The sequence below is a fragment of the Roseicyclus marinus genome, from assembly GCF_036322625.1.
In the GTDB taxonomy this organism is placed as follows: domain Bacteria; phylum Pseudomonadota; class Alphaproteobacteria; order Rhodobacterales; family Rhodobacteraceae; genus Roseicyclus; species Roseicyclus marinus_A.
In genome coordinates this window covers 855,074-912,744 of the sequence record NZ_AP027266.1, presented here as the reverse complement: position 1 = coordinate 912,744, position 57,671 = coordinate 855,074, and the positions used below count along the sequence as shown (strand labels likewise).

The 57,671-nt window shown below is 66.0% G+C and carries 43 protein-coding genes and 1 riboswitch (2 of these 44 running past the window's edge); of the genes, 13 read left to right on the top strand and 30 right to left on the bottom strand.

The genetic code is table 11. The features are described 5' to 3' along the window. Positions 1-733, top strand: the 3' portion of a protein-coding gene (gene cobF, locus AABA51_RS04385; protein ID WP_338274770.1) for a precorrin-6A synthase (deacetylating). It extends 5 nt beyond the left edge of the window; the window shows 733 of its 738 coding nt (coding positions 6-738); its start codon lies off the left edge, out of view; the stop codon is at positions 731-733. A gap of 12 nt (positions 734-745) precedes the next feature. On the opposite strand, the gene AABA51_RS04380 is transcribed toward cobF, so the two are convergent. Genes AABA51_RS04380 through AABA51_RS04360 form a run of 5 tightly spaced genes read right to left on the bottom strand, consistent with a single transcriptional unit; the run spans position 746 to position 4,158 of the window. Then, the gene (locus AABA51_RS04380) at positions 746-1,396 is read right to left on the bottom strand and encodes an energy-coupling factor ABC transporter ATP-binding protein (RefSeq protein WP_338274768.1); all 651 of its coding nucleotides are present in this window, start codon (positions 1,394-1,396) and stop codon (positions 746-748) included. After that, positions 1,393-2,172 carry a cobalt ECF transporter T component CbiQ gene (gene cbiQ / locus AABA51_RS04375; RefSeq protein ID WP_338274766.1) on the bottom strand — a complete coding sequence of 260 codons (780 nt, stop codon included), beginning with the start codon at positions 2,170-2,172 and terminating at the stop codon, positions 1,393-1,395. The genes AABA51_RS04380 and cbiQ overlap by 4 nt, the downstream gene beginning before the upstream one ends. Before the next feature lie 3 nt (positions 2,173-2,175). Continuing rightward, positions 2,176-2,739, bottom strand: coding sequence for a cobalt ABC transporter permease (locus AABA51_RS04370; protein ID WP_338274764.1), 564 nt, complete (start codon positions 2,737-2,739; stop codon positions 2,176-2,178). A gap of 5 nt (positions 2,740-2,744) precedes the next feature. Continuing rightward, complete coding sequence (gene cbiM / locus AABA51_RS04365; RefSeq protein ID WP_338274762.1) at positions 2,745-3,362, bottom strand: cobalt transporter CbiM; 618 nt, start codon at positions 3,360-3,362, stop codon at positions 2,745-2,747. A gap of 4 nt (positions 3,363-3,366) precedes the next feature. Continuing rightward, a complete protein-coding gene (locus tag AABA51_RS04360; protein ID WP_338274760.1) occupies positions 3,367-4,158 on the bottom strand; it encodes a DUF4198 domain-containing protein in 792 nt (263 codons plus the stop codon). Between the two features lie 139 nt (positions 4,159-4,297). Beyond that, a riboswitch (cobalamin riboswitch) is annotated at positions 4,298-4,502 on the bottom strand. 281 nt (positions 4,503-4,783) lie between these two features. On the opposite strand from AABA51_RS04360, the gene hemA reads away from it, so the two are divergent. The 9 genes from hemA (at position 4,784) to AABA51_RS04315 (ending at position 19,592) form a co-directional block, all read left to right on the top strand. Then, positions 4,784-6,040: a 5-aminolevulinate synthase gene (hemA, locus tag AABA51_RS04355; protein ID WP_338274758.1), complete on the top strand. Its 1,257-nt coding sequence runs from the start codon at positions 4,784-4,786 to the stop codon at positions 6,038-6,040. Positions 6,041-6,066: 26 nt separating this feature from the next. Further along, the gene (locus AABA51_RS04350) at positions 6,067-7,332 is read left to right on the top strand and encodes an efflux RND transporter periplasmic adaptor subunit (protein WP_338274756.1); all 1,266 of its coding nucleotides are present in this window, start codon (positions 6,067-6,069) and stop codon (positions 7,330-7,332) included. Beyond that, positions 7,329-10,454, top strand: coding sequence for an efflux RND transporter permease subunit (locus AABA51_RS04345; RefSeq protein ID WP_338274754.1), 3,126 nt, complete (start codon positions 7,329-7,331; stop codon positions 10,452-10,454). The genes AABA51_RS04350 and AABA51_RS04345 overlap by 4 nt, the downstream gene beginning before the upstream one ends. A gap of 247 nt (positions 10,455-10,701) precedes the next feature. Then, the gene (locus AABA51_RS04340) at positions 10,702-12,459 is read left to right on the top strand and encodes a type I secretion system permease/ATPase (RefSeq protein ID WP_338274752.1); all 1,758 of its coding nucleotides are present in this window, start codon (positions 10,702-10,704) and stop codon (positions 12,457-12,459) included. Next, on the top strand, positions 12,456-14,369 hold the full coding sequence (locus AABA51_RS04335) for a calcium-binding protein (RefSeq protein ID WP_338274750.1): 1,914 nt from the start codon (positions 12,456-12,458) through the stop codon (positions 14,367-14,369). Before AABA51_RS04340 ends, AABA51_RS04335 begins: the two co-directional genes overlap by 4 nt. A gap of 15 nt (positions 14,370-14,384) precedes the next feature. Next, positions 14,385-15,710, top strand: coding sequence for an HlyD family type I secretion periplasmic adaptor subunit (locus AABA51_RS04330; RefSeq protein ID WP_338274748.1), 1,326 nt, complete (start codon positions 14,385-14,387; stop codon positions 15,708-15,710). 603 nt (positions 15,711-16,313) lie between these two features. Continuing rightward, a complete protein-coding gene (locus AABA51_RS04325) occupies positions 16,314-16,946 on the top strand; it encodes a LuxR C-terminal-related transcriptional regulator (protein ID WP_338274746.1) in 633 nt (210 codons plus the stop codon). Between the two features lie 248 nt (positions 16,947-17,194). Next, positions 17,195-19,033 carry a sensor histidine kinase gene (locus AABA51_RS04320; RefSeq protein WP_338274745.1) on the top strand — a complete coding sequence of 613 codons (1,839 nt, stop codon included), beginning with the start codon at positions 17,195-17,197 and terminating at the stop codon, positions 19,031-19,033. A gap of 157 nt (positions 19,034-19,190) precedes the next feature. Continuing rightward, entirely contained in the window at positions 19,191-19,592 is a 402-nt protein-coding gene (locus AABA51_RS04315) for a response regulator (protein ID WP_338274743.1), read from the top strand. 51 nt (positions 19,593-19,643) lie between these two features. On the opposite strand, the gene AABA51_RS04310 is transcribed toward AABA51_RS04315, so the two are convergent. The 3 genes from AABA51_RS04310 to AABA51_RS04300 all read right to left on the bottom strand — a co-directional run bounded on the left by AABA51_RS04310 (position 19,644) and on the right by AABA51_RS04300 (position 33,020). Next, positions 19,644-21,764 carry a vanadium-dependent haloperoxidase gene (locus AABA51_RS04310; protein WP_338274741.1) on the bottom strand — a complete coding sequence of 707 codons (2,121 nt, stop codon included), beginning with the start codon at positions 21,762-21,764 and terminating at the stop codon, positions 19,644-19,646. A 183-nt stretch (positions 21,765-21,947) separates the two neighbouring features. Continuing rightward, positions 21,948-32,174 carry a peroxidase family protein gene (locus AABA51_RS04305; RefSeq protein WP_338274739.1) on the bottom strand — a complete coding sequence of 3,409 codons (10,227 nt, stop codon included), beginning with the start codon at positions 32,172-32,174 and terminating at the stop codon, positions 21,948-21,950. A 531-nt stretch (positions 32,175-32,705) separates the two neighbouring features. After that, on the bottom strand, positions 32,706-33,020 hold the full coding sequence (locus tag AABA51_RS04300) for a hypothetical protein (protein ID WP_338274737.1): 315 nt from the start codon (positions 33,018-33,020) through the stop codon (positions 32,706-32,708). Positions 33,021-33,329: 309 nt separating this feature from the next. Here AABA51_RS04300 and AABA51_RS04295 point away from each other — a divergent pair, with 309 nt between their 5' ends. Beyond that, positions 33,330-35,144, top strand: coding sequence for a PAS domain-containing sensor histidine kinase (locus AABA51_RS04295; RefSeq protein ID WP_338274734.1), 1,815 nt, complete (start codon positions 33,330-33,332; stop codon positions 35,142-35,144). 264 nt (positions 35,145-35,408) lie between these two features. Continuing rightward, positions 35,409-35,639, top strand: a complete 231-nt coding sequence (locus AABA51_RS04290) for a sulfurtransferase TusA family protein (RefSeq protein WP_338274732.1) — start codon at positions 35,409-35,411, stop codon at positions 35,637-35,639. On the opposite strand, the gene glp is transcribed toward AABA51_RS04290, so the two are convergent. From glp to AABA51_RS04205, 17 genes are all read right to left on the bottom strand, one after another. Continuing rightward, entirely contained in the window at positions 35,623-36,858 is a 1,236-nt protein-coding gene (glp, locus tag AABA51_RS04285; RefSeq protein ID WP_338276434.1) for a gephyrin-like molybdotransferase Glp, read from the bottom strand. The genes AABA51_RS04290 and glp overlap by 17 nt on opposite strands. 44 nt (positions 36,859-36,902) lie before the next feature. Beyond that, positions 36,903-37,394, bottom strand: coding sequence for a molybdopterin-guanine dinucleotide biosynthesis protein B (gene mobB, locus AABA51_RS04280; RefSeq protein WP_338274728.1), 492 nt, complete (start codon positions 37,392-37,394; stop codon positions 36,903-36,905). Beyond that, complete coding sequence (mobA, locus tag AABA51_RS04275; protein ID WP_338274726.1) at positions 37,391-38,002, bottom strand: molybdenum cofactor guanylyltransferase MobA; 612 nt, start codon at positions 38,000-38,002, stop codon at positions 37,391-37,393. The genes mobB and mobA overlap by 4 nt, the downstream gene beginning before the upstream one ends. Next, entirely contained in the window at positions 37,999-38,874 is an 876-nt protein-coding gene (locus tag AABA51_RS04270; protein ID WP_338274724.1) for a formate dehydrogenase accessory sulfurtransferase FdhD, read from the bottom strand. The genes mobA and AABA51_RS04270 overlap by 4 nt, the downstream gene beginning before the upstream one ends. A gap of 61 nt (positions 38,875-38,935) precedes the next feature. Further along, positions 38,936-40,141 carry a hypothetical protein gene (locus AABA51_RS04265; RefSeq protein WP_338274722.1) on the bottom strand — a complete coding sequence of 402 codons (1,206 nt, stop codon included), beginning with the start codon at positions 40,139-40,141 and terminating at the stop codon, positions 38,936-38,938. A 69-nt stretch (positions 40,142-40,210) separates the two neighbouring features. Beyond that, on the bottom strand, positions 40,211-40,366 hold the full coding sequence (locus AABA51_RS04260; RefSeq protein WP_338274720.1) for a hypothetical protein: 156 nt from the start codon (positions 40,364-40,366) through the stop codon (positions 40,211-40,213). A gap of 13 nt (positions 40,367-40,379) precedes the next feature. Beyond that, positions 40,380-41,471 carry an Mrp/NBP35 family ATP-binding protein gene (locus AABA51_RS04255; protein WP_338274718.1) on the bottom strand — a complete coding sequence of 364 codons (1,092 nt, stop codon included), beginning with the start codon at positions 41,469-41,471 and terminating at the stop codon, positions 40,380-40,382. 83 nt (positions 41,472-41,554) lie between these two features. Beyond that, positions 41,555-42,547, bottom strand: coding sequence for a formate dehydrogenase subunit gamma (locus AABA51_RS04250; protein WP_338274716.1), 993 nt, complete (start codon positions 42,545-42,547; stop codon positions 41,555-41,557). Between the two features lie 11 nt (positions 42,548-42,558). Continuing rightward, positions 42,559-43,155, bottom strand: coding sequence for a formate dehydrogenase FDH3 subunit beta (fdh3B, locus tag AABA51_RS04245; protein WP_168622861.1), 597 nt, complete (start codon positions 43,153-43,155; stop codon positions 42,559-42,561). 15 nt (positions 43,156-43,170) lie between these two features. After that, positions 43,171-46,143, bottom strand: a complete 2,973-nt coding sequence (locus AABA51_RS04240) for a formate dehydrogenase subunit alpha (RefSeq protein WP_338274712.1) — start codon at positions 46,141-46,143, stop codon at positions 43,171-43,173. Beyond that, on the bottom strand, positions 46,143-46,358 hold the full coding sequence (locus AABA51_RS04235) for a hypothetical protein (RefSeq protein ID WP_338274710.1): 216 nt from the start codon (positions 46,356-46,358) through the stop codon (positions 46,143-46,145). Before AABA51_RS04235 ends, AABA51_RS04240 begins: the two co-directional genes overlap by 1 nt. A gap of 88 nt (positions 46,359-46,446) precedes the next feature. Then, positions 46,447-47,052: a TorD/DmsD family molecular chaperone gene (locus AABA51_RS04230; protein WP_338274708.1), complete on the bottom strand. Its 606-nt coding sequence runs from the start codon at positions 47,050-47,052 to the stop codon at positions 46,447-46,449. Positions 47,053-47,241: 189 nt separating this feature from the next. Further along, positions 47,242-47,913: a DUF3306 domain-containing protein gene (locus tag AABA51_RS04225; protein WP_338274706.1), complete on the bottom strand. Its 672-nt coding sequence runs from the start codon at positions 47,911-47,913 to the stop codon at positions 47,242-47,244. Continuing rightward, on the bottom strand, positions 47,910-48,449 hold the full coding sequence (locus AABA51_RS04220) for a DUF3305 domain-containing protein (RefSeq protein WP_338274704.1): 540 nt from the start codon (positions 48,447-48,449) through the stop codon (positions 47,910-47,912). Before AABA51_RS04220 ends, AABA51_RS04225 begins: the two co-directional genes overlap by 4 nt. 15 nt (positions 48,450-48,464) lie before the next feature. Further along, positions 48,465-49,454: a DUF6352 family protein gene (locus AABA51_RS04215; protein ID WP_338274702.1), complete on the bottom strand. Its 990-nt coding sequence runs from the start codon at positions 49,452-49,454 to the stop codon at positions 48,465-48,467. Continuing rightward, on the bottom strand, positions 49,454-50,005 hold the full coding sequence (locus AABA51_RS04210) for a DUF6505 family protein (protein ID WP_338274701.1): 552 nt from the start codon (positions 50,003-50,005) through the stop codon (positions 49,454-49,456). The genes AABA51_RS04215 and AABA51_RS04210 overlap by 1 nt, the downstream gene beginning before the upstream one ends. Next, complete coding sequence (locus tag AABA51_RS04205) at positions 50,002-50,739, bottom strand: biotin/lipoate--protein ligase family protein (protein WP_338274698.1); 738 nt, start codon at positions 50,737-50,739, stop codon at positions 50,002-50,004. Before AABA51_RS04205 ends, AABA51_RS04210 begins: the two co-directional genes overlap by 4 nt. Before the next feature lie 92 nt (positions 50,740-50,831). Between AABA51_RS04205 and AABA51_RS04200 the strand changes: the two genes are divergently transcribed. After that, a complete protein-coding gene (locus tag AABA51_RS04200) occupies positions 50,832-52,784 on the top strand; it encodes a 4Fe-4S binding protein (RefSeq protein WP_338274697.1) in 1,953 nt (650 codons plus the stop codon). A gap of 16 nt (positions 52,785-52,800) precedes the next feature. Here the strand turns inward: AABA51_RS04200 and AABA51_RS04195 are convergent, their stop codons facing one another. From AABA51_RS04195 to AABA51_RS04175, 5 genes are all read right to left on the bottom strand, one after another. Further along, a complete protein-coding gene (locus tag AABA51_RS04195) occupies positions 52,801-53,328 on the bottom strand; it encodes a DUF2478 domain-containing protein (RefSeq protein ID WP_338274695.1) in 528 nt (175 codons plus the stop codon). 94 nt (positions 53,329-53,422) lie between these two features. Further along, on the bottom strand, positions 53,423-55,360 hold the full coding sequence (locus AABA51_RS04190) for a molybdopterin biosynthesis protein (protein ID WP_338274692.1): 1,938 nt from the start codon (positions 55,358-55,360) through the stop codon (positions 53,423-53,425). 5 nt (positions 55,361-55,365) lie between these two features. After that, a complete protein-coding gene (locus AABA51_RS04185) occupies positions 55,366-56,352 on the bottom strand; it encodes a hypothetical protein (protein WP_338274691.1) in 987 nt (328 codons plus the stop codon). 51 nt (positions 56,353-56,403) lie between these two features. Further along, positions 56,404-57,219, bottom strand: a complete 816-nt coding sequence (locus tag AABA51_RS04180) for a substrate-binding domain-containing protein (RefSeq protein WP_338274689.1) — start codon at positions 57,217-57,219, stop codon at positions 56,404-56,406. Positions 57,220-57,238: 19 nt separating this feature from the next. Beyond that, positions 57,239-57,671, bottom strand: partial view of an ATP-binding cassette domain-containing protein gene (locus AABA51_RS04175; RefSeq protein ID WP_338274687.1) — the 3' portion only. Its footprint extends 299 nt past the window's final position; the window shows 433 of its 732 coding nt (coding positions 300-732); its start codon lies beyond the right edge, outside the window; the stop codon is at positions 57,239-57,241.

Below are 57,671 nucleotides of genomic sequence, written 5' to 3'. Positions count from 1 at the left end.
CGAGCTTTGGTTGATCGGCATCGGCACGGGCAATCCCGAACATGTCACCCTGGAGGCCCGCCGCGCGCTGCGGGACGCGGCCCTTGTCATGGTCCCGCGCAAGGGCCCCGACAAATCCGACCTTGCCGATCTGCGCCACCTGATCCTTGCCGCCTGCGACAGCCCCGCGCCGGTCGTCGAATTCGACATGCCCGTCCGCGACGACAGCCTGCCCTATGCGACGCGGGTCGCGCGCTGGCATGACGAGATCGCGCAGATCTGGGCCGCAGCGCTCGAAAAGGCGCAGCCCCAAGGCCCTGTGGCGCTTCTGGTCTGGGGCGATCCGGGTCTTTACGATTCCACCCTGCGCATCGCCGCGCGGCTCTCGCCAAAACCTGGCCTGCGCGTTATCCCCGGCATCACCGCGCTGCAGGCGCTCACCTCGGCCCATGCCATCCCGTTCAACACCGTGAACGGCGCGGTCACAATCACCACCGGCCGCCGCCTGCGCGACCACGGGCTTCCGCCGGGGGCCGATACGGTCGTGGTCATGCTCGACGGTGAATGCAGCTTTCGCCACCTCGACGCCCCGGACCTGCGGATCTGGTGGGGGGCCTATCTGGGGATGAAGAACCAGATCCTCGCCTCGGGCCCCCTGTCCGAAGCCACCCCCCGCATCCTCGAGATGCGGGCCCGGGCGCGCGCCGAACACGGCTGGATCATGGACACCTATCTCTTGCGGCGCGGCGACTGACCGGGACAGGCGCTACACGGCCTCCAGATGCCCCTTGGTCAGGTTGAAGGCACAGGGCGCGATCCGCTCGCGGAAGGCCGGATCATGCGACACGAGCAAGATGGCCTGCGGCAACCCGCTCAGGATCTCCACCAGCCGCGCCCAGTTCTCCGCATCCAGCGCATTGGTCGGCTCGTCGAGCAGCAGGACCTCCGGCTCCATCGCCAACACGGTCGCCAGCGTCACCAGCCGCTTCTCGCCCCCCGACAGGTGATGCGTGATCCGGTCGCGCAGATGCATCAGCCCCAGCCGCCCCAGCACGTCATCGACGATGCCCATCGCCTCCTCACGGCTCCGGCCAAGGTTCAACGGGCCAAAGGCAATGTCCTCGGCCACGGTCGGGCAGAACAGCTGATCATCGGCATCCTGGAACACCAATCCGACCCGGCGGCGCACCTCGATGAAATCGGCCTCCGCCTGCCTTGGCGCATCCAGCACCCGGACCTCGCCCGCCTGCGGCCTGAGCAGCCCCACGATGATCTTGAGCAGCGTCGATTTCCCCACGCCGTTCGGCCCGACCAGCGACAGCCGTTCCCCCGCCCCCAGCCGCAGCGACACGTCGCGCAGGATCGGCTCGGCGCGGGGATAGGCGAAATGGATGCCCCTCAGCTCGATCAGGCTCACAGGACCAGCTCCATCCCGACAAGCAGGCTCATCGCCAAAACGCTCCCCCCCGCGAAAACCGCATCAAGCCCCCGCAGCCTGTAATCGCGGTGCAGGTGTATCTGCCCCGTGAAGCCCCGGCATTTCATCGCGTCCATGATCCGTTCCGACCGTTCCACGGCGCGCACCAGCATCATGCCCACCAGGTATCCCATGCTGCGATAGGTATGCCGGTTCGTGCCGGGGCGAAAGCCGCGCACCTTCATCGCGACCCGCAGCCGCAGGTATTCCGCGCGCAGCACATCGATGTAGCGGATCGAGAACATCATCAGCTGCACCAGCCCCGCAGGCATCCGCAACGCGTAAAGCGCATGGCCCAGCACCACGGGCTCCATCGTGCCCACCAGCACCAGAAGCGCCAGCACGACGGCATTGGCCGTCAGCGCGATCTCGACGGCCAGCGCCACGCCCTGCCATGTCGCGTCAAAGCCCCAGAGCGTGAAAATCGCATCCCCCGGCACCGAAAAGGGCAAGATCGCAAGCGTGAACAGGATGAACCCGTCCATCGCCGCCATCCGCTTCAGCATCCGCCCCAGCGGCAGGCGCGATCCCAGCAACAGGGCCAACGACAGGCCGAAGGCCAGCGCCAGCACCGGCAGCGACGCGCAGGCCACCACGACCAGCGCGAACAGGCTCGCGGCCAGGATGCGCAACCGCGGATCGACATCACCCAGCCAGCCCGACAGCCTGCCCTCGGGGTCGAGCGCCACCTGTTGCGGGGACAGGACCTGCGCCATCGCTCAGCCCTTCAACTTGCGACGGGCGGCCAGGTAGAACCCCAGCCCGAACAGGCCCAGGATATAGCCGATCCCGCCCAGGATCGTCTGCAGGTCATTCTGGGTCCTGTAGGCCGTAAGCTCTTGGCGCAGCGGGCGGATTTCCTGCCGGATCATCGCGGCAAGCGCCGCGCGCTCCGCCTCGCCCAACACGGCACTCCCCTGTGCCTCCACAGCCCCGCCCGCCTCGGCCGTCACCGGATCGGGCGCGGCAAGCCCCATGATCGTGGCGACCTCATGGGCAGGCATCGACATCAGCGCCAGATGCCCCGCCCCAAGGTCCGAGCGAAAGACATGGATGACGGGCGCCGTCGGCGTATAAAGGAAAAACCCCTCCTCGTCGGTCGTCACTTCCGCCAGCCGGTTGCCATCGGCGTCGAACACCTCGACCAGCGCACCGGCAGCCATCTGGCCATCGGAAAACCCGATCTCCCCCTCGATCTGGCGCCCCGCCGCAAAGACCGAGGCGATGACATTATGCGCCTCTGCCGCCATCGGCAGGACACTCAGCGCCAGGCCCAGGAACATCCCCCTCACGTGCGCGCCCCCCGGATCGTCCGGAACAGGTCGGGCTTGACCTGGCAGGCCAGGTAGACCGCCGCCGCCGACAACAGCGCCTCGACCGCGACGATGGGCAGATGGGCAAAAAGCACGAAATGCGCCGCCGCCAGGAACGCATCGCCCGAAAACATCAGCGCCAGCGCCACCATCAGCGTCGTCCCCGCGATGGCCAGCGCCCCCCCGATCCCGGCCCAGATCGCCGCCATCACCGGCGAGCCGCGCGCGATCAAGGGCCCGAACACGATGCCCACCAGCACGGCGGGCAGGGCGATGTTCACCGTATTGACCCCCAGAACCGTGAACCCGCCATAACCAAAGAACACCGCCTGCAACAAAAGCCCCACAAAGAGCGCGGGAAAGGCGGCCCAGCCCAGCACAAGCCCCGCCAGACCGTTCAGGATCAGATGCACCGAGGACGGGCCGACCGGAACATGGATGAGCGAGGCCACGAAAAACGTCGCGGCCAGAACGCCCGCCGCCGGGATCTTTTCCAGCGGCAGCGCCTTCAGACCCAGCGCGACACCGCCCACGGCCAACGCCGCCCCCCCGATCACCACCTCGTTCGCAAGCGCCCCGTCGACGATATGCATCGCGTCACTCCAGCTCGCTCGCGTGGACCCAGATCACCGCGTCTTGCGACAATTCCTTGCCCTGGAACTCGGTCTCGACCCCCACGCCCAGCGCGGCAAACCCCCACCATCCCGCGCGCGGAATGCCAAAGGTGAAATAGCCGTTCACATCACTGATCGCGACCAGCGTGCCGCCTGCGGGCGGCGTGATCGTGGGCGGGGTCGTGGCGCTGCCCGCGATATCGGGGGCAGAGGCGATGTATTCGATCTCGATCTCGGCCCCGGCCACCGGCTCGCCCGCCGCCAGCACACGGCCCGTAAAGGTCGATCCGACCAGCACGTTGTAGGGCCGGTTCAAGGGCTGGATCTCGGCCGGCAGGCCCATGATGCTGTCCCAATCGCTGGGCAGGCCGTTGCGGCTCAGAAAAGACCGCGTGATCTGCTGTATATAGATATCCTCGCTTTCCTCGTAATAGGGCTCGGGCACCGTCACCAGAACATAATCGCCAGACCGCCGGATCGGCACGCTGCCCAGGAACGCCGCGCCGCTGTTCTCGGCCCCTTGGAAAACAACGGGTTGCAGAGTGTCCGACAGGTCCGTCCGCTCGCCGCGATGGATCATGTAGAATTCGCGCGGCAGGGCCAGATCCATGACCGGCCCGTTGTCGATCGGATGCCAGAAGATCAGCTTGACCGGGATTTCCCCGGTGCCCTGGAAAACGGCCTCTTCGGTATAGGTCAAAAGAAAATGCGCCGAAGCTGTCATCGGCAGGCTGGCGGCGGCGAACGCGGCCAGCAGGGTCTTTCCAAGATTCATCAACGTCCTCTTTCTCACGTGCGGCGGTCATGCCGCGCCTGGAAAGGACGGACGGGGAGATATGGCGGGAGCACGGCCCAAGACACGGACGCGCCCAAGCCAGACGCGTTTCCCCGGCGTCCAGATGGCCGCGCCCCGGCTGGGGCACGCATGACCGGCAGGTCTCCTGGCTCGCGGTTCTTCATTCTGGCTGGCCTTCCCGGATCGCTCCAGTGGCATCATCAGCCGAACTCGCCGCTCACAGTTGCGGGGACAGCCACGGATTCGGCATGCACGCATGCCCCACCGCGTTCCCTCTTGCCTCCAGCCCGGGAAGGGATGGAACCGATCACGCCACCGTCATGACGCATGGACGGGCCCGCCGTCAATACGCGCCATGGGTGTGCCGCGCGCGCCAACTCGCCTCATCCCACCCCATGACCTCAGACCAAGGTCCGAACACGGGTGATACCTTGCGCGGTGCAGCGCGCCTCTCATCGCGCCTAGCTTGGCCTCCAAAGGTCATCGGCCCCATCGGGCCGCGAACCGGGGACAGGACATGACAGATCATTTTCACGCGGCAAAACCGTCTTGCACGACGTGCCGGCACTGCACGCGCACCACGGGCGACAGGGCCTGCGCCGGGATGGCGCGCGTGGGTGCCGCGCCCTCCCGCCCCGAAAAACACGCCGCAGCCCTCGATGCCGCCCTGGGCCAGCTCCATGCCGAAGGCCGCTACCGCACCTTCATCGACATCGAACGCGACCGGGGGCATTTCCCCCATGCGACCTGGCGCAAGCAAAACGGCGACAGCGCCCCGATCACGGTCTGGTGCGGCAATGATTACCTCGGCATGGGCCAGCATCCCGCCGTTCTGGCCGCGATGCATGCAGCACTTGACGCGACCGGTGCGGGCTCGGGCGGCACGCGCAACATCTCGGGCACCACGGTGCACCACAAGGCGCTCGAGGCCGAACTGGCCGATCTGCATGGCAAGGAGGCGGCGCTTGTCTTCACCTCCGCCTATGTCGCCAATGACGCGACGCTCTCGACCCTGCCCAAGCTCCTGCCGGGGTTGATCATCTATTCGGACGAACTCAACCACGCCTCGATGATCGAGGGCATCCGCCGCAACGGCGGGGCCAAGCGCATCTTCCGCCACAACGACATGGACCACCTGCGCGCGCTCATCGCCGCCGACGATCCCGCCGCCCCCAAGCTCATCGCCTTCGAAAGCATCTATTCCATGGATGGCGATTTCGGACCCATCGCCGCGATCTGCGACATCGCCGATGAATTCGGCGCCCTGACCTATATCGACGAGGTCCATGCCGTCGGCATGTATGGCCCGCGTGGTGCCGGGGTCGCGGAACGCGACGGGCTGATGGACCGGATCGACATCATCAACGGCACGCTGGCCAAGGCCTATGGCGTGATGGGCGGCTATATCGCGGCCAGCGCGCGGATGTGCGACGCGATCCGCAGCTATGCCCCCGGCTTCATCTTCACGACCTCCCTTCCGCCCGCGATCGCGGCGGGGGCGGCGGCCTCGGTGGCGCATCTCAAGCGCGACCCCGAACTGCGCACGATGCACCAGGCCGCCGCCCGAATTCTCAAGACCCGGCTCAAGGGTCTGGGCCTGCCGATCCTCGACCACGGATCGCATATCGTACCGGTCATCGTGGGCGACCCGGTCCATACCAAGACCCTGTCCGACATGCTGCTGGACCGGCACGGGATCTACGTGCAGCCGATCAACTTCCCCACCGTGCCGCGCGGCACCGAACGGCTGCGCTTCACCCCCTCGCCGCTGCATGGGCGCGCCGAGATGGACAAGCTCGTGCGCGCGCTCGACGGCCTGTGGTCGCAATGCGCGCTCAACCGCACCGCGCTCTGCGCCTGACCCTCCCCCAGCCCGGAGACACGGCCATGGCATGGATGAAATACCTCGCACTTCCGGCGCTGGCGCTTCTTGCGGCCCCTGTCGCGCTCGGGCCCCTGACCGCGACCGAACTGGGCGGCGGCCGCCACGCGATCGGCCCCGTTCCCGTCACCGTGGATCACGCCGCCACCGATGCGCTCAGCGATCTCTTGCCGGCTTTCGGCCGCATCGCCCCCGCTGACATCCTGCATGTGCCCATGCCCCCCGCGCAGGCACCCGTCCGCTGGATGGACCTGCGCCCCGGCGATCTCGTGCAGGCCGGACAGGTCCTCGCCCGCCTCGACACCGAAGATGCCGCCCGCCAGCTCGCCCTCGCCCACGAGGACCTGCGCGCGGCCCTTGCCGATGTGCGCGTCGCCCGGTCGCAACTGACCCAGGCCGAAACTGATCTCGAGCAGCGCCTCGCGGCCTTCGACATGCTCGTCCAGCTGGCCCAGACCGGGGCCTCCTCGGCGGGACAGCGCCATGATGCCGAACGCGCCCGCGACCGGGCATCGCTCGACGTGGAAGCGGCCCATGCGCGCCTCGACATGGCCATGGCCCAGGCCGAGCGCATGCGCGTGCGCCTTGCCGCCGCCGAACGGCACCTGGCCGGGATGGTCATCACCGCGCCCGCCGATGGCCGCGTCCTGCAGGTCGCGATGGAACCGGGCGCGACCCCGCCCGCGGGCACCCCCCTTCTGAGCATCGCCGTCGCGGACCGGATGCAGGCGGTGCTGCAGGTCACGCCCGATGCCCTGTCGCGCATCGCTCCCGGTGACGCGGCCCGGATCTGGCTGCCCGGCAACCGGCTGCTCGAGGGCCGCGTCAGCGGCACCCGACCGGGCGATGCCGCCACGGGCGGCCTTGCCGAGGTGCGGGTCGACCTCCCCCCGGACATCGACGGCGCGCTCATCCAGCCCGGCACCGGCATCCGGGCCGAGATCACCACCGATACCCGCCTCGCCCTGACGGTGCCCCTCTCGGCGCTGGTGGCCCTGCCCGGCGGCCCGGGCGTCTTGCGCGTGATCGATGGCCGCGCCGTCGCAACGCCCGTCACGCTGGCCGCGCGCCCCGGCGAGGCGCGGGCCGAAATCCTCGGCGGCCTGCCCGAAGGCGCGCCCTATGTGGCGCGCGCCGGCGCGATCGTGCGGGACGGCGATGCCGTGCGGCCCCTGTCGGCCGACAGCCCGACACCCGAAACGGCCCCCGCGCCCGCGACCCCCTGGCAAGAGGCCGCAATCGCGTCGCGGCCCGGACGGGACCTGCCATGACCCTGTCCGACTGGGCCCTGCGCCGCCCCATCCTGCCGCTGGTCGCCATCGCGCTCCTGACGATCCTGGGGCTGCGCGCGGCAGGCCAGATGCCCCTGACCCACCTGCCCGACCTCGGCCAGAACCGCATCGTGCTCCGCCTCGTGGCCGAGGATGCGACGCTTGCCGCCATGGACCGCGACCTTGCCCAGCCGCTCGAACGCGCCCTTGCCGCCCTGCCGCAGGTGGGGGCCATCTCCAGCGAGATCACGGCCACCGATCTGCGCGTGACCCTGAACCTGCGCGATGCCGGACTGGCGCAAGACACGCTCGCCGCCGTCTCCGACCGGATCAACGCCCTGGCCCCGACCTCGGCCATCGCCTTTCGCATCGCCGATATCCGCGCCCGCGCCTCGCGCGAACTGGCCCTGCTGGACCTCGCGGTCATTCCGGGCGACGGCGATCTTGTCCGGGCCAGCCGGACGGTCGAAACGACCATCCTCCCCGCGCTGCGCGAGATCGAGGGGCTGACCGACATCACCCTGCGCGGGCTGCGCCGCGACCGCCTGACGATCCGACCCGATGCCGCCGCGCTCGCCGCCGCCGATCTGACGCTGGCCGACCTGTCGCGGCAGATCACGGACCGCCTCGGGCGCATCGCCCCCGCCGATCTGCCCTCGGGCGCAGAACCCGGCCCGGCCCTGCTCGGGCTGTCGCCCCTGGCCGATGACGGCGATCCGGTCACGGCCCTTGGCCGTCTGCCGCAGGTCACCGGGGCGGGCCATGTCCTGCCGCTTGCCACATTGGCGCGCATCGAAACCGGCCCCGCCAGCACCGGTACGGGCACCGGCATGGATGCCGAACAGGACTGGATCGTCCGCCATGACGGGGCATCCGCCATCTTCCTGCGCATCGATGTCGACCAATCCGCCGACCTTGCAGGGGTGCTGGAGGCGCTCGACACAAGGATCGCGCGCCTTGATGCACGCCTGGCCGCCGAAGGAAACGGGCTGCAGCTCGCCCTCGTGAACCGCCCGGCGGATCGCGCCGTCGCAGCCCTCGGTTCGACCCGGCGCGCCCTGCTCGAAGGCGCGCTTCTCGTGATCGCCGTCATCGCGCTGGCGCTCCGGGCGCGGCGCGCGATCCTGCTTGCGGCCCTGGCCCTGCCGCTGTCGGTCCTGCCGACGCTCTTCGTGATGCAGGCGCTGGGGATCAGCCTCAACATCGTCAGCCTTCTGGCCCTGACGCTCGCCTCGGGCATCCTGGTCGATGACGCCATCGTCGAGATCGAGAACATCCACAAACATCTCGCACAGGGCCGCAACCCGCGACAGGCGGTGGCCAAGGCGATGCGCGACATCGCCGGCCCCGTGGTGGCGACCAGTGCCGCGATCCTTGCGATCTTCGCGCCGCTTGCCGGGATGCCGGGCGAGGCTGGGCGCTATTTCTGGGCCTTTGGCGCCACGCTGTGCATCGCGACCGTGATCTCGCTCGCGGTCTCGCGGCTCGTGATCCCGCCACTGGCCGCGCGCTTTCCCGACAGGCTGGCCCCGGCGGACATCGTGCCAAAGCCTCCGGGGCGGGCGCTGCGGGCCTATGACCGCCTGCTCGGCCACGTGCTGGCCCATCGCTGGCTCTGCCTTGCGGCGGCAAGCGCGATCGCCGTCCTGTCGGTGGGCGCGGCCCTGACCCATCCGGGCAGCTTCATCCCGCTCGATCCGCCCCGTCACCTGCAGGTGGACCTGAGCCTGCCGCCGCATCTGTCCCCCGATGCGCGCGACCGGCTCACCAACCGCCTCGCGGGGGATATCGCGGCGGTGCAGGGCGTCTCGGCGGTCACGACGCTCATTTCGACCGACGCGGGCGGGCTGACGCGGCTCTCCATCGCAACCGATGGCGCGCCCGATACGGCCCGCGCGATCCGGGCGCGGCTCGATGCCGAACCCGATGCGCGGGCGATCGTCCTGACCGCCGCGGGACGGGCACCGCTCGCCATCGATCTTGCGGCCCGCGATCTTGCCACACTGGAAACCGGCGCAGCGGTTCTGTCGGGCCTCCTGGCCGATCCGGCGCTGGCCGGTGCGCCGCGCGTGATCACCTCCGCGCCAGCGCCCGAATTGCGCTTCACCCCCGATCCCGCTGTCCTGCGCCAGCTGGGCCTCGCGCAAGACGACCTTGCCCTGGCCCTCCGATCCCTGACCGTGGCACCGGCCCAGCCGCTGGGACGCATCGACCTGCAAGATGGCCGGGACCTTGCCGTCCATCTCGACCCGATGTCCCCTGCAAGCGCCACGGACCCCGATCCGATTGGGGCGTCCGGGCGCGATCTCGCCTTCACCGCGCTGCGCCTGCCCTCTGGCCAGACCGTGCCCCTCGCCGCCTTGGGACGGTTCGACCTGCACCTGACCGAGGCCAGTCTGTCGCGCCGCGACGGTCACTACCTGCGCCGCCTCTCGATCGATCCCGCCGATCCGGCCGACACGCGCGACATCACCCGCCTTGTCCGGCTCGCCGTGGCCGATCTGGCCCGCGACCTGCCGGGCCTTGCGATCCTGCCCGACGGCGACACCCGGCTGCGCGCCGACATGATGGCGGATTTGCGCGGGGCCATGGGCAACATGCTCCTCCTGCTCGTGGCGGTCCTGTTCCTCCTGTTCCGCGCGGCGGGCCAGGTGGTGGTGATCCTGATCTCGCTCCTGTTCTCGCTCTGCGGCGGCATGCTGGTCCTGATCGCCACTGGCCTGCCCATCTCGCTTCCGGTGATGATCGGAATGCTGCTCCTGTTCGGGATCGTGGCCAAGAACGGCATCTTGCTCATCGACCGCGCGCAGCGGCTCCACGAACAGGGCGCCGCCATGGACATGGCCCTGCGCGCCGCCGCCCTCGACCGCGCGCGCCCGATCCTGATGACGAGCGCCGCGATGATCGCGGGCATGGTGCCCGCCGCCCTGCCGGGTCTGGATGGCGCGGCCTTCCGCCAGCCGCTGGCGCTGACCGTGATCGCGGGCGTGGCCGTGTCCACCTTCCTCAGCCTCCTGCTCGTGCCCGCCCTGTCGCTCTCGGCCCACAGGCTCGGCACGCGGCTCGGCGCGATTGCCGCCACCTTGGGCAAGGGCCGCGCGCCAGCCGCTGCCACCGACTGACCGCTCCCCGAATCTCTTCCGAATCAGACATTTGCCCCCCGTTCGACCCGGGGGTCACCCCGCCCTGCGCAGCCTCCCGACACCGCTTTCGCCCGATCTTGGGTCCTAGGCCCTACCTCGGTCCGACCAAGGTCCCGTCCGCAAGTCGACCAACCGTCGAGGGCAACCCGACCGCGATCTGGCACCACCGTCGCAATCAGGTGCCCGGCGCTCATGCCGGGCGGGGACAAGCTGAGGGAACTGCACCATGTCGGACAAGGCCAACAAGAAACGCGAAAAGGACGCCCGCGTCGCGGGGCTGACCAAGGGGCTGCGCTCCGTGATGCTCTACCTCTTCGGCATCTCGGGGATCATCAACATCCTGGCCCTTACGGGTGCCTTCTACATGATGCAGGTCTATGACCGCGTGCTGCTCAGCGGCTCCGTGCCGACCCTCGCCCTGATCTCGCTCTTCGCGCTCGGGCTCTTCGCCTTCCAGGGCGGGCTCGACGTGATCCGCTCCCAGATCCTGCACCGGATCGGGGCGCGCTTCGACAACCAGGTCGCCCCCGATGTGCACCAGATGACCATCGAGATGCCGCGCTACGGCTTCTCCATCGGCGAGGCGCTGGAACGCGGCCGCATGGTCGACACCTTGCGCAACTTCTTCGGCGGCCCGGCCCTCGTGGCGATGCTCGACTTCCCCTGGATGCCGATCTTCGTGGCCTTCGTCTTCTTCCTGCACCCCTATCTCGGGGCGCTGACGGTGGGCGGCGCGGTCATCCTTGCCTGTCTGACCATCATGACCGAGGTCCTGACCCGCAACGCCAACCGCGATGCGAGCCGCGCCGCCGCCTATCGCAGCTCCGTCGCCGAGGCCAATGCCCGCAACGCCGACGTGATCCGCGCCATGGGCTTCTCCGGCCATGCCATCCGCCTCTTCCGCAAGGCCAACGAAGACCACCTGCGCCTTCAGGCCGGGTCCAGCGACATCACCCGCACCATCGGCGCGATCTCCAAGGTGCTGCGCATGATGCTGCAATCGGCGGTTCTGGGGCTTGGCGCCTACCTGACGATCATGGGCGACATGACCGCCGGCGCGATCATCGCGGCCTCGGTGGCCTCGGCCCGCGCCCTTGCGCCGATCGATGCGATCATCGGCAACTGGAAAAACATCATCATGGCCAAGAACGCCTTTACCAAGGTGCGCGAAACCATCGCCGCCCTGCCCTCGGCGCCCGACAGCATGGAATTGCCCGACCCGACGCAAAGCTTCTCGGCCGATGCGATCACCGTGGTCGCGCCCGCCACGGGCAAGGTCATCCTCGCCGATGTCTCGCTGCGTCTCGAAGCGGGCCAGGCGCTCGGCCTCATCGGTCCCAGCGGCGGCGGCAAATCCTCGCTCCTGCGCGCGATGGCCGGGGTCTGGCCGGTGCTGCGCGGCCATGTCCGGCTGGATCAGGCCGATCTCGGCCAATGGTCGGAACAGGCGATCTCGCGCAGCTTCGGCTACCTGCCGCAGGATTACACCCTCTTTGACACCACCATCGCCCGCAACATCGCGCGCCTTGCCGATCCCGACCCCGAAAAGGTCATCGCGGCGGCCAAGGCGGCGGGCGTGCACGACATGATCGTGGCGATGCCCGACGGCTATGAAACCCAGCTCGGCGCGCATGGCACGAACCTGTCGGGCGGCCAGCGCCAGCGGATCGCGCTTGCCTGCGCGCTCTACGGCGACCCCTTCGTGGTGCTCCTCGACGAGCCGAACTCGAACCTCGACGCCGATGGCGAACGCGCCGTGAGCGAGGCGATCGCCTCTGTCCGGGACCGCGGCGGCATCGTCATCGTCGTGGCCCACCGGCCCAGCGCGCTCGAAAACGTCGACCTCGTCGGCATCATCCAGGACGGCGCGCTCGTCCGGATCGGGCCGAAATCCGAAATCATGAAGGTCAAATCCACCCCGGTCACCTCGACCCGTCCGGCCCCTGCCGCCGCACCCCGTGTCGACGAAAAGGCTGCATCATGATCACGATCCACGCAAAGAACGCGAAAGCCTCCGAGGGCAAGGCCCGTCTCGACGAGATGGCCGAGCTCAAGCAAACCGCGCCCTCGACCTCGAACCGCAAGATCCTGTCGGGCATGGGAAGCCTCGTGGCCTTCCTCGTCTACATGCGCTCCTTCTGGTCCCCCACGGCGGCCCAGGCGCATCCGGTCAACGAACCCCATCGCACCCTCAACGAGGAAGAACTCGCGATCTGCGAGGTCCCCGAAGTCGACGCCTGGCGCGAGGAAATGGCCCGCGCCGTGCCCAAGGACAAACCGACCGAGCTCGAAGATCCCGAAGCCATGGCCGCCCTCGAGGGTGAACAGGCCGCAAAGATGAAGAGCGGCCGCTTCTTCCTTCAGGACGTGCCCGCGGTGAACCTGCCGACCCTTTCGCGCACGGGACCTGCCAATATCTCGCCCCTGTCCTTTTCGCTCGATGGCGGGCCAAAGGCGCGCTCCCTGTCGTTGCCTTTCGAGCCGACCAGCCTGCAGGCGGCAGGCTTCGGCGCGGCCGTGGCCGCCGGTGGCGCAGCTGCCGGACCAGGGGCGGCTGCCGGTTCCGACGACACCCCTCCGCGCGATGACCGCAACGATCCCGAGCCCGAGCCCGAGCCCGAAACGCCCCCGGCGCCTCAGCCGCCCGAGCCGGGTGACGACAACGGCGGCAACGACGACGACGATCAGCCGGGCCGGGATGACGACAACGACCAGGCCGGCGCGGGCGATGACGATTGCGCGGGCGATACGCCCCACGCTGCCGATTGCGGCTGCGACAGCTGTGCCGACACGGCCACGGCGGATGATTGCGACAGCTGCGACGACAGCGCCGAAGCCGACGATTGCGACAGCTGCGACGACAGCGCCGAAGCCGACGATTGCGACAGCTGTGACGACACCGCCCAAGCCGACGATTGCGACACCTGCCTCGAGCCGGACTGCGCCGACGACAATTCCCCGACCCTCGCGCTCGAACTGGTCGAGGGAACGCTTCTCGCCAACTACCTCCTTGGCACCGACACGGCCGAGGAAATGCTGGGCCATGACGGCGACGACCGGATCGAAGGCATGGGCGGCGACGATGTCCTCATGGGCGGTTCGGGCGATGACGATCTGCACGGCGGCGCGGGCGACGATCTGCTCATGGGCGAGATCGGCGACGATCTGATCGACGGCGGGGCGGGCGATGACCTGCTCATCGGCGGCGAAGGATCGGACCATATCCATGGCGGCGACGGCGATGACCGCATCCTGGGCGGCGCGGGCGACGACATCATGCACGATGGCCAGGGCCGCGACGTTATCCTCGGCGGTCTCGGGGATGACACGATCGTGCTCGCCCCCGATGCCGAGGTCGACATCATCGACGGCGAAAGCGGCCTCGACAGCCTCGATCTGTCCGCGGCGCTGAACAGCACCCTCACCGACATCGCCCGGGGCGAGGTCCGGCTCGATGACGGCCCCGCCGACAAGATCTCGGATATCGAGATCTTCGTGGCCGGGTCCGCCGATGATGAATTCGACTTCTCGGGCCTTGCCGCTTCGGCAAAACCCGACGATGCGCCGATGTTCTACCAGATCACCGATTTCGGTCGGGGCGACACGGTCCGCGTCACCGGCGAATTCTCCCTCGGGTTCGACGACCTGTCCGACGCGGCGCTCTGGCCCTCCACCGCCGATGCGCCCTCCGACCTCGAAACGCGCATGCGCGAGGCCAGCGGCGACGCGGCCGATGCGGTGCCAAGCCGTCTCTCGTTCCGCACCGCGACCGAGGAAGACATGGTCGCGCGTGTCATCGATTTCGATTTCGACGGCGACGGGCGGGTCGATCTCGCCGTCACCATCCAGACCGAGCCGTCCCAGGACGCGCTCCAGTTCCCCGAACAAGCCTGAACAAGGAATGACGACATGACACTCAAGACCAACACCCCCCCCGCGGAAGAGCAGATCTATTCCATCCGCGGCCGCATGATCGGCGGGCTGGTTCTGACGGGCCTGCTTGTCACCGGCATCTTCGGCTGGGCGGCGCGCGCCGATCTGGCCGGGGCCGTGGTCCTCACGGGCGAAGTCTCCGTGGACCGCAACCTTCGCGTCGTGCAGCATGCCGATGGCGGCATCGTGCAGGACATTCTCGTCAGCGCCGGCGATGCCGTGAACGCGGGCGATGTGCTGATCCGCCTCGACAACACCGCCGCCTGGACCGAACGGGCGATCCTTCATGGACGCATCGCCGAATTCTCGATCCGCCGGATGCGGCTGCAGGCCCAGCGCGAATTGCGCGACAGCTTCGACCTGCCCGAAGGTCTCGACGAATTGGTGACCCCGCGCGAAACGATCATGTCCATCTATGCCGGTGAACTGCGCATCTTCGAAGGCGGCATCGCCTCCTACCGCAGCCGCCGCGAACAGCTGGAACTCGGCATCGAACAGGTCCGCGCCGAAATCGAAGGCCTCGAAGCCCGCCTCGCCGCCAACAGCGAGGAAATCCAGCTCGTCTCGACCGAAAACTCCCGCGTCGAGCAATTGTCCGACCTGCAACTGACCGCCCGCAACGCCGTCTTCTCGATCAACCGCGAAAACGTGCGCCTGCAGGGCGAACGGGGCGACATCCTCTCCACCCTCGCCCGTGCCCGCAGCCGGATCAGCGAACTGGAACTGGACATCCTGTCGATGGACGACCAGGCTCGGACCGATGCGCAACAGGAACTGCGCGATATCGAAACCCAGCTGACCGAACTGAACGAACGGCGCATGGTGGTCGAGGCGACGCTCGCGCGCACCGACATCCGCGCGCCCATCGCGGGCCGGATCAACGACCTCAACATCAACTCGGTCGGGGGTGTGATCTCGCCCGCCGAAATCCTCGCCACCATCGTGCCCGAAGACGCCAATCTCGTCTTCACCGCCCAGGTCCCCGCCGTGCAGATCGAACAGGTCGAAGTCGACCGCCCCGCCCGTCTGCGCTTTTCCGCCTTCGAACAGAACGCCACCCCCGAGATCGCGGGTGTCGTGGATTACGTCGCCGCCGCCGCAACGCGGGACGAGACGACGGGCGGCGATTTCTACGACATCCGCGTCGAGGTCGAACCCCAGGAACTGGCCCAGCTCGGCGGGCGCGAATTGCGGCCCGGCATGCCGGTGGAAATCTACGTGACCACCAGCGAACGCACCGCGCTGTCCTATCTCGTGAAGCCCTTCCGCGACCAGATCGCGCGCGCTTTCCGCGAACGCTGAGGCGCCAACCGCCCCAGCCACGATCATGGGTGCCGCCGGCCACGCACCGGCGGCATCCCACATCCCCATCCCCCGCGACCCCAAACAGCCCGCCCGCACCTCGGCACCGCTGCCACAGCTCGCGAAAATCTCCAAAAACCCTTCCGCCGTTTACGCCCCGTTCACACCTTGGGGTCGTTTTTTAACCGAAAGTTATGACCTCTTTCCGATTCTTAACCTTGTCCGAAACCCCCGCCGACACCCCTTTTCATGGGTTGCCCGCAATGGGCGAAAACCTCGATTTTCCTAGGAAAACAGCCCTGCGATACCCCTTTCGCCAACCACGGACCGACAGCGTTCCGTATGGATAGCTGCCCCGCTCCATTCGGATACCCGCGCACTCTTGGGATTGAACGCGCTCCAAAAATAAACACCCCATCATTAGATGTATTGAGACCGCGCTCGAATCGCATTTTTTATCAATGCATTGAGGTGCCGCGGCCTTCTGTGGACAGATTTTCGTCCAGGATCGACCAGCCCCGGCATACCCATGATGAAGGTTAAGGTAGGGAATGTCGCTTGCGCTCTAAAGTTGCGCGATGCTCCCACCGGGGGGATAGATCGGTGTCTAAGGTTTTTATTTATTCGAACCAGGTTTTCGTCAGAAAAGGCATTCGGTGCTTTCTCGAAACGCAGGACGATATCCGCATTTCCGGAGATGCCGAGGTTCCCGAAAGCCGCACACCCGATGCCGGGACCGAAGGGATCGATATCGTCATTCTCGATCTGGCGGGCCTGTCCAATCCCACCGAAACCATCCGCCGCATTCGCCGCACGATGAATGACGCGCGGATTGTCGTGCTCTGTGCGGTCAATACGACCGATTTCGCCGTGGACGCGCTCGATGCGGGTGCCGCGGGGATCATGACCCATTCCTGTCAGCCCACGGAATTGCGCATCGCGATGTCGCGCGTCCTGAATGGCGACAATTACATCCAGCCCGATATCGCGATGGAAATCTTCCGCGAATTGCGTGCCAAGGAAGCGCAACGGACCGAGGCGGACCGCCTGCGCCTGACGGTGCGTGAATCGCAAGTGATCAATCACCTGATGCAGGGAAAGACGAACCGCCAGATCGGCGAAAGCCTCTCGATCAGCGAGAAAACGGTAAAGCACTACGTTGGGGTGCTGAAGGAAAAATTCTGTGTCGCGAACCGGCTCGAGCTTGTGTTGCATGCTCAGCGTCTGTCGCTCTGACCAAGGGGCGCATCCCAAAGCGCTCCGAAACAGGCGACGGTCGCCAGTCTGCACTCTGTCTGGCCCCGCATGCGGGGCCTTTGCGCGTGTCGACCATGGCCGCCCCCGCGCCTCGCGCCGCGCGGCCTCCCCGGGGTGGCGCGTTGCCGCCCCCGATCTGCACTGCTCCGAAACTTCAGCTTCCTGGATGATCCCGCATGGTCTCGATGCCTGACTCCGAACCAAAAAACACCGCTCCGTCGGACGGCATGTGGATCTGCCCCGAGACGTTTCTCGGCAAGATCTGGATGTTCCTCTGGTCGTTGCGGACACGGGTGTTCATCCTGATGCTGATCGCCATCCTGTCTTTCGGGACCGGGCTGCAATACTGGAACTACCGGATGCTGTTCCAGAACGAGGTGCGGCTTGCCGATGACAAGCACCTCGTCACCGCCATGCATCTGGCCATGTCGCTGTCGCGCTACACCCGCGATGTCAGCCTCGTTTTCGCCCATTGGGGCATGGAGGTCAGCCAGGCCGACAGCGCGCGTCTGGCCGTCGAGGAACACACCTACCTGACCGAGGCAATGGATATCGACGGGTTCACGATCCTTTCGGCCGACAACACCGTCGAAGCCAGCTACAACCTGATCGGCTCGGATCTTCCCCTGCCCTCCGAAGAGGTGATCGAGGCGCTGCGCGTGGGCACGAACACGTCGCTTCATGGCGTCCAGATCTCGAACCTTCAGCGCATCGGTGACGATCGGTATTTCATCCTCGGCTACGATCTGCCCGACGGGCAGATCGCGATCGGCTACCTGAACGTCAATTATATCAAGGAAGTGCAGGAACGCATCCAGTTCGGGGAACTGGGTCACGCCGCGATCTTCGACGCGGCAGGCGTGACCGTGGCGCACCCCGTGCCCGCCGTCGAAGCGAACATGATGAATGCCTCGGGCATTCCGGTGGTCGCCCGCATGCTGAACGGTGAAACCGGCGTGGGGCAATTCTTTTCTCCGCCGATGAACGCCGACATGATCGCGGGCTTCACCTTTGTTCCCGAAACCGGCTGGCCGGTCATGGTGCCCCAGCCGCTTGACGAATTGTCCGCCTCCGTCGAGGCAAGCTTGCGGACCACCAACCTGTTCATCATCGCCGTGTCGCTGGTGCTGGCGCTGTTTGGCTGGGTCATGACACGTGCGCTTGTCCGCCCGATCCACCGCTTCACCACGGCCGGGCTCGAGATTTCCAAGGGCAATTACCTTGTCGACCTGCCCGAGCGGGAAAGCTCCTCGCTCGAGATGTGGCGCCTGAACCAGGCGCTCAAGACCATGGTCGAAAAGATCCGCACCTCCAACGATCGGCTTCAGGCCGCACTCGAAATCGAAGAGGTCGAGAACAAGCGCAAAAGCGATTTCCTGATCATCGCCAGCCATGAATTGCGCAATCCGCTCTCCGGGGTGGTGGGCATGCTGTCGGCTTGCAAGGAAATGACCGACGATCCCGCTCTGACCGGCTATCTCGAAGTGGCGGACCGCTCCGCGATGCAGCTCAACACCATCGTGGACGAGATGACCCACTATGCCGAGGAACAGACCGATATCGCGCCGATCAGCGCCGACAGCTTCAATCTCGGTCAGGAATTCTCGCAACTCGCCACGATCTACGGCCAGCAGGCCGAGGCGGCGGGCCTGTCGTTCGACTTCACGCCGCGTCCGGAACTGGACCAAGTCATCGTGACCGACCGCTACCGTCTGTTCCAGGTGATCGGCAACCTGCTCGAAAACGCGATCAAATATACCGCTGCGGGCGGTGTCACCCTCGATGTGGCCCTGCAACCGGATGCGGACATGATGGGCGAGTGGCTCTATGTCCGGGTGACCGATACCGGGATCGGCATCGAGGCCGAGGCGATGAAACGGATTTTCGAACCCTTCTTCCAGGTCGATGGCTCCTATTCCCGCTCCTACAATGGTTTGGGCATCGGACTTGCGATTTCCAAATCCATCGTGGATCGGCTCTCGGGTCATCTCGACTGCGAAAGCGAACCCGGAAAGGGATCCTCCTTCCATCTGCATATTCCGGTTCAGATCATATCCTGGCGATAGACATCCCGGTCATGCGATATCCAGAAAGCGTCAATTCCGGGCAATTGGGTGTCAAAAGACCAATTCCGCGCGGAATCCCGCTTGCAAAGACACTCAAGACAGTCGAGATGCCGCGTTGAACGTGGACATCATTCCGGATTCGAGCTAGCTACCACTCATGCAGGTCGAGGAAGAAAAAAGGATCCTTGTCGTCGACGATGACGCCACCAACCGGCTCGTCGTTCGCGTTCTCATGGAACGGCGCGGATATAGCGTCGTCGAAGCGGCCAGCGGTCTCGATGCCTTGGATATCGTCGAGAAAAACGAATTCGACGTGATCTTGATGGACCTCAGCATGCCGCGCATGGACGGGTTCGAAACGACCCGCCGGATGCGCTGCGGCGAGCATCCGGGGGCATCCCTGCCGATTTTCGCGCTCACGGCCCATACGGCCCGTTCCAATATCGAGAAATGCCTCAGCGCAGGGATGAACGGCGTTTTGCCCAAACCCTTCGATTCCCACCGCGCCGATCAGCTCTTGACCCTGATCAACACCCCGATGGACCGATCGCCCAGCTGAGCGCGACAGCAAATGCCGCCGCGCCGTCCTTGCGCCGGTCGGGCCGAAAGGTCAGCCGAACATCCATTCCGAAAACGGCCGGTCAAGCTCTGACGCCGTGCCGTTTGCGAACTGTGAGGCAGCGTCGACCGCATATTCGCCGACTTGCGTTCCCAGCTCCAGACCGGCGGTATTGCCGTCCTGGAAATGGATACCGCCATAAAGCCGCGACATACCCGCCTCCTGCGCGGCCGTGTCGAAATCCGGCCAATAGAGCGTCAGGCTGTTTTCCGGGAAAGTGGGATCGAAATCGCTGCCCTTTGCCGGCAGTATCGTCCCGACCCCGAATGCCGTATCCCCTGTAAAACTCTCCAGCACGGCCGCGGCAGCCCCGGAAAACGTGGAATGCCCGGAAACGTATTCCGCGAAAGGCGGGGAGAAATCCCCCGTCGGCGATTGATAGGTCACGAAATTCCGCGCCAGAATGGTCTGTGTTCCAAGACCTGCGCCCGTATCGGGATCATAGCCCGCGAAGGCATCGATGACATATCCAGCCTCGTTTGTAAGCGCATCCACACCCGGCCTGCCGATCAATCCCAATTCGCCCAAATCGCGGATGGCCTGCACAGGCCGGGCGTAATCATAGACAACCTTGGCATCCCAGGCCGCGATCGCTGCATCGAGCATGGCATTGCCCATCGCCAGAAACAGCTGCGCATCGGTGGCCACATCGTGACCGTCCCGCGTGGAGACGATCTGCGCCAGCGTCATCATCGTGCCCGGCGGATAGGAGGTGCCGGGACCGTCCTCCCAGAATTCGGCGATGGCGCGATCCTGCACGCTCAGGTTGGCGCTGATGTCGATCAGCTGCTCGGCCTGCGTGATGAAACCGGGGTTGATCACCTCGCCCACAAGGTCGCGTGTCACCGCAATCCGGGCACCTGCGGGATAGTCGACACCCCCGATGGTGGCAGGTGTCGCAAGTGTCAGGGTCCGCGTCGGAATGTCGATCTGCGCCTCCGCGAAACCCGGCAAGAAGAAAGGCTCGGGGGCTGCTGGCCGGATTGCCGCGAAATCGGTGGTGCCATCGGGGTTTTCCGGCAGCGCAAAGGGTTCGAGCAACGGGAATTCGGGGCTCAGGAATTTCTGCAGCTCGCGGCCTGCGGGCGTGTCGCGCCATTCCGGCGTCCAGGCATCCATTACAAGCACCTGATCCGGGTTCGGGTTCTGGGGCGTGTAGCGTGCGGCGGGGTCTTGGGCCACGCGCGCCTGTTCCTGCAGCCGCAATGCCATCGCGTCGCGCGCCGCATCCTGTCCGATCAGTGCGGCATCGCTGTCAGCGTCGCCGGGATCGATCCCGAGACGGTCCTGCATGACCATGTCGAGCATGCCGCGATGATCGGGGAAAAGTGTCGCCAGAACCGTGTAGCCCGCGTGATGCATCGCCTCCTCGACGGAGCGGGGATCGGCGTCCTGCACCTCGATATTGTCGCCCGCGACATCGAAGGAGACACGTAGCGCCTGGCCGTCATGGGCGGCATAGGCATCGTAGATGGCGGTGTGCAGGATCGAATAGACCCGCGCCGCATTGGTCGGTCCGAACTGGGTTTCGATCACGAGGTTCTGCACGATCTGGTCCCAGAGCACGCTGGGCGTGGGATCGGTGGTATTCACCTTCATCCGCGCCAGACCGTCGGAAAACACCAAGGGCGTCTTGCCCTCCTCGATGGAGGCGGCGAGGGCGTCGACGGAAAAGACATGCCCGCCGATCTCGACCTGTTCGATCCGCTTGAGGCTTGTTTCCTGCCCGGTGATGCGGTCCACGAGAACCAGCTTTTCGCCGTCGACGTGCAGATCCGCCTCCCAGAAGGCATCGCCCAGACGCACGAGATCTTCGCCCTTGCGTCCGTCAACCTTGGCCGTGGACCACGATGTCAGGTCGATTTCATCGTTCTGTGCCGTGCCCTTGATCTTGCGGGAGGCCATGGCGGGAGGATCGAAATCGATATCGTTTTCCTCAAGCCAGTCCCTGAACTCTTCGATCCGGTCCTTGAGGTCCTCGTCTTCGGCCAGGGCTTCGGCCAGACGGGCCTGAAGGGTGGCAAGATCGATCCCGGAAGCGTCCGGTTTGAAGAGCCCCCACAGCGGGGAGGCAGGATCGGACGCAAGCGCAAGCCAGAAACGCGGTGACATCGGCGGAGCCTCCCGAGGCATGAATTCTTTGGATTTTTGGGGCGCGACAGCATCGGCGGCCCGTTTGGTGTGATCTGGCCTGGGAACATCCCTGGCGGATCAGGTCGCCCCGGCTCTCGGGGGGCGAGGTGCGGCAGCCGGGGGGGACATCCCGGCTGCCGCCTCATAAGAACGAAGACCGTCTCAGCCGAGCAGGAAGTCGTTCTCATCAAGGGTGATGTGCCCGCTCAGCTTGAGCTGGAACTCACCTTTGTCGGTCATGCCGGTGACGGTGGTGAAGTCTTCACCGTCCTCGGCACCGTGCGAGTAGGTCAATTGACCCGCACCGATGGTTGCGTCACGACCCGCGAGGGTGAAGGCATCGTGGCCCTCGGTGCTGCTGTCGGCATCGATGTCCCGGAAGCACAGGACGTCGCCCGCACTGAACCCGAGGATCGTGGTGCCATTGGCACTCGATGCCGTCTCGAACACGAAGGTGTCGTTGCCGTCGCCGCCATCGAGGACGTTGACCGCCTCGCTTGCGACGATCCGGTCGTCCCCGGACCCGCCGATCACGTTCTCGATGCTCCAGATCGTGTCGGACTGGGTCGCGGTGTTGACCGAGCCACGCTCCGTTCCGGCATTGCCCAGGCGGATATCCAACGCTTCGGTCATTGCCGAAAGGTCGAGGGTATCGGACCCGGCCCCGCCATAGACGATGTCGTTGCCGTCACCATCCATGCCGACGAACGTGTCATCGCCCGCACCGCCGTAGAGCATGTCCGACCCGGTGCCGCCGACGATCATGTCATCGCCATCGTCCCCGAAGATCCGGTCATTGCCCGCATCGCCATAGAGCATGTCGTTGCCTGCGCCGCCGAGGATGTCGTCGTTGCATGCACCGCCCATGACCATGTCGTCACCGGCACCGCCGATCAGGAAGTCGGACCCTGCCCCTCCGCGGATGACGTCATTGGCGTCGCCACCCTTGAGCATGTCGCCCGCATCCGTGCCGTTGAGCATCTGGGGCTCGGGCAGTTCCGCAGAGGGGGCCTCTGCCTCAGGTGCCTCTGTCGCAGGTGCTTCTGCCGCAGGCGCATCCGGTGCGGGTGCCTCGGGTGCTGCCGGTGCAGGTGCTTCGGGTGCCGATGCCCCTGTTTCCGGTGCTTCCGGTGCCTCCGGAGCTTCCGCTTCGGGTGCATCCGCCACAGGTGCATCCGTTGCCGGAGCATCCGCCGCAGGTGCATCCGCCGCAGGTGCATCCGCCGCAGGTGCATCCGCCGCAGGTGCCTCTGCCGGAGCCGCCCCAGCCACCGGCGCCGGCTGATCAGCCGCCTCCGGCACATGGCTGAACACGTTGAGCGGCACATCCGTCATCCCGGTGTTGCGGGCAACCACATCGCCGAACGTGATGTTCGAGATGAAGTTGTTGTAGACGGGCAGGTCACCGATCCGGTCGATGTAGTAGAACCGGTCGCCTTCCTGCAGGCGGTCGAGCTGCTCGTGGATCAGCACCCAGAAGGTATGACCGACGACGCCACCCTCGATGTGGCTTTCCGCCAGACCGCCGACCCAGAGATCGACACGGTCGATGCCGTCCACGATCTTGGTGCCGTTCTCACCGTCACGCAGGACGATGTCGGGGTTGACCTGCTGGAAGGCCGCGATGTCGTCACCTGCAAGCACGAGGTCCGGATAGGCTGCCTTGAACTTGTTGATCTCGGCATCCGACAGGTTGTTCCGTGCCTGGAAGTCTTCCCACGAAGCATAGGGGTCCATGTTCATGTTGGACTGTTCGATCGCTTCCACGACATAGGGGTCGGTGGACGCGGCCAGGTCTGCCTTGACCTGGTTGAGCGTACCCAGCCCCAGATCGCGGCCACGGGCGACGTTGAAGGCGAAGAGGTCAGCGGGGCTGCGCACCAGATCGGTCCGGACCGCGTCGACCACCTGCGTGTCGATCTGTTCCGAAGGCTGTTCGATCAGACCGCCAAGGATGTTCGCCACCCCATGCTGGGCATAGCCCGGCTGCGGGACATAACCCATCTGCGTCAACACGTTCACCGCATCCACACCGGTCAGCATCGGCGTTTCGGGGTTACGGTCATGATCGACCTGGAAAGCTGCCGGATTGTCCGTCGCATTCAGGAACAGATCGAACAGCGGGACTTCGATGGAGTTACCATCAGCATCCTTGAGCGTCATCATCTCCCCGATCTGCGAGTGACCGAACCGGTAGGCAGCGCCAGCGAACTCGTGGCTGATGCGGGCATCGGCATTCGGGTTGTACTCGTCATGGCCGTGGCGACCCGAGCCCTGCAGACCGCCCAGGAGGCTGTCGGCAAAGTCGTTGAACACAACCTGCTGGTATTCCCCGATGTTGAGGATCCGCGCGGCCTGGAACAGCTGTTCCTCTGAGCCGGCAAATCCTGCCGCCTTGATCTGGTCCACATGGTAGTTGTGGTTGCGAGCCCAGACCGTGTGCACCGCGGTCAGACCGACGTTCTCGTTCGCGCGCCCATCGCCGCCCACATAGTGGTCGAGAAGGTTCATGAACGGGTTGGTGTCGATCAGAAGCGGCCAGCCCTCACCCATGAAGTCGCCCGAAAGCATCTTCACCTGTGCAGCATCGTAGTTGCCATCGGCATCCCGCAGACCCGGATAGTAATCGAGCAGCGTCATGCCCTCGGCCGGCAGGCCCGCACCCTTGAACACGGTGCCAGCGTCGATGTGGTGATCCAGCGTCTCACGCAGCGTCGACATCAGCTGGAAGCCATCTGCCGAAGGATCAGCGGCACCCATCAGGATCTTGGATCCGAAGCCGCCCTGTCCATCGCTCTCACGAAGGAACTGGCAGACAAGCGTGGAGGAACCGTAGACCTGGTTCTGGTCGACCACCGGCGAGGTGAGGTTCTCATGCAGCGGCGTGCCGTCTGCATCATATCCCACCACGTTTGCCCGCGTCAGGTCGGCCGGGTTGTTTTCCATCGGGTTGCGAGACGCCCCCAAGCCACCGATCTCGATCGGCGCAAGCGGATTGCCACTAGGACCGGTCCCTTTCGGGATGAACGTGAGGCCGTGGTCGAAGTACTGACCGAAGGACATCATGAACATGTTGACCGAAGCCGCCTTGGCCGCGTCCGCCTCCTGGGAGCCCAGGACGTTGGAGATGGCCCGTGCATCCAGCCCGTCGAAGACCGGGTTGACGACACCAGCGCCGTCTTCACCGACGCCCGCATAGCGCGCCTCGGTCACCCGCATGTAGGGCAGCGTCGCCGCACCCGAGATGTCGGGGTTCTGGGCGTTGTTGGTCAAGCCTTCCATGTCGCGCACCTCTTGCAGGAGGTTTGCGGGCTCGTTTTCGGCAGGCTGACCCGGCTCGGGCGGCAGGATCGGGGCCTCGGCCCGCACACCCACCATGTATTCCAGAGCCGCGATGTCATCTGCCGTGACCATGGTTGCACCACGCGTCAGGACACCGAAGCCGAACCCTTCCGGCACACCGGTCTGTTCGTTGACCGTGGCGACACCGCGCAGGGCGGCAGCCATCGGCGTGCCCGACTGCACCAGGACCGGGAAGGTATCCACCGCGTCGACCGTATAGGTCATCGTGAAGTTCCCCGATGTCTCGGTGACGGTCAGACCGACCATGGTCCGCGTCAGCGTGGCCGGATCGACCGGGATCAGGAAAACGTCACCTTCGGTCACGACACCCGCCACGTTCAGCGAACGTGCCGCGTTCTGGGCCGTGCCACCCGCATCGACGAACACGCGGTGCGTGGACAGACGCTGCGAGACATCGACGTTCACGTCACCTTCGGTGGTCACCGCGATTGTGTTGAAGTTCAACGCGGTGTTGTTGAAGTCACCAAAGACCTCGACGTTGTTGGCACCACCAGCGGTGTTGATCTGGATCTCCTCGATGTTCTGCAACTGGCCGATCACCTGCTCGCCGGCACCCGCTTCACGGGTGATGACGATATCGGTTCCCGCCGCAAGCGGCGCACCCGTCCAGGCACTGGCCGCATAGACGCGGAAGGTTTCGTCGGCACCGTCACCGTTGATGGTGTAGAGGTCCTGGCCGGCACCACCGTCCACGACATTGCTGCCGCCGCCGACGCTCCAGGTCAGTTCGTCATCGCCATCGCCAGCCATCAGGATGTCGTTGCCTGCGCCGCCGGTGATGATGTCATCCCCTGCACCCGCATCGACGACCAGACGCTGGTTGGACAGGAAGCCCGCGAAGTCGATGACCTCGTCGCCTGCCGTGCCGTTCACGTAGATCGTGTTGGGTGCCAGCGAGGTTGCGGCGAAATCGCCGACCGCCGTGATGGTCTCGATCCCCTGCACCCCGTTGACGGTGATTTCCTCGATGCCACGGATTTCCATGATCGCGGTTTCCACGCCGTTCGCGGTGCGGGTGATCACGATCTCGGACAGCGGATCGACCGGTTGCGTACCACCTGCGGCGACCCATGCGGCCACCGTGTACATGGTGAAGCCGGTTTCCGTGCCGTCGCCGTTGATGATCAGCATGTCGGTGCCGCCATCGTTGACGAACCCATGACCGGCCACCACGTCATACCCGCCGTTGGGTGCATTCCAGATGATCGTGTCGGAGCCCGCTTCGGCAAAGATCAGGTCGTTGCCGGCCAGACCGTTGATCGTGTCGTTGCCGGCACCGGCAAAGATCACGTCGGGCCCGTTGGTGCCGTCGATGACATCCGCGCCAGCGGTGCCGACGAAGACGCCGTTGCTGGCCGGATCGGTGCGCAGGTCGATTTCCATGTCGGCAAAGCGCAGGACCTCGACGTTCCACAAGGTGTCGCGGCCATCGCCCGCTGCCGGGTTCGGTCGACCGTTGTTGGCATCGATGCCCAGATCACCCGCTGCCGGAACCGCGATATGCTCGACCGTGACGCTGCCATCCGCATTGGCGCGGACGTTGTAGTTGGCGCGGACGTCGAAGTAGACGGCCGTATCCACATCTCCCTGCTGACCACCGTCGAGGATTTCCCGCACGATCTGCAGCTGGCCGGGGTTGATCGACCCGTCGAGCAGTTCGTTCGTGATCTCGGCCAAGCTGTTGACGGTACGCAGTTCGACGTTCGGATCGTTGGGATCGCGCACCGAGATGCGGACATTGAGGTACTTGTCCCCGTCGATCACGTCATCGCCGCCACGGCCCTGGATGGTGTCGCTGCCGCCACCGCCCAGGAGGATGTTGCCCCCCGTGAAGGTCGCCAGAGCATCCGCCCCCATCAGATCGCCCAGCAATTCACGCAGGCCCGCGATACGGTCCACGCCCGCTTGGGTCAGTTCATTGCCGAAGAAGGTCGCTTCGTTGATCAGGGGGTCAGCACCCACCGGAAGCTCGGCACCGATCCGGTCATCACCGAAGAGCTTGTCGTCATGCACCGTGCCCGAGGCCGCTTCGATGTTGATGTAGCGGTCGCGGATCACGGCAAGGCCGGGCAGTTCCAGACGCCGGGTCAGGTCGATATCGGCCCCGATCAAGGCATCCTTGTGCGACACCCAGTCAAAGCCCAGATCGCCATCATTCACATGAACGCCTTCGCGCTGGATCATGATGTCGTCGCCGCTTTCGCCAAGCAGGTCGTTGTCGTTGGCGCCGCCATCCAGAACGTCATGGCCGATGATGCGCGAACCACCGAAGGGGTCGCCGTTGTCGCCCATCAGCATGTCGAAGCCGTCGCCGCCCTCGATCCAGTCGTCGCCTTCGCCACCGAACATGAACTCGGCACCAGCGCCGCCGACGATGAAGTCGTTGCCGTCCATACCGAAGGCTTCAGCTGCATCGTCCTGACCCATCAGGATGGCGTCATTGCCGGCGCCCCCGAACATGAGCTCGCCGATGCCGCCGCCTGCTGAGATGACGTCGTTGCCTTCGTCGCCGTGCAGGAAGGACGCGCCGTCGCCATCACGGATGATGTCGTCACCGGCCCCACCGCGCAGGGTGTTGACCCCCGCACCGCCGATCAGAAGGTCGTTGCCGTCATTCCCCCAGAGGTGGTCATCGCCCAGACCGCCGACAAGCTTGTCGCGCTGGTTGGTCCCGCCGAGAACGACATGCTCGCCACCATTGAACTGCAGCAGGTTGTCGTAGTTGAGGGTGCCGTCCACGATGGGGGCATCCACGGTTGCCGTTGCCCGCTCGACCAGGGACCGGCCCATGCCTGCAAGGAAGGGGTCGACCTCGTCCGACAGCGGATCGGGCGTCGCCTGGAGCGTTTGATCCACCTCGAGGATGTGCTGCATCGACGAGAAGATCTGCGCAGGAACATGTGCCCCACCATCCTTGATGTCGGTGTTGCGCGTGATGATCATCGAGAAGGAGTTGTTTTCCAGCTCAGCCAGCATGTTCATCCCGGCCGTCCGCGACAGGTAGTAGAAGCGGTCAGCGTTCTGAAGGTTTTCCATCTGCTGCTGGAACACGAAGCCGAAGGTCGAGCCCAGCATGCCGCCGAAGGGCATGATCGCCTCGGCCAGACCGCCGATCCAGAATTCGACATTGTTGATGCCGGTTTCCGTCGTGGCCCATGCGCCCGTACCGTTCACGAAGTCCAGACGGTCAGCCGGTGCGCCTTCGCCACCAAGGACAAGGTCCATCGCCGCTGCGCGCTTGGCCTCGACGGTCGTGGCGCTGGTGATGGTGTCATGGGTGCCGTATGCCGCGATGAAGTTCACCACGGAAGCCGGGTTCTTCAGGTTCGAGCCATACTCCATCCAGCTGTCGTAGGGCTTGAGCCACTCGCTGCCGGTTGCCGCGAAGAACTGTTCCCGGGCCGCGTTCAGCGACGGTATCCCGGTGTCCCGGCCCCGTGCGATGTTGAGCGCGGCAAGGTCGAGCGGCAGGCCGACAAGGTTGTCACGCAGCGCGCTGGTGATGAACTCGTCGACATTGGCGCCTGTCTCACGCGTCATACCACGCACCACGGCCCCTGCAGCCTGGTCCTGGGTGATCGCGCCATTCTGGTCGTAGGCGACCGGGTTGAGGAAGGCTTCGATCAGGCCGGTCGTGGTGTTCACGCCGTTTGCATCCATGGTGTGGACGTTTTCGGTCAGCATCGAATGGCCGAAGCGGTACACGACATGGGCGAATTCGGCGAAGATCGAACCGTCAATCTCGGCACTGCCATTCACGCCAAAGGCTGCAATCTGAGGCTGAACGTGGCGAGCGAATTCCTCGAAGGCGAGGTGCTGGTACTGCATCTCGGTCGCGAATTTCGCCGCCTGGAACACACGTTCACCGTTCCAAGCGAGGGCGTCGACCGACAGCGTCGGCAGATCGGCCTCGGTGATCGGTTCACGCAACCATTCGTTGATGAAGGCCACATCACCGCTTTCCACGATGGTCTGCTTCATCGCCGCTGCCTGGCGGTTGTGTTCGTTATGGAACACATGGTGCACGGCGGTCAGGCCGAAGTTCTCGTTCCCGCGACCGTCACCGGCGATGTAGTGCCGATCCAGAAGCTCGTTGTCGTAGGTTTCGTTCATCCCAAAGTCGTTGGGGATGATCGCGTTGCCGGTTTCGGTATCCGCATCCGGCGCCACTTCGATCATCGGGGTGGCGGGGTTGCGGTCGTGGTCGATCATGCCCTTGGGCACTGCCGTATGGGCGATGTCTTCGAGGAAGGCATGGCCGTTGCGCACTGCCTGGCTTGCATCGACGGGGTTCGCCAGATCACCTTCGACGAGGATGAAGGGCGGCTGGGTCTGATCGGTCGCGAAGGCTTCGTTCGGAACGACCAGTTGCGGCATCCCGTTCGCACCGGGGATGAAGTTGCCATAGGGGTCGGTCGCCAGCAGGGGGCCGTCCAGCACGTCGCTGTCGTTGAGCTGGATGCCCAGCAGGTTTGCCGCCTGCGCCTTCACATCGCCCCAGGTGGACATGCCACCGGCGGAACCGTGCAGCAGGTTGCCGTTGGCGACGGGCTTGCCGTTCGCATCCAGAACGTATTCACGCAAGAACACCTGGTGGGACGCATGCGAGGTATAGGTCTGGTTCTGGTCAACCCAGGGCGTGGTCTTGTTGAAGTGTTCGCGCACGTCATCGGCCGTGCCCAAGATGCCATCGGGGCCAGGCTGGTTCGTGGCGCGGGTCAGCACCATGAAGTTGGTGGGCGAGCCTTCGACATAGAGCGGGTCATCGGGCATCAGCGGAATGTAGACCGTACCGCTGCCGCCCTTGCCGACCAGGTCGAGCCCGTGGTCGAAGAACTGACCGAACAGGGTCATCCAGCTGTTGTAGGGCGCCGACAGACCTTCGTCGGGGGCGACATCGGGAATGAGGACGTTGTTGCCGTCCATCGCCACGCCATGGGTGGTCAGCAGCGTGTCGAGGGTGGTCTGTGCCTCGATCGCAGCCAGTTCTGCGGCTGCGATGGCTGCTGCGGCGGCCTCGGGTGCGTCGACGGCGGCAAGGGCGGCAACGGCCTGATCAAAGGTCGTTTGCAGCGTCGCCTCGTTGGCCTCGGCCGTGGACAGTTCGGTCGCAGCGGTTGCCGCAGCCGTCATGGCAGAGGTCAGCGCCATGGTCGCGGTCGCGACCTGTGCCATGGCAACGCCGATCTCGACGCTGGCAGCCTGTGCAGCGTTCAGCGTTGCCTGTGCGGTGGACACGTCACCTTCGGCGGTCGTCACATCGCCTTCGGCGGTCGTCACGACACCGTTCAGACGGATGACTTCGCCATTGGCAGCGGTGAGATCACTGTTGAGACCCGTCAGCTCGCCCTGCGCCGTGGTCACGGCGGCAGCGGCCCCATTGGCCGTCGTGGTCGCGGTGTCGACAACGCCCTGCTGGGCCGTCACGGCGTTCTGGGCCGCGATATAGGCCGCATTGGCCGTCTGGGCCGCCATGAGCGCGGCATTCGCTTGGGTCAGCGCAGCTTCGGCCGAAGCAAGCGCTGCGGCGTCGGTCGATTGCTCGGTCGTCAAGGTGTTGACCAGCGTCTGCGCTGCATCGCGCTGCTCGGTCAGGGTGGCGACAAGCGCAGTTGCATTGGTCAGCGCCGTTTGTGCACGAGCTGCGTTGCCATCGGCCTCGTTATCAAGCTCGATTGCCCGGGCAAGCGCGGCTGCGGCGTCATCCGCCTCGGCACGTTCGGCGGACCAAATGGCCGCGGCTGCGCTCATCTGGACGAAGTTCGTCGTGGGGCTGGCCAGATAGGCCGCGAATGCGGTCATGAACGCGGTCTGTGCGGCGGCAGCTTCGGCCGCTTCGGTCGTGTTGAGCGCCGTGGCGGCATCGAGGACGGCCTGCGAGTCGATCGCAGCTTGCTGCGCAGTGGCCAGTTCGCCCTGGCGCGTCGCGACAGTCGCCTGGGCGGTTGCGAGCTGGGTGTTCAGGGTGGTCAATTCGCCCTGTGCGGTCTGCAGGCGGGCGTTGACATCGGCAACAGCCAGTTCCGCAGAAGCGACATTGCCGAGCGCGGTGTTGACGGCTTGCTGCGCGGTGGTCAGGCCGGTCGGCACGGGGGTGCCAGCGAGGGCTGTCTGAAGGCTGGTGAGCTCTGCCTGAGCATCGCTCAGCGCCAGATCGGCTTGGACCTTGGCGGCTTCAAGTTGCTGGATTTCCAGAACCTTGGCATCGCGGGCGGACAGGGCATCGGCTGCATTGGTTTCGGCGGTGGCAAGCTCGGCACGCGCCTGGTTCAGCGCTTCCTGTGCGCCGGTCAGCGTGGCTTGGGCCAGTTGCAACGCGGCCTGCGCCGGGCCGACATCGCCGGCGGTCTGGGCGGCGACCAGCGCGGCGGACGCGATGTCGAGATTGCCCTGAGCCGTGACAACCGCCTGATCGGCCTGCGTCTTGGCCGTGGTCTTGGTGGCAACGTCGCTCGTGGCAGCGGTCAGAGCGCTCTGGGCGGCATCGCGTGCCGTCGTCAATGCGCTGCGCTGCAGAGCGATGGCCGCATCGACGTTCAGGCTTGCCGCCTGTGCATCAAGAACGGCGCGATGGGCGGCCGAAATCTCGTTTGCAGCCGACAGCATGGCCTGACCGGTCATGCCGTTCTGCTTGAGCACGGCGGCGATGGCCGCCACATTGCCCAGCGTCTGGTCAGCCACGAGGTTCGAAATGATCCGCGGATCCGCGTCATAGACGGAGCCCGAGGTCTGAAGGTAGGAGGTCGCACCGCCCTGCGGGGCGCGGGGGCTCGGATCCGCGAGATGCGCGCTGTCGGGTTGCGTCAGGAAGGTCGAATCAAGCAGACGCGGCATGACCTGGTCGGCGGAGCCCCAGGTTTCGCGGCCTGCCGTCAGGTTGTTCAGCGTGCCATCCACGAGGCGCAGACCCTGCGGCAGCAGCGGGTTGAGCACCAGCTCGGTCAAAGGCGTCCCGGCCGCGTGCTGTTCCGCGATGCGGATCTGGTCGAGAATGTGCTTCAGGTCGTTGGTGTTAACGTAAACCATTGGAATGTCCCCTTAGATAGAATCTCGGTGAATCGCGGGATCCGGCCCGCTTTCATCACCTGCCGTTATGCAGGGGGGCGTCACCCGGGGGATGCGCTCACGGTCGAACGAGCTTGAGCACCAAGGGACCAGAAAACTTCAGACCTTGGTCGGGTATCGCGCTGCAGGGAGTAGGCGGTGGGCCGCGGGCCAGAACACCGCCAGATCCTTCATGCCCCGGTATCAGGAACGGGCACAGAATTTGCGCGCATCGCCACCGGCCGAGGTCTGAAATCCCTGGAAGATAGGCGGAAGAGCCGTAACGAGGCACTCTTTGCGCAGGGACGGAGGGCGCGACATGGCGGTCGGGCGGTGCGGGGAACGGTCCTGCGCGAATACACCCCGCCATGCGCGATTCCCGGCCATGCGCTTTTGCAGTCGGTCCGCAGGTCCGAACCGGATCGCCGCAAGATCAGACCTACACCGCAAATCCATGGACCAGGCGGCGCACCGCTCTGCGGTCGCCGGACGTATGCGAGGGACGGTGCGGGCTCAGCCCGCGAAGGGCCGCGATGTCCGCTGCGCGAGGTAGTAGGTCACGGCACCTTCGCGTTTCTGGACAAGGGCGACATAGCCCTTTTCATAGAAAAGCCGCGCCAGCGCCTTGGTCGAGGTCGGCAAGGGGCCTGCGGAATGTCCGTAACAGAAATGCTCGCCCGCCCGCGCCTTGCGCAAAAAGACATGGAAGGCCTCGGGGTCCTTGGGGATGCCGTCCTTGAGCATGACCCCGATCCTTGCGCGCAGTTCCGATCGCAGGTTGATCGCGGCTCCGCTGTCGTGGCCCTCTCCCAGTTTCATCCCCATCATGTCCCCCCGTTCCGTTTTCTCGCCGCACCTGTACCGGGCGGTCCCTTTGGGTGTAGATGGCTAACGATGAGGGCGGGTGTGCCCATATCCATAATCACGCCCGACAGACTGTCGCGGAATGCCCCTCCGTAGGGATATTGGACTTGGACCGACGATGCCTTAACCGCTTCAAAGTTCTTATTTTCATGGCGAATTTTGCTAAGGTGATTTCGGTGCAGGACTGTCTGTAGATCGTCACCTCAAATCGCAGGTGTCGGCTCGCGTGTCGTTCGTGGGGCTGTTTTCTCGAAGGACCAGAAAGGCATTCCAATGACCTTGCCCGGCGAAAAATCACCGCAAGTCTCAACAGCAGGTTTCAGCCTCGATCGAAACGCCAATGGCGTCTTTCGCATCCGGTCGGCCAGCAAGGCCTTGTATCAGATCCTCGATGTCGATCCGGGCGCGCCGACCGGGCTTTGGGACACCTTGTGCCAAAGGATTCACCCCGAAGATCGCGCAGATTTCGATGCGGCCTTCCACGATCCCGACATCACGCAAGACATGTCTTGGCAAGGACGTCTGCTGGTCAGCGGGGAAATCCGCATCGTGACGATCGACGTGCAGCCGGTTGTTTCGTCGACAGCGGACACGACATGGATCGGAACCCTGACGAAACTGCCCGAGGCTGGCGACCTCAACCGTGCTTTCGCGGCAGTTCTGGAAGCCGCGCAGGCGGTGATGGTGCGCTATGACATCTTGCGGCAAGAAAACCAGTGGGATCCGAGCGGCAGAGTTCTGACATTCGACGAAGACATCCCAAAACTCACCATGGACCGCGCAAAATGGGAAATGCTTCTCCACCCCGAGGATCGAGAAGATGTCTTGCATATCATGGGCGAAATGGAGCGAGGCACCCGGCAATCCGCCATGCTGCTTTACCGGAGGCTTAATGCGGACGGGACATGGCGCTGGCGACGGGTTCTAGCCGGGATTGGCGAAAGAGATGCGACGGGCAAGCCCCTGAGCCTCATGGGGTTCAGCTACGATGTGACAACTGTGATGGAAGAGCTGGAGCGGGTGACGGCTGAAGCGGCGGCGCTGCGCGACGCGCTGGATGAAAGCAAGGTCATCTTGGCGCAAACGGCCTACGAGCTTACCGAGAACATTCCGATCGGGACCTATACTATGGTGCTCGAACCGGGAGACGAGCTCGCGCAGTTTCGGTTCATGAGCCGCAGGTTCCTGGAGATCATGGGGCTCGACGCAGAGACGGCGCGGGCCGATCCGTTGAGTGCTTTTGAATGTGTGCATCCGGATGATTACGACGACTGGGTTCAGAAGAACGCCCATGCCTTCGTTCACAGGAAACCGTTCCGTGAGGAAACGCGCCTTTTGGTCGACGGGCAGGTGCGTTGGATCGTGGCGGAATCCATTCCTCGGCAAGTGGCGGACGGAACATGGATCTGGGAAGGGGTCATCCAGGACATCACCGACCAGAAAATCAGCGAACAGGCGCTGCGCCGCGCAAATCAGACACTGTTGGAAGCCGCGAGCGAAAAGGCCCGCATCGCGGAACGCGAAGCGCTTCTGAAGGATATCCACGACGGGTTCGGCAACACGCTGGCGATCGGTAAGATGCGGCTTCGCGGCGGCGATGTTCCCGCGACCGAGGCGGTGGAGGTGATCGAGGATTGCCTTGCCGACCTGCGCATCCTGATCAACAGCCTCGATGCCGAGGGCGAAAGCCTGTGGTCGGTGTTGGGCAGCCTGCTGGAACGGATCGCGGCGCGCGCGCGGCATCTATCGCTGGATCTGACCTGGGATCTCGACGCGTCTCGCCGCATCTACCTGCGCCCACGCCAGATGTTGCAGGCCGCGCGCATCATGCAGGAGGCTGTCGCCAATGCGATCCGCCATTCCGGTGCCCAAGCGATCCATGTCGCGGTCACAGGGGGCGAACAGGACGGCACGGGCCAGATCGCGATCCGCGACAACGGGCAGGGCTTCGACCCCAAAGGCCATTACCGGGGACGTGGGCTGGAAAACATGCGACAGCGTGCAAAGGCCGAAGGCTGGAAACTGCTTTTTCAGGCCGGGACGGACGACAAGGGAACGCAGGTGACGCTCGATCTTGGCACCGGGTAAGACCGGGTCGGGCTGCCATGACAGCGATATGGGGATGGGAGAGGCGGCACCACGCGGTAAGCGCGTCGGCGCCTCTGTCGCCAAGAAACAGGAACAATACACCCAAGCCGGACAGGATGGCGCCGCACGTCTGCTGCGGCCACGGATCGGACGCGCCCGGCCAGTCTTCATGACCTTGCGAACTGCGCGACACTTGCACTAGCACATCGGTGCAGGATAGCGAGGTCTGCAAGAACGCGGACCTGCACGGAACATGAGGCACAGATGGTCGAGGATGCGACGCTGGACACATTGGGCCTGCTCTGCCCGCTGCCGGTCTTGAAGGCGCGCAAGCGGTTGAAATCCATGCAACCGGGGCAGGTTCTGCGACTTCTGGCCAGCGATCCGGCCGCCGTTGTGGATGTGCCCCACTTTTGCGCCGAAAGCGGTCACGAGCTTTTGGGGGTCGAGGACGCGGGCGACGGCGCGCAGGCCTATCTCATCCGGCGGACGTGATCCCGAAAGAGGCATAGGGGATATAGCGCACCGGATCACCCGGCTTGATGGTGCAGGCCTCGTCCGGCAATTCGACAAGCCCCGTGGCCCAGCTGAGACCTGATATCCGCCCCGACCCTTCGGAGGCGAAAACCTCTGCCGCGCCATCCTCTGTCAGGCGCGCGCGCAGGAATTCGCGCCGCCCGGCCTTTTTTGTCTTGGTGAAGGCCGCAGGCACAGTGAAGCCTTGGGGTTGGACCCATCCCGCCCCGGCCAAAAGCGACAGCGCAGGTCTGGCAAAGACCAAGGCACAGGTCAGCGCCGCCACGGGATTTCCCGGCAAGCCGAAGATCGGAACCCCACCCCAGAGCGCCAGTGCCAAGGGGCGGCCCGGCTTGACCGCGATCCGCCAGCTCGACAAGGTGCCGCGCTCGCGCAACAGGCGCGAGACATGGTCCTCGTCCCCCGCCGAAGCGCCGCCCGAGGTCAGGATCGCATCGGCCTGCTGCGCCCCGTGATCGAGCCGCGCGGCGATGATCGCCGCATCATCGGGCGCATGGCCCAGATCGACAGGCTCGTACCCCCATGCCTCGATCAAGGCCAGGAGCATGGGGCGGTTGGCATCAAAAATTTGGTGCGGCGCGGCGTCCGTGCCGGGATCGGGCAAAAGCTCGTCCCCGGTGGACAGAACACCCACCCGCAGGCGGCGATGAACAGTCACCTGCGCCACGCCGACAGCCGACAAAAGCGCCAGATCGGCGGGGGTGAGCCTACGACCGGCAGGCAGGATTGTTGCGCCTTCGGTCACATCCTCGCCCGCCTTGCGGGTGTTGATGCCGCGCTTGACCGGCCCGTCAAAGGCCACGACCTGCCCATCGGTGGCGCAATCTTCCTCCAGCACGACGGTATCGATCCCATCGGGCAGGATCGCGCCCGTCAGGATGCGCAGGGCATGACCGGGCGGCACCGCCCCGTCAAAGGGTTGGCCGGCCGCCGCGCGACCGGGCACAAGCGGCAGGCGCTGCACCCCGTCCCCCGTCGCGTCATGGGCGAACCCATAGCCATCGACGGCGGAATTGGGGCGCGGCGGGTTCGACCGGCGCGCGGTGACGGGTGCCGCCAGAATGCGACCCTGCGCCCCTGACGTGGCCACATCCTCGATGCCCGTCACCGCGTGAAGCCGCGCGCGCAACAGCGCCAGCGCCTCATCGACGGGCACCCAGGCCACACCCTGCGGCATGGCGAAACAATCGTTGCGCAGGCGCGGTGGGATCAACGCGTCGCTCACAGCCCCACCTCCGCGCGGATGAAGGCGGCGATGCCCGCGACATCGTCCAGATCGAAGCGCGGCAAGGCGCTGTCCACCGGCCCGTCGCTCGCGATGGCGCGGATCGTGGGGTTCTGCAGGGCCAGAAGATCACGGCCCGCCGCCTTGCGGTGGGTTTCGATCTTGGGATGCGGGGCGGTCTTGTAACCCTCGATCAGGACGAGGTCACAAGGATCGAGATGGGCGAGAAGATCAGCAAGCGGCGGCTCCCCCGCCCCGCGCAATTCGGTCATCAGCGCCCAGCGGACGGGCGAGGCGACGATCACCTGCCCGGCACCCGCCTCCCTGTGGCGATGGCTGTCGCGGCCGGGGTGGTCGATCTCGGTCGCGTGATGGGCATGCTTGACGGTCGAGATGCGCAGACCCTGCGCCACCAGTTCCGCCACCAACCGTTCGGTCAGCGTGGTCTTGCCGGTGTTCTTCCAGCCGGTGACGCCATAGACCCTCATGCCGCGCCCATCAGCGCTTCGGCAGCCGCGATATCCTCGGGCGTGTTCACGTTGAAGAACGGGTCGAAGGGCGTGCTGTCAAAGACCGCCTGCCCCGCGCCATGGCCATCGGTCCAGATCACGATCTTGCGCAACCCGGCCGTCAGCGCCGCGCGCAGATCGTCGCGCAGCGCCACGGGCCAAAGGCCAAAGGTCGGGTGGCGCTGCACGCGGCCCGTTTCGTCCGGACTTGCCGCCAGGCAAAGCCCCGAGGGACCGGCGGAGGCCATCAACCGCGCCCCCAGATCCTTTGGGAAAAAGGGCGTGTCGGCCGCGGCCGTCACGATGGCCGTGGCCCCCTGCCCCGCCGCCCAATCCAGCCCCGCCAGAACCCCGGCCAAGGGCCCCGGATGATCGGCAAGGCTGTCGGCCACGACCGGCAGCCCGAATTCCGAAAGCCGCGCGGGATCGCCATTGGCATTGATCGCCATGGCCCCGCATTGGGGGCCAAGCCGGTCGATCACGTGATCGATCAGGCGCCGACCGCCCACCATGCGCAGACCCTTGTCGCCGCCACCCATGCGGGTAGCCCGCCCACCGGCCAGAATGACCCCAAGCGGCGCGCTCATCCGTCATCCTCCGCGCCCTTGCGGCGGTGGCGGCGTTCCTCGTCGGGGACAGCGGACAGATCGGCATCGCGGATCAGGCGGCTTTCGCCCGACAGGCACACGAACCTTTGACCCCGCATCCGCCCGATCAGCGTCAGCCCAAGCTGTTGCGCGATTTCCACCCCCCAGGCGGTAAAGCCTGAGCGCGAGGCAAGGATCGGAATTCCCATCATCGCCGTCTTGATCACCATTTCCGAGGTCAGGCGGCCCGTGGTGTAGAGGATCTTGTCAGCCGCAGGCACATCATGGCGCAGCATGAAGCCCGCGATCTTGTCGACCGCGTTGTGGCGCCCGACATCCTCCATGTAGACCAGCACATTATCGGCCTGGCACAGCACCGTGCCATGGATCGCGCCAGCCGTCAGGTAGAGCGAGGGCAGCGTGTTGATCTGCCGCGAGAGCGCGTAAAGCCAGCTTGTGCGCAGCTCCGCTTGCGGAAGGGTCACGCCCTCCAACCCCTCCATCATGTCGCCGAATACGGTGCCCACCGCACAGCCCGAGGTGCGGGTTTTCTTCTTGAGCTTGTCTTCGTAACTTGTCTGGCGGTCGGTGCGCACGACGACGGTTTCGATATCCTCGTCATATTCGACGCCCGTCACCCGGTCGCCATCGCGCAGCATGCCCTGATTGCGCAAGAACCCCAGCGCCAGGTATTCGGGGTAATCCCCGATGGTCATGGCGGTAACGATTTCCTGGCTGTTGAGGTAGATGGTCAGCGGTCGTTCCTCGACCACGGCCAATTCCACCTCCGCGCCGGTGTGATCATGCCCGCGCACCGCACGCGTCAGGCGCGCGGCGGTGGGATCGGGCAACAAGGGCAGCTTGGGAAGCATGAAGGCTCCTGCGTGGTGGTTCTTGATGTATAGCGCATGGGCCGGGAGGGGCCAGCGCGCTTCAGCGGCTGGCGCGCTCCAGAAACTCGACCAGCGCCTGCCGGTCGGAAGCATCGGCGACACGCTGATCGGGCATGCGCGAACCCGGCGTATAGATCTCGGGCCCAACCTCGAACAATTCGGCCACGGTGCGCGGCGTCCAGACGATATCGAGATCCCGCAACGCGGGCGAAAAAGCGTATCCCTCGACCGAAGCGATGGGCCGGTCGAAAATGCCATGCAGGCTCGGCCCCGCGCGGGAATGATCACCCGGTTCCAGCGAATGGCAGATGGCACAGGCCCGCCAGACCTCGGCCCCGCGGCTACCGTCGTCATAGGCATCGGCCATCATGCTCTGCGCCTGACCGATCCGCGCGCCATCGGCGGTGGCGTGGCGGCGTATCGTTCCCGATGCCCCGCCGGCAACCAAGGTGTCGCCCGCCAGCGCCAAGGCCCAGACCGGCCCGCCCTCGGGCGCGATTTCGGCCCGGACCTGCAAGGTTTCGGCCCCAAGTATCCAGATCGTGCCATCAACCGCTGCCGCCGCGACCGTATCGGGCGAGGCCGTGACAGCGACCAAGGGCCGTTCGCTCAGGAACCGTTCGGGCAGCACCTCGCCCTCGGGCGAGAAGAGCCGCAGCGCCCCCTCGGCAAAGATCACCGCCAGCCTGTCGCCGACACGTGCCAATCCGTTGGGAAGATCGGGCAGGCCTGCGCTGGCCTGAACCGACAGGCTCCCATCCCACCGGACAAAGCGCAGATCCCCGCCAACGCTGACCAGATCGCCCGAGGGCAAAAAGGCCAGCCCCGCCAGCCGACCGGCATGGGCCTGCACACTCGAAATCTCGCGCCCCTCGATATCCATGAGCACCAGCCGCCCGTCCCAGAACCCGACGGCGATCACCGTGTGGTCCGGCGACAGGGCCAGCGCTGCGACCGGGGAGATGCCGTGCGGCGTGGCAAAGAGCAGATCGCCTGCATCACCCCAAAGCGCGACGCGCCCGTCCTGTCCCGCCGTCAGATGCCGGGCATCGGGCAGCAGCGCCGTCGCCGTGACATTGCCGTCATGGAACCGCTCGACGCCCCGCGCGGTCTGCAGATCGGGCGACCAAAGTATCGCGCGCCCGTCGAAACCGCCTGACACCAGCCGTTCACCATCGGTGGCCAAGGCGCTGACAGGCCCCGCATGACCTGACGTGCCCTGCGCCGCTGCTGCGGTAAGACCCATGCAAACAAATGCCCCCGCGCACAGCAGGGTGCGAACAAGACGCAACACGATGGGCGGGACCCCGTTGGATCAGTTGGTCAGCAGGTTCGAGCCGGGATCGCCCACGCGCGCGCCTTCGGTGGTGAAGGCAGCCGATGCCGGGGTCTGGTAGCTGTCATTCAGAACAAAGGACGCGCCGGCTGCGAGAGCGATGGCAAAGATCACGGAGGCGAGAAAAGCTTTCATTGTTGGTCTCCTGTCAGGTGCGGGTCGGTTGTGCCGCCCGCTGCCGGGGTTCGAGCCCGGCCAGAACGGACCGGGCAATCTGTTGGTAAAGTCTGCCCAGCGGTCCGTCGGGATCGCGAGCGGTGATCGGTTGACCCGCGTCCGAGGCGGCACGCAGGTCCATGGTCAGGGGAATGGCCCCGAGGAAGGGCACGGCAAGCCGGCTTGCCTCTGCCTCGGCCCCGCCTTGGCCAAAGATCGCATGCGCGCCCCCGCAATCGGGGCAGATGAAATGGGCCATGTTCTCGACGATGCCGAGGATCGGCACATCGACCTTGCGGAACATCGATATGCCGCGCCGTGCATCGATCAGGGACAGATCCTGAGGTGTCGACACGATCACGGCCCCCGAGAGCCGCGTGCCCTGCGCAAGCGCCAGCTGCGCATCGCCCGTGCCGGGGGGCATGTCGACCAGAAGGATGTCGAGCGCGCCCCATTCCACATCGGCCATCATCTGCGTGATCGCGGACATGACCATCGGCCCGCGCCAGACCATCGCGGCCTCGGCTTCGACCAACAGTCCCATGGACATCGCCTTGAGACCATAGGCCTGCATCGGCTTGAGCTTCCGGCCCGCCGCCTGCGGCTTGCCATGGAGCCCGAGAAGGGTCGGCAAGGATGGGCCGTAGATATCGGCATCGAGAATGCCGACCGACTTGCCCTGCGCCCGCAGCGCCAGCGCCAGATTGACGGTCGTGGTGGATTTGCCCACGCCCCCCTTGCCCGAGGCGACGGCGATCACATGCCCGACAGAGGCGAGCGGATCGGCCTTTTCGGCTTTTGGCATGGTCAGGGACGGTGGGGCGGGTTTCGGGCTTTGCGTCTCGCTGGTCAGGACGACAAAGGCGCTTGTCACACCCGGCAGGCGGCGCAGGCGCGCTTCCGCCTCATCGCGCAAAGCGGCCAGCGAGGCGGCTTCGGCGGGATTTGTCCGTATGGAAAGATTGACGCGATGGCCGTCGACCGTTGCCCCGGACAGGCGGTCCGTGGCGACAAGCGGCGTCCCGTCGGGCAGCGTCAGGCCCCGCAACGCCTCGATCACCAGGTTGTCGTTCGTGTCAGACACGGGTTCCGTCCATCGGGCTTGAGGTGCATTCGGCCCCGCGCGGTCTTCGCACGGGGCCGAACAGCGGATTTCCTAACGCACCGTCACTCGGCCGGGTGCGGGCGTGCTTCGGAGGCAGCTTCGCCCTTCACTTCCTTGACCCAGAGCGAATGATGCTCCTTGGCCCAGTTCTCGTCGACCTCACCCGAGCCCATGGCGTCGAACGCACCTTCCATGCCGACCGAGCCGATGTAGATGTGCGCGATGATGATCGCCGACAGGACGGCTGCGGTAAGCGCGTGGATCGTCTGGTAGAACTGCCAATCGGCAAAGCTCGCGACCTCGTTGGGGAACAGGAGCATGACGCCGGTGAAAGACAGCGCCGCGCCACCGAGGACCACCGCCCAGAAGATGATCTTCTGCCCGGCGTTGAACTTCTTGGCCGGCGGGTGAACGCCCTTCTTCAGAAGGCCACCGCCCTGCTTGATCCATTCGAGGTCCACCTTGTTGGGGATGTTGTGGATCACCCAGAGAACCAGGATCATGACGAGCGCGACCATGAAGGGCCAGGCAAGGAAGTTGTGCGCGACCTTGCCCCAGGCGCTCAGCGTGCCAAACGCCCCCTCACCAAGCATCGGAAGCAGAACCGTGCGTCCGATGATGATGTTGAGCCCGGACAGAGCGAGGATGATGAAGGTCGACGCGAGCGTCCAATGCGCGAAACGCTCGATCGCGTTGAAGCGCAGGATCTTGCGGCCCGACATTCCGCTGTCGATGCGGATCTTGCCCCGCACGAGGTAGAACAGCGTCAAGAGCGCGACCATGCCGATCACGGCCCAGATCGAGATCGTATGGAGCGTGTCGCCCTGAAGCGCAGCCCAAGCCCGGTTTTCCGGTGCGATCAGCTGTCCGGCATGTGCATCCGGAATGGTGATGCGCCCGGTGACGTTGCCGCCGTTGCCCAGTGCGTTGAAGAGCGCTTCCTCGGTGACCGATTGCGCGGTCGGATTGACCTGCGCCATGGCCTGCGGCGCGAACAGGCCCAGCGTCAGGGCAAGCCCCAACGCAACGACCAGACGGTGGATTTGCTGTGCCATCTTCTTTCCCTTCAGACCGTCACGGTTTCGCCATAGGCCGTGCGCCAACCCCAGGCACCCGAACCATAGCCGCGCGTCACGACACGCTCGCGGTAGATTTCCGCGATGATGTCGCCGTCACCGGCCAGAAGCGACTTGGTGGAGCACATCTCCGCGCAGAGCGGCAGCTTGCCTTCCGCCAGGCGGTTGGAGCCATACTTGATGTATTCCACTTCGCTCATGTCCGGCTCCGGGCCGCCCGAGCAATAGGTGCACTTGTCCATCTTGCCGCGCGTGCCGAAGTTGGCGGTTTGCGGATACTGGGGTGCGCCGAAGGGGCAGGCGTAGGAGCAATAGCCGCAGCCGATGCAGGTGTCCTTGTTGTGAAGGACCACGGCATCATCGGTCGTGTAGAAACAATCGACCGGGCAGACCGAGGCGCAGGGCGCATCGGTGCAGTGCATGCAGGCCATGGAGACCGAGCGTTCGCCCGGAAGGCCATCGTTGATGGTGACCACGCGGCGGCGATTGATGCCCCACGGAACCTCATGCTCGTTCTTGCAGGCGGTGACGCAGGCGTTGCATTCGATGCAGCGGTCGGCGTCGCACAGGAACTTGAGACGTGCCATTTGCTATATGCTCCTTCAGGCCGCGGCGATCTGGCAAAGGGTGACCTTGCCCTCGTGCATCCCGGTGACGGGATCGTAGCCATAGGTGGTGATGACGTTGACGGATTCGCCAAGGACGATGGGGTCGGTGCCTTCGGGGTAGTTGCCCCGCTGGTCTTCGCCCTGGAACCAACCCGCGAAGTGGAAGGGCATGAAGGCCACGCCCTGCCCCACGCGTTCGGTCACAAGCGCCTTGACGCGCGCCCGCGATCCGCCCTCGGGGCCGGTCACCCAAACCCAACCGCCATCGACGATCCCGCGCGACGATGCGTCGGCAGGGTTGATCTCGACGAACATGTCCTGCTGCAATTCCGCAAGCCACGGGTTCGACCGGGTTTCCTCGCCACCGCCCTCGTATTCGACCAGACGGCCGGAGGTCAGGATGATCGGGAATTGTTCCGCCACGCGGTTTTCCAGGTTCGCGGTCTGCAACGTCAGGCCGATGTTCGGCATCCGCTGCTGACGGCCATCCTCGCGCGTCGGGTATTCTGCGACCAGATCGGTGCGCGGCGAATAGATCGGCTCGCGGTGGACCGGGATCGGGTCGGGCAGGTTCCATGCAACCGCGCGGGCCTTGCCGTTGCCGAAGGGCACACAGCCATGCATCAGGGCGACGCGCTGGATACCGCCCGACAGGTCAAGCGACCAGGAAACGGCAGCCATCGCTTCGGGATCGTTGTTCCCGATGCGCCGGATCGTGGCCAGCTCCTGCGGCGTCAGATCCGCATCCCAGCCAAGCTGCTGCAGAACACCGTAGGTGAACTGGGGATAGCCGTCCTCGATCTCCGAGCCGGCGGGCCAGCTGCCTTCCGCAAGGAGCGTCTCGCCGTCGCGGTCCAGACCGAAACGCGGGCGGAACGCGCCGCCACCCTCCATCGGGGGCAGGTTCGTGTTGTAGAGGATATGCGTGCCGGGATGCCGCAATTCGGGCGTGCCCCAGCAGGGCCACGGCAGACCGTAGTAGTCGCCGCGGATTTCCTCGGGCGCGTCGGGCAGGGCACGCAGCGTGACCAGGTCGAAATGCTGCTGGTTGGCCATATGCGCCTTGAGACGCTCGGGGCTCTGACCGGTGTAGCCGGTGGACCAGCCACCCCGGTTGATCTCGCGCAGCACGGATTCCGGTGTCGGTTCCATGCCGAACTTGCCCTGAACCATCTCGTAGTTCTTGAACATCTCGTCCGCGAAGCCGAGACGCTGCGCGAGACCGTAGATCACCGCGTAATCGTTGTCGGATTCGAAGATCGGATCGACCACCTTCTCGCCCCACTGCACCGAGCGGTTCGACGCCGTGCGCGAGCCCGAGCATTCGAACTGCGTGCAGATCGGCAGAAGATAGGTGTTGTCGGTCCGCGAGTGCAGCGCCGCAAAGGTCGTCGGATGCGGGTCGGCCACGACCAGCAGGTCAAGCGCGTTCATGCCGCGCTGTGCATCCTGCATCCGGGGCACGGTGTTGCCGCCATGACCGAAGACGAGCATCGCCTTGATGTTGTCGAGCTGGTCGACTTCCTCGGCGTCGAGCGTCACGGCATCGAACCAGCGGGTCGAGGTGATGCCCGCCACTTCCATGTTCTGCGCTGGCGTCCGGGCATCGCGCCCACCCTTGGCCGGAACAGCGTCGAAGCGGCTTTCGAAATATTCGTAAGGCACTTCCCAGACGCGCGACCAGTGCCGCCATGCACCCGCACCCAGGCCGTAGTAGCAAGGCAGGTTGCCCACATCGAGACCGAAGTCGGTCGCGCCCTGCACGTTGCAGTGACCGCGGAAGATGTTGGCACCATTGCCCTCGCCGCCCACGTTGCCGGTGGCCAGCAGCAGGTTGTTGTACATCCGCACGTTGGCGGTGCCGACGGTGTGCTGCGTGCCGCCCATGCACCAGATGAAGGTCGAGGGACGCTCCTTGGCGAATTTCTCGGCGGTGCGACGCAGGGTCTCGCCGTCGATGCCGGTGATCCGCTCCACGACTTCCGGCGGATAGGACCGCGTTTCTTCGCGGATCTGATCCATGCCCCAGACGCGGCTTGCGATGTATTCGCGGTCTTCCCAGCCGTTCTCGAAGATGTGCCACAGCATCCCGTACATCACGGCGATGTCGGTGCCGGGACGGAAGCGGACATATTCGGTCGCATGCGCCGCGGTCCGGGTGAAGCGCGGATCGAAGACGATGACATTCGCGCGCTGCGTTTCCTTGCCTTCAAGGATGTGCTGGAGCGAGACGGGATGCGCCTCGGCCGCGTTCGACCCCATGAAGATGACGGTCTTTGCGTTGCGGATGTCGTTGTAGCTGTTGGTCATGGCGCCGTAGCCCCAGGTGTTCGCAACGCCCGCCACGGTGGTGGAGTGACAGATGCGCGCCTGGTGATCGACGTTGTTGGTGCCCCAGAATGCCGCGAACTTGCGGAACAGGTAGGCGCCTTCGTTCGAGAACTTGGCGGAGCCCAGCAGATAGACGGAATCCGCGCCCGAGCGGCCCCGGATCTCGGTCATCTTTTCGCTGATCTCGGTCAGAGCCTGATCCCAGCTGATGCGCTGCCATTCGCCGCCGACCTTCTTCATCGGGTATTTGACCCGGCGGTCGCCGTGAACGAGCTCGCGCACCGATGCGCCCTTGGCGCAATGGGTGCCGCGGTTGATCGGGCTGTTGTAGGCCGGTTCCTGGCCGACCCAGACGCCGTTCTGGACCTCGGCCTTCACCGTGCAGCCCACCGAGCAATGGGTGCAGATGTTGGTGCGGATCTCGATCGGCTGGGACATGTCGGTGAAGCCTTCGGCGGCCTCGACGCGGCGCGTCATGCCTGCGCCCATGGCGCCAAGTGCGGCAAGCCCGCCGACGGTCAGACCCGATGCCCGCAGAAAGCTGCGGCGATCGAGCGGGCGGGCCGAAACGGCTGCCGCCATTTGTGACAGGCGCCCGGTCGACGCGGTGTCACCATTCCTGCGCTTAACGAGCATCAGTTGGTCCCCCGAGGATAGTAGCGGTTGGTCCGGTAGTAGGTTTCGACATGTTCGGTCGCCTGGTAGCGGCCGCGCGTGCGCTCATCGCCAGTTTCCTGCGCAAGCGCGGGACGGGCCGATCCGGTGCCGAGCGCAACGGATGCGGTTGCGCCGACAGCCGTTGTCCCGAGAAAGGCACGCCGGCTGATCGGTGTGGGTGTCTTGCTGGTCATGTCGATCCCCTTTCTGCTTCGGTTCGGGCTCTTGGCCGGTCCGAGTGTCGTTTCGTTCATGTGGTCAGACCGTTTGCCGGTCCCTGCGTCAGGCGGCGAGCGAGAAGGCTCGCGCCTCGATATCCACGAGCAATCGGCCAACCTCGGCGACTGCTCGGTAGAAAGATGCACTTGGCGCGATCGCCAGATCGTCGAAGAATTGCGCGGCCCAAGGTTCGATGTGCCGCCCGAAGAACTCCGACTGAGCCTTGTCCGGTGCGGACAGCGTCCCCGAGGCGAGATCACCCATCACCTCGAACAAAAGCGCGATATGATCTTCGGGCTCGTAGCGCCCTTCGGCACGCGCGATCCCCAGCCGGGACAGGTCGCCCCTGACCTCGGCGAGCGGGCGCTCGTTCAAGAAACCGGTCTGGTAGAAACTGGCATAGGGCAACAGCTCGCCACGCCCCACGCCGATGAAAAGCTGGAAGAATTCCCGCTCCACCTTTGCCGCGTCAGTCGCGCGCGCCGCATGCGCCAATGCCGTCACGGCCTGCCCAAGGGCGGTTCCGTCCCCCGCCAAACCCGCGGTTCCGTCCAGAATCTCTTGAGAAGGCGCAGAAGCAAGCAGGGTCGCAACGAAGCGATACATGTCGCCTCGCGCTGCGTTTTCCACATCACTAGCGGGCCGGTTGCCCGGCTGGCTGGTTTCCATAGGTCCTGTTCTCTTCCCACACGCGCCCATTGCATACGGTCGCGTACCCTACCCTAGAGGAGCGTCAGAGGAGGCCTTTGGTCAAGCGAAATTTGTCAAATGCATGCATTTTTTCCGGCTGCCCTGTCCGGTTTTTTCCGACCAGGCAGACAGGCTTGGCCGCGCGCGACCGACCCCGCCCGCAAACATCTATCCCGGCAGTGCCGATCCATGACGCCTGCGCACAGGTGGATCGGGTTCAGCGACAGAATCGGGCGCGTTTGCCCCTTCTTCATCGCTGGTCCCGACCGATGACGGCGCACCGGATGTCGGCGCTATCATCTTGGCTTTGGGAGACTTTTCATCGACGGTTTCCGGCGCGTCCTCCGCTTCTGCCACGGCTTGTGTGGCAGCCTCGGGCTCGGGTTCATCCCGCTGCGGCGACAGGAGCGATTTGAGCATCTGCGCCGTGCGCTCCGGGGATGGGGCAAGGCCATCGCCGGGAACCCCACCGGGGGTGTTCCAATCCCAGGCATAGTCGACGGCCGGGTCCTGATGATCGCGGATCACGGGCGTCAGCATCCACATGCGGCGCAAGGCGGCGTTCTTGAGCGACCGTGGAACGCCGGGGCGCAGAAAGGGGCGGATGTCGCTGCCGGGAACCAGATCCTCGATCCGGGGCAATGCCGCCAATTCCTCTTCGGACAACGTCGGAGGGGCTTGCTCGGTCGCAGGCTCCGGGTCCGGATGGGATTCGGCGTCATCAGGCTCCGCATCGGGCAGAGCTTCGAGTTCCGGCTCCGGCTCCTGTTGCGACCGGGCGGCGGTCCGCTTGATGCGCGACCAACGGCCCAGGAAACCCTCGGGCTCGTCCCCGCTCATGGGTCCGACCTCCGGCCCTTGCGATTCTCCCATTTGTCCTCGGGCTGCAGCACGCGGGGCGCGCGCGCCGCGACCGCATTCGGATCGACCGGCAGGCGCTTGCGCTTCTTGAAGGGCATCTCGACGAAATACCGATCGGCAAAGGCCGCCACCGCGCGCGCGACAGGATCGGGCATCGGCACCGCATCGACGATCAGCTCGGGGTCCGAGGCCAGCCCCTCGCCCTCGTAGGGATCGACCGTGACGGCCAGAACCTCCGCCCGCGCCGGGTCGGTTCCGCGCAAGGCGACCCAGACGGACGGACGCCCCGACATCAGGTTGTCGCGATGATGACCGGCATCCCCGGACCACAGCACCATGTCGCGCCCGCCCAGATACCAGGTCTCGACCCCGCCATCGGTACCCAGGCACGTGCCCGGCGGCGTCGCGGGTTCGACCGGCAGAACCAGAAGCGGCCGCAATTCCCCGGTGCTCCACCGGGTCACGGGCGGTCGACGTTCCGCCACCACGCCGATGCGGATGATCTCCCTTGGCATGTCATCCCCTCCGTTTCAGTGCAGATGCGGTTCGGCCAATGGCAGGCCCGCCAGAAGGTTCTGCGGCTTGATCCGCACGGCCCCGTCCTGCCCAAGGCCCAACAAAAGCCAGACCGGATGCCCCGCCACATCTTCGCGCGTCTTGGACGGGTCGGCGAAATCGAGCCGGAACACCCCGATCAGGCTGGCCGGGAGCGGGCGACCATGCCAGAGCGCATCCCCAATGGCCGTGCCGTTCGGATCAAGACCCACATACCACCGCAGGTCCACGTCGTCGACGCGCGTCTGCGGCGAGACGCTCACCTCCACCCCCAGCATATGCCGGATGAAGGCCTCCAGCGCCTTTGCCATCCCGCGCCGCGCCTCGGGATCACCCCCGAAATTGTAGATCATCGTATGGGCGTCCGACCGCGACCAATAGGTCCATTCGTTGCCGCCCCCCAACACGTCCAGACTGTCGATCCCGCCCGAGAACATGGCCATGAGCGGGGATGCATGCATATCCGCCTCGAACAGCGCCACAAGCTCTTCGTCTGCCATCAGGACCATGCCGTCCTTCACATGCGCCCGCTGCGGCCGGAACAGGCATTCGGCGGCGCGCAACACCTGCGGGTCGTCGCATCCATCCAGCGCGTTGCGCAAGATCAGCTGCACGAGCTGCGACAGGAACACGACGGGCAGGCGCAGCCCCTCGCGCATGATCGCGGCATAGCCTTCCTCGATCGTTCCCGCCTGCAGCAGACGGTCGCGCAGCGTCAGGAAGAACTGCCAGTTCTCGCGCGCATCCGGATCCTTCATCGCGGCCAGTTCAAGGGATGGCACCGCAGAACGCGGAGCGGCCCTGAGACGCGCATGAACGGCGCGCTCTGTCGCGCAAGCTTCGGGCGGCGGCACGATTTCCGGGCGGGCCAGCCAGGCCAGCAACAGCTCGTCCGTCACAACCATGCGCCCCGCACGGTCCAGCCGCGCCAGATGATGCCCCGAGGCGACCCAGAATTCCGGCATCAGTCCTGCCCCCTCAACTGAAACAGATCGACGTGATCCTCTGTCTCTTCCTCGAAGAATTGAAACGCCCGGTCATGGCCCATCAGATGCGAGGCGGAGAACGCCGTTTCGTCGCGTGGGCGCAGGGTGCGGAACTGCTCGCGGATCTCGCCATCCTCGCCGTGCTTGCGGTGCAGCGCAATGAGCGTTCCGATGCCGTGATCGGCGCACAGGCTTTCGGCCAGGCTCACTTCCTGTTCGGCAGCAGGCCGCGCGATGTCGCGCGATGGCGCACCAAGCTGCGCGACCAGCTGATCCGCCAGCGCCTCGACCATCGCGGCGCGCTCCTCGGGGCGGGCCTCCTGCACGGTGACAAGCGTCGAATGGCCGAAACTCTCCACGCCCAGAAACCCCGAGCGAAAGGCGATCGCCTCCTTCCGGGTCAGGCTGTCCGGCGCGCGCCCCCAGAACAGGAAGGTGCCCGGCACAGCCCATTCGCCGGGTTCGGCGGCATGGGCAAAGATGTGGCGGTCCGACGGGTCCAGCCGGATCGTGCGCGGCAGCCGTGTCACAGCCTGGGGCCCGTCTCGTCGCGCCATGCCTGAACGGCCAAGGCCTCGCGCAAGGGGGCCATCCGGCGTCCGCCGCCGGACGGCGTGATCTCCAGCATCCTGTCCCCTTCGATCCGGCGCACGCCGCGCAACAGGGGCGGGTCGACGCGCATCAGGAACCGGTTCGACACGGCGGCAAAGCCTTCGTGCGCCCAGCGGTCGAAATACAGCATCATGTAGGAGGCGAAGGTCGACACGATATCCTCGGCCGGATCGAAACCTTCCTCCAACAGCGACGTGCTGTCGGGATAGGCACCCGGCTCCGCGATATGGTCGCGGTCGGCGATCAGTTCGGCGGCAAAGACCATCCAGTCGGGCACGGCGTCATCGGCGGTGCCGGGCGCAATGGCAAACCGTCCGCCACCGATGCGGGCCCCGTCAAAGAGCACCTCGTCGGGCCAATTCAACCGAACCGAGCGGTCAGGCGGGCAATGGGCTGCCAGCGCATCGCCCACGGCCGTCATCCCCAGCAGGAACGCAAGCTGCGCCTCGACCAGTTCTTGTTCGGGTTCCAGAACCACCGCGAAAGCCAAAAGCCCCGGCGATTGGTGCAGCACCAGTGTCCCCGCCCCTTCGGACGGTGCAAGCGCGACCGTTTCGGCCAGCACATCGCGCCCCTCGGTGCGATGCAAGGTGAATGGCGGCGGCAAAACCACCTTCGGCGCGGCAAGATTGTCCTCCCGGACCATTGTCATCCGATTTTCCCTCCCGAGACCGCTACCCATCCCACGCGGATCAGATTAGATGCACATCCAGATAGTCCAGCCGAAAGCCCGACGAAAGCCCCATGCAAGACCAGAATGAAACCCGCCTGATCTGCACCTGCGAAGCGACCATGACCCTCGACGGCGACACGTTGGGGGCAACCGGCAAACCGGCCAGCCAGCTTTGTCGCGCCCAGCTCGACAATTTCCGGCAGGCGCTCGGCAGCTTTGCCGCCATCACGGTCGCCTGCACGCAAGAAGCGCCGCTCTTCTCCGAAGTGGCCGAGGATGCGGGATATGCAGGGACCCTGCGCTTTGCCAATATCCGCGAAACCGCAGGCTGGTCGGACGACGGGGCCAAGGCCGCACCCAAGATGGCGGCCCTTCTGGCCATGGCGGAAATGCCCGGCTCCTCCTTCGAAACCGTCAGCCTCGAAAGCAACGGCATCGCCCTCGTTCTGGGCCGCGACGAGGTGGCGATCGACGCCGCACGGCAATTGTCGGGCATGCTGGATCTGACCGTGCTTCTTTTGCCCGGCGCCGATGTCGCGCCGCCACGCCAGACGACATGGCCTGTGCTTCAGGGCCGGATCGCGCGGGCCAAGGGGCATATGGGCGCCTTCGAACTGACGGTCGATGCCTATGCCGCGCCCGCCCCGTCCTCCCGCGCAAGGCTTGATTTCGGCCCGGCCCGTGATGGCGCGGTGTCGCGCTGCGATCTGGTGCTGGACCTGACGGGGGGGCAGCCGCTCTTCCACCACACGCGCCCGGGCTATCTGCGCGCCGATCCGCGTGACCCCGCAGCCGTTGCAGCCCTGGTGGCCGAGGCGGGCCAGATGGTCGGCATCTTCGACAAGCCCAAATACATCGATTTCGAAGCGGGTCTCTGCGCCCATTCGCGCAACACCAAGACCGGCTGCACCCGCTGCCTCGACCTGTGTCCCACCGGTGCGATCCTGCCTGCGGGCGACACCGTGGCCATCGACCCCGCGATCTGCGCGGGCTGCGGGCAATGCGCGGCGGCCTGCCCGACGGGGGCTGCTTCCTATGCGCTGCCTGCCGTGGGCAGCTTGGCCGACCGCCTGCGCGCGGGCCTTGCGGCATGGGTGGATGCGGGCGGGCGCAGCGCCCCCGTGATCCTCTTCCACGACGAAGTCCATGGCGCGCCCCTGATCGATGCGGCAGCGCGCTTCGGGCGCGGCCTGCCCGCCCATGTCATCCCGGTTCAGGTGAATGAACCGAGCCAGATCGGCCCCGAGATCATGGCCGCAGCCATGGCATGGGGCGCGGGCGGCGTGCGCGTTCTGGCCAAGGATCGCCCAGCCCATCCGCTCGATGGGCTGGCCACGACGCTCGACCTGATGGCCGCTATCTGCGAGGCGACCGGCCACGCCGCCCAGGCCTGCGCGCTGATCCAGACCGATGATCCCGACGCGCTCGAAACCGCGCTGTGGCATCCGGCCCAGCCGCTGCGCCCCACCCGCTCCTCCTTCCTGCCGCCCGAGGACAAGCGCGGGCTGTTGACGCTGGCGATGGAAGAGCTGAACCGCACCGCGCCCCGCCCGACCGAGCGGATCGACCTGCCCAAGGGCGCGCCCTTCGGCACCGTGTCGCTCAACCTCGACAGCTGCACGCTCTGCCTTGCCTGCGTCGGGGCCTGCCCCACAGGCGCGCTTGGCGACAACCCCGACAAGCCGATGCTGCGCTTCACCGAAAGCGCTTGCGTGCAATGCGGGATCTGCACGGTGACCTGTCCCGAAGAGGCCATTTCCATCACGCCCCAGATGGATTTCGCCGCATGGGCAAACCCCAAGCGCATCCTCAAGGAAGAAGAACCCTTCTGCTGCACCTCCTGCGGCAAGGGGTTCGGCACCGGTTCGTCCATCCGCCGCGTGATGGAGCGGCTCGAGGGCCACTGGATGTTCACCGGCGAGGATGGCGCCACCCGCAAACGGCTTTTGACCATGTGCGACGATTGCCGGACCAAGGAGGTGGTGATCGCAGGTTTCGACCCGCACGAGGGGCCGACCGGGTAACGGGCGGCTCTTCGGACTAGACGGCGAGCGCCGCTGGCGGGCCCGACAGCGCCGCAAGGCACCATCCGACCGCAGCCTCCGGGTTGGGCGCAATCTCGACCCCAAGCCCGTCGGCAAAGGCCAGAAAAGCAGGAAGACTGCCCTGCGAGACGGTGGTCAGGACGGGCCTGCCATCCAGCAGCGCACGGCCGATCACTTCGCGAAAGCCACCGCCTTCGGCTTCCTGCTTGCCGAACTTGTTGATCAGAAGAACGCCTGCCCGACCCTCGTCCAGAACGGTTTCGACCCGCTGCACCGCATCGGCCAGACCGCGCGGGTCCAACCGGCAGCCGCGCGCATGCCGCCCCCGGTCCTCCGAGATGCGCAGCACGTCATCCCGGCCAAGGATATGCAGATCCATGTGGCAATGCCGCTCGGGATCATGTTCGACGTTGAGCTGCACCGCTCCCGCCACGGCGATGCCCTTGGCGGCAAGCCCTTCGGCCACGGCGATCATCAGCCGGTCGCCCGCGCCCCGCCCTGTCGAGATCATGTAACCCAGCATCGACCTGCGCCTCCACCCCGCGCGGGCCCGCCGCCGTGGCGGGTTCGCGCCCGTGCTTAGGCAAGCGCCCGGCGGATTGTCAACAATCCCGCCCTCAGCCCGGATCGAAGCCCAGCGCGCGCAGCGCCTGCCCGCTTTCGCCCAGCGCCGCCTCGAACGCCTCCAGCGCCGCGGCATCGCGAGGGTCCTGCCAGACGGCGAAATCGTAATGTTCCTCGGCCACCGGCAGGAAACCCAGACCCAGCGCCTCGGCGGCCGGGCGGATCGCCACGCCCCAATCCGCGCGCCCCTGCGCCACGGCGGCGGCGACGGCATTGTGCGAATTGGGCTGGTTCCAGTAGCCCTGCGGCCTTGTCCCCGACAGCAGCCGGTCGATCAGCACGCGCGTGCCCGCGCCCTGATTGCGGTTGACCATGATCGCCTCGGGATCGGCGAGCAGGCTGGCCAGCGCCTCGGCCACGCCCTTCCCCTCGATCCGCCCGTCACCTGCGCGAAAAACCAGACCCTGCATCCGCCGCCAGCCGGGGATCAGCCGCATCCCTTGGGCAAGATAGGGCGTGTTGAAGCGGTCGGTGGCGGGATCGAACAGGTGGATCGGGGCGATATCGCATTCCCGCCGGGCCAGCGCCGCCAACCCGCCCTGCGATCCGGTCGCCAGAATGCGCGCCGTCATGCCCCGTTCGACCAGATGCCCGACCACCGCATCAAGACCCAGGCAATGGCTGCCGATCACCGCCAACCGGGGCGCGGCGACACCGGACCCGAACAGCGTCACCTCGGCCCGCGTGCCGGGGGGCAGGCTGTCGACCAGCGCCGGCACCGTCAGGAACCCGTCGGCCTGCGCAAAGGCCGTGACCGCGCCCGATCCCTTGCCGACCGGATGGGCCACCGGCCCGTCCGGCCCCTCGGTCAGCGCGACCATGGTGAATTCCGTCCGACCCAGTTCCGAGCCAAGGCGCTGGGGCAGCACAGCCTCGATCCGGGCCGCCCCCCGGGGCGGCAGCCCCGCCATGATCCGCAGCGCGGGCGCCACCATCTCGTGCAGAGTGAACATCGCCGATGTCGGAAACCCCGGCAGCACCGCCACCGGCTTGCCGTCACAAACCGCAAGGCAGAGCGGCTTTCCGGGCTTGAGCGCCACGCCATGCGCCACGATCCCCGGCGCGCCAAGCCCCGCGATGACCTTGGTCGTCAGATCGCCCGCACCCTTGGACGTGCCGCCCGACAGGATCAGCGCATCATGGGCAGCAAAGGCCGCGCGGACCGCTTCAGTCAACCGCGCCTCGTCATCGGGGATGGAACCCAGATGCACCGCATCACAGCCATTCTCGGCCAGCGCCGCGACGATCACCGGGCCGTTCGAATCGTAAACCCCTGCCGGGCGCAACGGATCGCCGGGCCGCACCAGCTCGTCACCCGTCGACAGGACCGCAACCCGCGGCCTGCGCCAGACCGGCGCGCGGTCAAGGCCCACGGCGGCCAGCATCGCCACCTCGCGCGCCCCGATCACCACGCCCCTGCGCAACAGCGTCTGTCCCCGCGCGATGTCGGACCCTGCAAAGCCGATGAAACTGCCCGGTGCCACCGCACGGGCAACGGCGATCCCGTTACCCTCGGGCTCGGTATGTTCGATCATCACCACGGCATCGGCCCCACGGGGGATGGGTCCGCCCGTGGCGATGGGCGTGGCGGTGCCGGGGGTGACCGGCAGCGCGGGCGCGGTGCCGCAATGGATCACCTCCGGGTTCAGGCGCAACCGCACCGGCTCCGCCTCGGAGGCCTCGAACAGATCGGCGGCGCGCAAAGCAAATCCATCGACCACCGCCCGGTCAAAGGGCGGGGCATCGACCGGGGCGGCGATGTCGCGCGCAAGCACCCTCCCCAGCAGCGCCTCGAGCGCGACCTCCTCCACGCCCAAGGGCTGCGGGCAGAGCGCGGCCATGAAAGCGGCCTCCGCCTCGTCGCGGGACAGGACCTTTAGGAATTGTTCCTGCTGATGGCCTGCAGGACTTGGCGCATTCGGTGCGGACATCAGGGTCACCCGAAAGACATGGACAAAGACATACCCTCCAGCATCCCACCCGCAGGCAGGCCCTCGCTGCCGGGGGGCAGGATGGCAAAGGCATCGGCGGCGGCGAGACCCGCAAGCGTCACGCTCCCCGCCGGGCCGGGACCCCAACCCTCGCCCGAGCGCCGCAAGAGAACCAGATCGGACAGGCCGAGGCCTGAGGTAACCTTGCGCGTCAGCGCGCGCGTCTCGGGCGCGCGGATCGTCCCCGTCAACGCGCCCAACGCGGGCAGGCCCAGCGCCAGACAGGCGGCAACCAGACCGTCGAACCGGCGCGGCACCGACAGGACCAGCGCCGCCCCCTCCCGCGCAAGCCATGCCGTGTCACCGGGGGCAAGGGCCAGACGCGGACCATGATCGGCCGACGGCCGCAGCACCATGTCCGCCGCATCGGGCGCGACCGGATCGCCCACCACCCCCAACAGCGCACGGGCCAACCCCGCCTGCACCGGATCGGGCAGATCGACCGCGACCCGCGCGCGGCGCAGGCGGCAATCGCTCAACCCCGCCAATTCCGCGACACGGCACAAACGCTCGGACAGGATCGTCCCCATCGGCGCAAGGGCCACTCCCGCCCGCCCGTCATGACCCGCGCGGCGTATCCCCTCGCCCGGCGCGATGAGCCGGATCGCGGCAACACCCAAAGGCATCTCCTCGACCCCGTCGGGCGGCAGGACGGCATCGGTGCCGGGGGGCATGGGATCACCGGGCAGAACGGGAACCGCTACAGCCAAGGGGATAGGCAGAGTGGCACTCGCCCCGATCAGGTCCAGCGCGGTCACGGCATAGCCTGCCCGCAGCGCCTCCGCCATGGGCGGGGTATCTTGCGCAAACTCCAGATCTTCAGCCAGAACTCCGCCCCGCGCGACAGCCAGCGCCACGCGCTCGGGCGCGACCGGGGTCACACCTGCCAGCGCCTGCGCAAGGCAATCGTCAAGGGGAACAAGGCTGCTCATCCCGCCTGACTTAGGCCCCCGCACAGGCAAAGGCCAGTGCGGGGACTACCGTCACTGTGCAGAGGGAAAGAACAGCTGCTCGCCACCCACCTGGAAGCTCGCGATGGCGGCCTGCCCGTCGGGCGAGACGATCCAGTCGATGAAGGCCTGACCCAGATCAGCCTTCACATGGGCATGGCGCTCGGGATTGACCAAGATGATGCCATAGGGGTTGAACAGCACCGGATCGCCCTCGGACACGATCTCGAGCGGGCCACGGTTGGCAAAGGACAACCAGGTGCCCCGGTCGGTCAGCGCATAGGCGGGAACCTGCGCCGCGGTGTTGAGCGTCGCGCCCATGCCCGAACCGGTCGACAGATACCATTCCCCCGCAGGTTCGATCCCGGCGGCGGCCCACAGACCCTGTTCGGCCACATGGGTGCCGCTGTCATCCCCGCGCGAGGCAAAGGAGGCCCCGGCCTCGGCAATCGCGGCCATGGCACCGGCGGCGCTGTCGGTCGCGCGCACGCCCGCCGGATCATCGGACGGGCCGACGACGACGAAATCGTTGTACATCACGTCGAAGCGCTGCACGCCGTAGCCTTCGGCGACAAAGGTCTCTTCCTGCGCGCGCGCATGGACGAAGACCACATCCGCATCGCCGCGCCGCCCGGTTTCAAGCGCCTGCCCGGTGCCCTGGGACACGACACGCACCTCGATCCCGGTCTCGGCCTGAAAGATCGGCAGGATATGCCCGAACAGCCCCGAATTCTCGGTCGAGGTGGTCGAGGCGACGGTGATGAAATCCTGTGCCGCCGCAGGCAGTGCCGCCAGCAGGGCAAGGCTGGACGCAACGCCCATCAGGGCCGAACGACGCGTCGGTGTCATGGTAACTCTCTCCCGTTGTCTACCAGATCAGATCGCCCGCAAGGAATGCGCGGGCCTCGGGGGTTTTCGGCCCTGCGAAAAAGGTGGCGGCAGCCCCCTGTTCGGTCAGCCGACCGCGATGGAGAAAGGCCACATCCTCGGCAAGGCGACGCGCCTGACCCAGGTTGTGCGTGGTCAGCACGATGGTGATGCCCTCGGCCGAAAAGCTCTCGATCATCTCCTCGATGATCCGCGTGGCCGATGGGTCGAGCGCCGATGTCGGCTCGTCCAGAAACAGGACCTCGGGCCGCATCGCCCAGGCCCGCGCCAGCGCCAGCCGCTGCTGTTCGCCCCCCGACAACAGCCGCGCGGGCCGGTCGGCCATCGCGCCCAGCCCGAAACGCTCGATCGTGCGCGCCAGCGCCTGCCGCCGGTCGGCTTGCGACAGGCCGCGCAGGGCCAGCGGATACTCG

Bases quoted from the DNA above. Each gene is read 5' to 3' on its own strand.
- AABA51_RS04315 (WP_338274743.1), top strand. From the start codon at position 19,191: ATGCAGGTCGAGGAAGAAAAAAGGATCCTTGTCGTCGACGATGACGCC.
- AABA51_RS04235 (WP_338274710.1), bottom strand. From the start codon at position 46,358: ATGACCAGCAAGACACCCACACCGATCAGCCGGCGTGCCTTTCTCGGG.
- AABA51_RS04370 (WP_338274764.1), bottom strand. From the start codon at position 2,739: ATGTTCCTGGGCCTGGCGCTGAGTGTCCTGCCGATGGCGGCAGAGGCG.
- AABA51_RS04305 (WP_338274739.1), bottom strand. From the start codon at position 32,174: ATGGTTTACGTTAACACCAACGACCTGAAGCACATTCTCGACCAGATC.
- AABA51_RS04190 (WP_338274692.1), bottom strand. From the start codon at position 55,360: ATGTCCGCACCGAATGCGCCAAGTCCTGCAGGCCATCAGCAGGAACAA.
- AABA51_RS04260 (WP_338274720.1), bottom strand. From the start codon at position 40,366: ATGAAAGCTTTTCTCGCCTCCGTGATCTTTGCCATCGCTCTCGCAGCC.
- AABA51_RS04340 (WP_338274752.1), top strand. From the start codon at position 10,702: ATGTCGGACAAGGCCAACAAGAAACGCGAAAAGGACGCCCGCGTCGCG.
- AABA51_RS04205 (WP_338274698.1), bottom strand. From the start codon at position 50,739: ATGACAATGGTCCGGGAGGACAATCTTGCCGCGCCGAAGGTGGTTTTG.
- AABA51_RS04225 (WP_338274706.1), bottom strand. From the start codon at position 47,913: ATGAGCGGGGACGAGCCCGAGGGTTTCCTGGGCCGTTGGTCGCGCATC.
- AABA51_RS04200 (WP_338274697.1), top strand. From the start codon at position 50,832: ATGCAAGACCAGAATGAAACCCGCCTGATCTGCACCTGCGAAGCGACC.
- AABA51_RS04215 (WP_338274702.1), bottom strand. From the start codon at position 49,454: ATGCCGGAATTCTGGGTCGCCTCGGGGCATCATCTGGCGCGGCTGGAC.
- mobA (WP_338274726.1), bottom strand. From the start codon at position 38,002: ATGAGCGCGCCGCTTGGGGTCATTCTGGCCGGTGGGCGGGCTACCCGC.
- cbiQ (WP_338274766.1), bottom strand. From the start codon at position 2,172: ATGGCGCAGGTCCTGTCCCCGCAACAGGTGGCGCTCGACCCCGAGGGC.
- AABA51_RS04300 (WP_338274737.1), bottom strand. From the start codon at position 33,020: ATGATGGGGATGAAACTGGGAGAGGGCCACGACAGCGGAGCCGCGATC.
- AABA51_RS04335 (WP_338274750.1), top strand. From the start codon at position 12,456: ATGATCACGATCCACGCAAAGAACGCGAAAGCCTCCGAGGGCAAGGCC.
- cbiM (WP_338274762.1), bottom strand. From the start codon at position 3,362: ATGCATATCGTCGACGGGGCGCTTGCGAACGAGGTGGTGATCGGGGGG.
- AABA51_RS04250 (WP_338274716.1), bottom strand. From the start codon at position 42,547: ATGGCACAGCAAATCCACCGTCTGGTCGTTGCGTTGGGGCTTGCCCTG.
- AABA51_RS04265 (WP_338274722.1), bottom strand. From the start codon at position 40,141: ATGGGTCTTACCGCAGCAGCGGCGCAGGGCACGTCAGGTCATGCGGGG.
- AABA51_RS04220 (WP_338274704.1), bottom strand. From the start codon at position 48,449: ATGCCAAGGGAGATCATCCGCATCGGCGTGGTGGCGGAACGTCGACCG.
- AABA51_RS04320 (WP_338274745.1), top strand. From the start codon at position 17,195: ATGTGGATCTGCCCCGAGACGTTTCTCGGCAAGATCTGGATGTTCCTC.
- AABA51_RS04240 (WP_338274712.1), bottom strand. From the start codon at position 46,143: ATGCTCGTTAAGCGCAGGAATGGTGACACCGCGTCGACCGGGCGCCTG.
- AABA51_RS04295 (WP_338274734.1), top strand. From the start codon at position 33,330: ATGACCTTGCCCGGCGAAAAATCACCGCAAGTCTCAACAGCAGGTTTC.
- AABA51_RS04185 (WP_338274691.1), bottom strand. From the start codon at position 56,352: ATGAGCAGCCTTGTTCCCCTTGACGATTGCCTTGCGCAGGCGCTGGCA.
- AABA51_RS04330 (WP_338274748.1), top strand. From the start codon at position 14,385: ATGACACTCAAGACCAACACCCCCCCCGCGGAAGAGCAGATCTATTCC.
- hemA (WP_338274758.1), top strand. From the start codon at position 4,784: ATGGCGCGCGTGGGTGCCGCGCCCTCCCGCCCCGAAAAACACGCCGCA.
- AABA51_RS04270 (WP_338274724.1), bottom strand. From the start codon at position 38,874: ATGCTTCCCAAGCTGCCCTTGTTGCCCGATCCCACCGCCGCGCGCCTG.
- AABA51_RS04290 (WP_338274732.1), top strand. From the start codon at position 35,409: ATGGTCGAGGATGCGACGCTGGACACATTGGGCCTGCTCTGCCCGCTG.
- glp (WP_338276434.1), bottom strand. From the start codon at position 36,858: ATGCCGCAGGGTGTGGCCTGGGTGCCCGTCGATGAGGCGCTGGCGCTG.
- AABA51_RS04360 (WP_338274760.1), bottom strand. From the start codon at position 4,158: ATGAATCTTGGAAAGACCCTGCTGGCCGCGTTCGCCGCCGCCAGCCTG.
- mobB (WP_338274728.1), bottom strand. From the start codon at position 37,394: ATGAGGGTCTATGGCGTCACCGGCTGGAAGAACACCGGCAAGACCACG.
- AABA51_RS04310 (WP_338274741.1), bottom strand. From the start codon at position 21,764: ATGTCACCGCGTTTCTGGCTTGCGCTTGCGTCCGATCCTGCCTCCCCG.
- fdh3B (WP_168622861.1), bottom strand. From the start codon at position 43,155: ATGGCACGTCTCAAGTTCCTGTGCGACGCCGACCGCTGCATCGAATGC.
- AABA51_RS04345 (WP_338274754.1), top strand. From the start codon at position 7,329: ATGACCCTGTCCGACTGGGCCCTGCGCCGCCCCATCCTGCCGCTGGTC.
- AABA51_RS04350 (WP_338274756.1), top strand. From the start codon at position 6,067: ATGGCATGGATGAAATACCTCGCACTTCCGGCGCTGGCGCTTCTTGCG.
- AABA51_RS04180 (WP_338274689.1), bottom strand. From the start codon at position 57,219: ATGACACCGACGCGTCGTTCGGCCCTGATGGGCGTTGCGTCCAGCCTT.
- AABA51_RS04230 (WP_338274708.1), bottom strand. From the start codon at position 47,052: ATGGAAACCAGCCAGCCGGGCAACCGGCCCGCTAGTGATGTGGAAAAC.
- AABA51_RS04195 (WP_338274695.1), bottom strand. From the start codon at position 53,328: ATGCTGGGTTACATGATCTCGACAGGGCGGGGCGCGGGCGACCGGCTG.